At 67.6% G+C, this 56,678-nt stretch carries 53 protein-coding genes, 1 tRNA gene and 1 pseudogene (1 of these 55 running past the window's edge); 36 read left to right on the top strand and 19 right to left on the bottom strand.

Features of this window, described 5'->3' with window-relative positions; all coding sequences use genetic code 11:
- From pyrH to lpxB, 13 genes are all read left to right on the top strand, one after another.
- On the top strand, positions 1-9 hold the 3' end of the coding sequence (pyrH, locus tag GH815_RS05085; RefSeq protein WP_153747674.1) for a UMP kinase. Its footprint begins 729 nt before the window's first position; only the last 9 of its 738 coding nucleotides appear in the window; the start codon falls outside the window, past its left edge; its stop codon occupies positions 7-9.
- A 53-nt stretch (positions 10-62) separates the two neighbouring features.
- Positions 63-629, top strand: a complete 567-nt coding sequence (gene frr / locus GH815_RS05080; protein ID WP_153747673.1) for a ribosome recycling factor — start codon at positions 63-65, stop codon at positions 627-629.
- Between the two features lie 28 nt (positions 630-657).
- Positions 658-1,383 carry a polyprenyl diphosphate synthase gene (gene uppS, locus GH815_RS05075; RefSeq protein WP_343030666.1) on the top strand — a complete coding sequence of 242 codons (726 nt, stop codon included), beginning with the start codon at positions 658-660 and terminating at the stop codon, positions 1,381-1,383.
- The gene (locus tag GH815_RS05070; protein WP_153747672.1) at positions 1,383-2,174 is read left to right on the top strand and encodes a phosphatidate cytidylyltransferase; all 792 of its coding nucleotides are present in this window, start codon (positions 1,383-1,385) and stop codon (positions 2,172-2,174) included. The genes uppS and GH815_RS05070 overlap by 1 nt, the downstream gene beginning before the upstream one ends.
- Positions 2,175-2,181: 7 nt before the next feature.
- Positions 2,182-3,363, top strand: coding sequence for a 1-deoxy-D-xylulose-5-phosphate reductoisomerase (gene dxr, locus GH815_RS05065; protein WP_153747671.1), 1,182 nt, complete (start codon positions 2,182-2,184; stop codon positions 3,361-3,363).
- A gap of 27 nt (positions 3,364-3,390) precedes the next feature.
- On the top strand, positions 3,391-4,737 hold the full coding sequence (gene rseP / locus GH815_RS05060; RefSeq protein WP_153747670.1) for an RIP metalloprotease RseP: 1,347 nt from the start codon (positions 3,391-3,393) through the stop codon (positions 4,735-4,737).
- Between the two features lie 84 nt (positions 4,738-4,821).
- Positions 4,822-4,959 carry a hypothetical protein gene (locus GH815_RS18810; RefSeq protein WP_170290293.1) on the top strand — a complete coding sequence of 46 codons (138 nt, stop codon included), beginning with the start codon at positions 4,822-4,824 and terminating at the stop codon, positions 4,957-4,959.
- Between the two features lie 144 nt (positions 4,960-5,103).
- Entirely contained in the window at positions 5,104-7,428 is a 2,325-nt protein-coding gene (gene bamA, locus GH815_RS05055; RefSeq protein WP_153747669.1) for an outer membrane protein assembly factor BamA, read from the top strand.
- A 3-nt stretch (positions 7,429-7,431) separates the two neighbouring features.
- Positions 7,432-8,022, top strand: coding sequence for an OmpH family outer membrane protein (locus GH815_RS05050; RefSeq protein ID WP_153747668.1), 591 nt, complete (start codon positions 7,432-7,434; stop codon positions 8,020-8,022).
- Positions 8,023-8,105: 83 nt separating this feature from the next.
- Complete coding sequence (gene fabZ / locus GH815_RS05045; protein WP_153747667.1) at positions 8,106-8,603, top strand: 3-hydroxyacyl-ACP dehydratase FabZ; 498 nt, start codon at positions 8,106-8,108, stop codon at positions 8,601-8,603.
- Positions 8,604-8,607: 4 nt separating this feature from the next.
- Positions 8,608-9,405 carry an acyl-ACP--UDP-N-acetylglucosamine O-acyltransferase gene (gene lpxA / locus GH815_RS05040; RefSeq protein ID WP_153747666.1) on the top strand — a complete coding sequence of 266 codons (798 nt, stop codon included), beginning with the start codon at positions 8,608-8,610 and terminating at the stop codon, positions 9,403-9,405.
- Complete coding sequence (locus tag GH815_RS05035; RefSeq protein WP_153747665.1) at positions 9,402-10,238, top strand: LpxI family protein; 837 nt, start codon at positions 9,402-9,404, stop codon at positions 10,236-10,238. The genes lpxA and GH815_RS05035 overlap by 4 nt, the downstream gene beginning before the upstream one ends.
- Positions 10,235-11,401: a lipid-A-disaccharide synthase gene (gene lpxB, locus GH815_RS05030; RefSeq protein ID WP_343030665.1), complete on the top strand. Its 1,167-nt coding sequence runs from the start codon at positions 10,235-10,237 to the stop codon at positions 11,399-11,401. Before GH815_RS05035 ends, lpxB begins: the two co-directional genes overlap by 4 nt.
- A gap of 74 nt (positions 11,402-11,475) precedes the next feature.
- Here the strand turns inward: lpxB and mnmA are convergent, their stop codons facing one another.
- Positions 11,476-12,624 (bottom strand): tRNA 2-thiouridine(34) synthase MnmA, encoded by a 1,149-nt coding sequence (gene mnmA, locus GH815_RS05025; RefSeq protein WP_153747663.1) that lies wholly within the window; start codon positions 12,622-12,624, stop codon positions 11,476-11,478.
- Positions 12,625-12,750: 126 nt separating this feature from the next.
- Between mnmA and sciP the strand changes: the two genes are divergently transcribed.
- From sciP to GH815_RS19370, 5 genes are all read left to right on the top strand, one after another.
- Positions 12,751-13,029 (top strand): CtrA inhibitor SciP, encoded by a 279-nt coding sequence (sciP, locus tag GH815_RS05020; protein WP_153747662.1) that lies wholly within the window; start codon positions 12,751-12,753, stop codon positions 13,027-13,029.
- Between the two features lie 120 nt (positions 13,030-13,149).
- The gene (gene ctrA, locus GH815_RS05015; protein ID WP_153747661.1) at positions 13,150-13,869 is read left to right on the top strand and encodes a response regulator transcription factor CtrA; all 720 of its coding nucleotides are present in this window, start codon (positions 13,150-13,152) and stop codon (positions 13,867-13,869) included.
- Positions 13,870-13,949: 80 nt separating this feature from the next.
- Entirely contained in the window at positions 13,950-16,076 is a 2,127-nt protein-coding gene (gene ligA, locus GH815_RS05010) for an NAD-dependent DNA ligase LigA (protein WP_153747660.1), read from the top strand.
- Positions 16,073-18,163, top strand: a complete 2,091-nt coding sequence (gene recG, locus GH815_RS05005; protein WP_153747659.1) for an ATP-dependent DNA helicase RecG — start codon at positions 16,073-16,075, stop codon at positions 18,161-18,163. The genes ligA and recG overlap by 4 nt, the downstream gene beginning before the upstream one ends.
- Positions 18,164-18,271: 108 nt before the next feature.
- Positions 18,272-18,394, top strand: a complete 123-nt coding sequence (locus GH815_RS19370; RefSeq protein WP_279388205.1) for a hypothetical protein — start codon at positions 18,272-18,274, stop codon at positions 18,392-18,394.
- A 125-nt stretch (positions 18,395-18,519) separates the two neighbouring features.
- Here the strand turns inward: GH815_RS19370 and GH815_RS05000 are convergent, their stop codons facing one another.
- A complete protein-coding gene (locus GH815_RS05000; RefSeq protein ID WP_132695337.1) occupies positions 18,520-18,972 on the bottom strand; it encodes an iron-sulfur cluster assembly scaffold protein in 453 nt (150 codons plus the stop codon).
- A gap of 67 nt (positions 18,973-19,039) precedes the next feature.
- On the opposite strand from GH815_RS05000, the gene hisI reads away from it, so the two are divergent.
- Entirely contained in the window at positions 19,040-19,399 is a 360-nt protein-coding gene (gene hisI / locus GH815_RS04995) for a phosphoribosyl-AMP cyclohydrolase (RefSeq protein WP_153747658.1), read from the top strand.
- Between the two features lie 41 nt (positions 19,400-19,440).
- Here hisI and gluQRS read toward each other — a convergent pair whose 3' ends face one another.
- The 3 genes from gluQRS to GH815_RS04980 are packed head-to-tail and all read right to left on the bottom strand — an operon-like array spanning position 19,441 to position 22,203.
- Positions 19,441-20,286, bottom strand: a complete 846-nt coding sequence (gene gluQRS / locus GH815_RS04990) for a tRNA glutamyl-Q(34) synthetase GluQRS (RefSeq protein ID WP_153747657.1) — start codon at positions 20,284-20,286, stop codon at positions 19,441-19,443.
- Entirely contained in the window at positions 20,279-21,619 is a 1,341-nt protein-coding gene (gene trmFO / locus GH815_RS04985; protein ID WP_153747656.1) for a methylenetetrahydrofolate--tRNA-(uracil(54)-C(5))-methyltransferase (FADH(2)-oxidizing) TrmFO, read from the bottom strand. Before trmFO ends, gluQRS begins: the two co-directional genes overlap by 8 nt.
- Before the next feature lie 41 nt (positions 21,620-21,660).
- Positions 21,661-22,203, bottom strand: coding sequence for a DoxX family protein (locus tag GH815_RS04980; RefSeq protein WP_153747655.1), 543 nt, complete (start codon positions 22,201-22,203; stop codon positions 21,661-21,663).
- Positions 22,204-22,460: 257 nt separating this feature from the next.
- On the opposite strand from GH815_RS04980, the gene GH815_RS04975 reads away from it, so the two are divergent.
- Positions 22,461-23,747 carry a DUF3422 family protein gene (locus GH815_RS04975; protein ID WP_153747654.1) on the top strand — a complete coding sequence of 429 codons (1,287 nt, stop codon included), beginning with the start codon at positions 22,461-22,463 and terminating at the stop codon, positions 23,745-23,747.
- Here GH815_RS04975 and GH815_RS04970 read toward each other — a convergent pair.
- Positions 23,680-24,759 carry a YeeE/YedE family protein gene (locus GH815_RS04970; protein ID WP_153747653.1) on the bottom strand — a complete coding sequence of 360 codons (1,080 nt, stop codon included), beginning with the start codon at positions 24,757-24,759 and terminating at the stop codon, positions 23,680-23,682. The two genes, GH815_RS04975 and GH815_RS04970, sit on opposite strands and share 68 nt — an antisense overlap.
- A gap of 297 nt (positions 24,760-25,056) precedes the next feature.
- On the opposite strand from GH815_RS04970, the gene GH815_RS04965 reads away from it, so the two are divergent.
- Positions 25,057-26,223: a M20 aminoacylase family protein gene (locus tag GH815_RS04965; RefSeq protein WP_153747652.1), complete on the top strand. Its 1,167-nt coding sequence runs from the start codon at positions 25,057-25,059 to the stop codon at positions 26,221-26,223.
- Positions 26,224-26,317: 94 nt separating this feature from the next.
- A complete protein-coding gene (locus GH815_RS04960) occupies positions 26,318-26,587 on the top strand; it encodes a hypothetical protein (RefSeq protein ID WP_132693888.1) in 270 nt (89 codons plus the stop codon).
- Between the two features lie 4 nt (positions 26,588-26,591).
- On the opposite strand, the gene GH815_RS04955 is transcribed toward GH815_RS04960, so the two are convergent.
- The 3 genes from GH815_RS04955 to GH815_RS04945 are packed head-to-tail and all read right to left on the bottom strand — an operon-like array spanning position 26,592 to position 28,503.
- A complete protein-coding gene (locus GH815_RS04955) occupies positions 26,592-27,290 on the bottom strand; it encodes an HAD family hydrolase (RefSeq protein ID WP_153747651.1) in 699 nt (232 codons plus the stop codon).
- Positions 27,287-27,949, bottom strand: coding sequence for a phosphoglycolate phosphatase (gene gph / locus GH815_RS04950; RefSeq protein ID WP_343030664.1), 663 nt, complete (start codon positions 27,947-27,949; stop codon positions 27,287-27,289). Before gph ends, GH815_RS04955 begins: the two co-directional genes overlap by 4 nt.
- Positions 27,946-28,503 (bottom strand): thioredoxin family protein, encoded by a 558-nt coding sequence (locus GH815_RS04945; protein ID WP_153747649.1) that lies wholly within the window; start codon positions 28,501-28,503, stop codon positions 27,946-27,948. The genes gph and GH815_RS04945 overlap by 4 nt, the downstream gene beginning before the upstream one ends.
- A 163-nt stretch (positions 28,504-28,666) precedes the next feature.
- Between GH815_RS04945 and GH815_RS04940 the strand changes: the two genes are divergently transcribed.
- Entirely contained in the window at positions 28,667-29,125 is a 459-nt protein-coding gene (locus tag GH815_RS04940) for a DNA polymerase III subunit chi (protein ID WP_153747648.1), read from the top strand.
- Positions 29,126-29,131: 6 nt separating this feature from the next.
- Here GH815_RS04940 and GH815_RS04935 read toward each other — a convergent pair whose 3' ends face one another.
- From GH815_RS04935 to GH815_RS04925, 3 genes are read right to left on the bottom strand one after another with little or no spacing between them, the layout of a single operon-like run.
- Positions 29,132-29,719 carry a retropepsin-like aspartic protease family protein gene (locus tag GH815_RS04935; RefSeq protein ID WP_343030663.1) on the bottom strand — a complete coding sequence of 196 codons (588 nt, stop codon included), beginning with the start codon at positions 29,717-29,719 and terminating at the stop codon, positions 29,132-29,134.
- Between the two features lie 53 nt (positions 29,720-29,772).
- The gene (locus tag GH815_RS04930; protein WP_153747647.1) at positions 29,773-30,393 is read right to left on the bottom strand and encodes a MarC family protein; all 621 of its coding nucleotides are present in this window, start codon (positions 30,391-30,393) and stop codon (positions 29,773-29,775) included.
- Position 30,394: 1 nt separating this feature from the next.
- Complete coding sequence (locus tag GH815_RS04925; protein ID WP_153747646.1) at positions 30,395-32,242, bottom strand: ABC-F family ATP-binding cassette domain-containing protein; 1,848 nt, start codon at positions 32,240-32,242, stop codon at positions 30,395-30,397.
- 130 nt (positions 32,243-32,372) lie between these two features.
- Here GH815_RS04925 and ndk point away from each other — a divergent pair, with 130 nt between their 5' ends.
- The gene (ndk, locus tag GH815_RS04920) at positions 32,373-32,795 is read left to right on the top strand and encodes a nucleoside-diphosphate kinase (protein ID WP_132693879.1); all 423 of its coding nucleotides are present in this window, start codon (positions 32,373-32,375) and stop codon (positions 32,793-32,795) included.
- A gap of 188 nt (positions 32,796-32,983) precedes the next feature.
- Here the strand turns inward: ndk and GH815_RS04915 are convergent, their stop codons facing one another.
- Positions 32,984-33,307, bottom strand: a complete 324-nt coding sequence (locus GH815_RS04915; protein WP_153747645.1) for a hypothetical protein — start codon at positions 33,305-33,307, stop codon at positions 32,984-32,986.
- 388 nt (positions 33,308-33,695) lie between these two features.
- Here GH815_RS04915 and pufB point away from each other — a divergent pair, with 388 nt between their 5' ends.
- The 6 genes from pufB (at position 33,696) to GH815_RS04885 (ending at position 42,105) form a co-directional block, all read left to right on the top strand.
- Positions 33,696-33,851 carry a light-harvesting antenna LH1, beta subunit gene (gene pufB / locus GH815_RS04910; protein WP_132693877.1) on the top strand — a complete coding sequence of 52 codons (156 nt, stop codon included), beginning with the start codon at positions 33,696-33,698 and terminating at the stop codon, positions 33,849-33,851.
- 15 nt (positions 33,852-33,866) lie between these two features.
- Positions 33,867-34,049 carry a light-harvesting protein gene (locus GH815_RS04905; protein WP_153747644.1) on the top strand — a complete coding sequence of 61 codons (183 nt, stop codon included), beginning with the start codon at positions 33,867-33,869 and terminating at the stop codon, positions 34,047-34,049.
- A gap of 157 nt (positions 34,050-34,206) precedes the next feature.
- Positions 34,207-35,619 (top strand): PucC family protein, encoded by a 1,413-nt coding sequence (locus GH815_RS04900; protein WP_153747643.1) that lies wholly within the window; start codon positions 34,207-34,209, stop codon positions 35,617-35,619.
- 78 nt (positions 35,620-35,697) lie between these two features.
- Positions 35,698-37,491: an autotransporter assembly complex protein TamA gene (locus GH815_RS04895; protein WP_246176322.1), complete on the top strand. Its 1,794-nt coding sequence runs from the start codon at positions 35,698-35,700 to the stop codon at positions 37,489-37,491.
- A 26-nt stretch (positions 37,492-37,517) separates the two neighbouring features.
- Entirely contained in the window at positions 37,518-41,195 is a 3,678-nt protein-coding gene (locus GH815_RS04890) for a translocation/assembly module TamB domain-containing protein (RefSeq protein ID WP_170290291.1), read from the top strand.
- 169 nt (positions 41,196-41,364) lie between these two features.
- Positions 41,365-42,105, top strand: coding sequence for a fibro-slime domain-containing protein (locus GH815_RS04885; RefSeq protein ID WP_211365041.1), 741 nt, complete (start codon positions 41,365-41,367; stop codon positions 42,103-42,105).
- A gap of 67 nt (positions 42,106-42,172) precedes the next feature.
- Here the strand turns inward: GH815_RS04885 and trpE are convergent, their stop codons facing one another.
- The 5 genes and pseudogenes from trpE to fabI form a co-directional block, all read right to left on the bottom strand.
- Positions 42,173-43,687: an anthranilate synthase component I gene (trpE, locus tag GH815_RS04880; protein ID WP_153747639.1), complete on the bottom strand. Its 1,515-nt coding sequence runs from the start codon at positions 43,685-43,687 to the stop codon at positions 42,173-42,175.
- Positions 43,688-43,691: 4 nt separating this feature from the next.
- Positions 43,692-45,539, bottom strand: a complete 1,848-nt coding sequence (locus tag GH815_RS04875; RefSeq protein WP_153747638.1) for a SurA N-terminal domain-containing protein — start codon at positions 45,537-45,539, stop codon at positions 43,692-43,694.
- A 66-nt stretch (positions 45,540-45,605) separates the two neighbouring features.
- Positions 45,606-46,783 (bottom strand): annotated as a pseudogene (locus GH815_RS04870) (aminotransferase).
- Between the two features lie 3 nt (positions 46,784-46,786).
- Positions 46,787-47,293, bottom strand: coding sequence for a xanthine phosphoribosyltransferase (gene gpt / locus GH815_RS04865; protein WP_153747637.1), 507 nt, complete (start codon positions 47,291-47,293; stop codon positions 46,787-46,789).
- Positions 47,294-47,323: 30 nt separating this feature from the next.
- Positions 47,324-48,142 (bottom strand): enoyl-ACP reductase FabI, encoded by an 819-nt coding sequence (fabI, locus tag GH815_RS04860; RefSeq protein WP_153747636.1) that lies wholly within the window; start codon positions 48,140-48,142, stop codon positions 47,324-47,326.
- Between the two features lie 48 nt (positions 48,143-48,190).
- Between fabI and pdxH the strand changes: the two genes are divergently transcribed.
- From pdxH to GH815_RS04830, 6 genes are all read left to right on the top strand, one after another.
- The gene (gene pdxH / locus GH815_RS04855; protein ID WP_343030670.1) at positions 48,191-48,847 is read left to right on the top strand and encodes a pyridoxamine 5'-phosphate oxidase; all 657 of its coding nucleotides are present in this window, start codon (positions 48,191-48,193) and stop codon (positions 48,845-48,847) included.
- 118 nt (positions 48,848-48,965) lie between these two features.
- Positions 48,966-49,508: a cold-shock protein gene (locus GH815_RS04850; RefSeq protein ID WP_153747634.1), complete on the top strand. Its 543-nt coding sequence runs from the start codon at positions 48,966-48,968 to the stop codon at positions 49,506-49,508.
- Positions 49,472-49,954 (top strand): DUF192 domain-containing protein, encoded by a 483-nt coding sequence (locus GH815_RS04845; protein WP_153747633.1) that lies wholly within the window; start codon positions 49,472-49,474, stop codon positions 49,952-49,954. Before GH815_RS04850 ends, GH815_RS04845 begins: the two co-directional genes overlap by 37 nt.
- A 41-nt stretch (positions 49,955-49,995) precedes the next feature.
- A tRNA-Pro gene (locus tag GH815_RS04840) sits at positions 49,996-50,072 on the top strand.
- A gap of 505 nt (positions 50,073-50,577) precedes the next feature.
- Positions 50,578-54,234 (top strand): vitamin B12-dependent ribonucleotide reductase, encoded by a 3,657-nt coding sequence (locus tag GH815_RS04835; RefSeq protein ID WP_153747632.1) that lies wholly within the window; start codon positions 50,578-50,580, stop codon positions 54,232-54,234.
- Positions 54,235-54,451: 217 nt separating this feature from the next.
- A complete protein-coding gene (locus GH815_RS04830; protein WP_153747631.1) occupies positions 54,452-54,823 on the top strand; it encodes a GIY-YIG nuclease family protein in 372 nt (123 codons plus the stop codon).
- Positions 54,824-55,615: 792 nt separating this feature from the next.
- Here GH815_RS04830 and GH815_RS04825 read toward each other — a convergent pair.
- Positions 55,616-56,678, bottom strand: a 1,063-nt coding sequence (locus GH815_RS04825; protein ID WP_343030662.1) for a DUF6538 domain-containing protein, incomplete at its 5' end; no start/stop codon positions are given.

The raw sequence follows: 56,678 nt of genomic DNA, 5'->3' as shown, positions 1-56,678 counted from the left end.
CATAGTTAGCGTTATAGCAATCTCTGCGCGCGACAACGAACCAATCAGAAGAGTTCAGACCGATGGCGGATGACGAGCTGGAAATCGACCTCGATGATCTTCAGCGCCGGATGGACGGCGCCATGAGTGCGCTCAGGCAGGAATTCGCGTCGCTGCGGACCGGACGCGCCTCGGCCAGCATGGTCGAGCCGATTCACGTGGACGCCTATGGTTCGCTGACGCCGATCAACCAGGTCGCAACGGTCAACGTGCCCGAGCCGCGGATGGTGACCATCAATGTCTGGGACAAGGCGCTGGTCAACAAGGTCGAAAAGGCGATCATGGAATCGGGCCTGGGGATCAACCCGCAGAAGAACGGCACGATCATCATGCTGCCGATCCCCGAGCTGAACGAGGAACGGCGCCGCGAACTGACCAAGGTCGCCGCGCAATATGCCGAACATGCCCGCGTCGCCGTGCGCAACGTGCGCCGCGACGGGATGGAGCAGATCAAGAAGGCCAAGGCCCAGGGCATGAGCGAGGATGACCAGAAGATCTGGCATGACGAGATTCAGGACCTGACCGACAGGCATATCGCCCAGATCGACAAGGCGCTTGAATCCAAGCAGCAGGAAATCATGCAGGTCTGAGATCTGCGGGGTCGGAAAAGGGGACGGCGTGGCCGCGAAGGACAACCAGCATACCGGCCCGGCCCATGTGGCGGTAATCATGGATGGCAACGGCCGGTGGGCGCAGATGCGCGGCCGGCCGCGGCTGTTCGGCCACCAGGCAGGTGCGCGGCGCGTGCGCGAGATCGTCGAGGCCTGCCCCGGGCTTGGCATCCGCTACCTGACCGTTTTCGCCTTCTCGACCGAGAACTGGAAACGCACCCAGGCCGAAGTAACCGGCCTGATGACCCTGTTTCGCCGCTATATCCGCAAGGAGGCGCAGGCGCTTCTGGAAAACGGCGTGCGGGTGCGCTTCATCGGCGACCGCGACCGGCTGGAGCCCAAGCTCGTGCGCATGATGCGCGGGCTTGAGGAACTGACCGAGGCCAATGACCTCGTGCATCTGACCGTTGCCATCAATTATGGCGGCCGGGACGAGGTTGCCCGCGCCACCAAGCGGCTGGCGCGCGAGGTGGCAGAGGGGCGGCTTGACCCCGAGGATGTGGATGCCGAGACGCTGGCGCGCTTTCTGGACACCTGCGTTCTGCCCGATCCCGATCTGGTGATCCGCACCAGCGGAGAGGCGCGGATTTCGAATTTCCTGCTCTGGCAGTCGGCCTATTCCGAATACGAGTTCACGCCGGTCCTCTGGCCCGATTTCACGGCCACCCATTTCGCCGAGATCGTCGGGAATTACAGCGCGCGCGAGCGCCGGTTCGGGGCGGTCACGGCCTGATGGCGATGCGGGGATCGTGGGAGGATCTGTCGGCACGCCTGATCTCGGGCGCGGCGATGGCCGTGGTCGGTGTGGTGCTGATCGCGCTGGGCGGCATCTGGTTCGCGATGCTGGCCGCGGCGGTTTCGGGCCTGATGGTGTGGGAACTTGGCCGCATGATCGCCCCGCAGGACCGGCGCGGGCCGGTTGCGCTGGGGCTGCTGTCGGGCGGCGCGGTACTGGCCGCCTGGGCCTTGCCGGACATCTATGCGCTGCCGCTGCTGGCCGCGCCCGCGCTGGTCGGCGCCGGGCAGATGCCGCGTGACCGGGTGATCTATGGCGTCTATGCGCTGGCGATCCTGGTGGCGGGTTACGGTCTGGCCAGTTTCCGGGGCGATTTCGGCATGGTCTGGCTGATCTGGCTGGTGCTGGTGGTGATCGCGACCGATGTGGCGGGTTATTTCGCGGGCCGCTTCATCGGCGGGCCGAAATTCTGGCCGCGCGTCAGCCCGAAAAAGACCTGGTCGGGCACTGTGGCGGGCTGGGTCTCGGCCGCGCTGATCGGGGCGATCTTCCTGACCTTCACCAATGCGGGGCGCGATCTGCCCTGGATCTCGGTGGCACTGTCCTTTGCCAGCCAGATGGGCGACGTGGCCGAAAGCGCGCTCAAACGCCGCATGGGGGTCAAGGACAGCTCTTCGCTCTTGCCCGGCCATGGCGGTCTGTTGGACAGGTTCGACGGCCTTCTGGGCGCGGCGCTGTTGATGCTGCTGGTGGCCCAGGTCGTCTATGTTCCCCAAGTGAGGTTCTGAAACAGGCATGGCACGGCGGATCACGATTTTCGGCGCCACCGGTTCGATCGGCGAGAACACGGTCGACCTGCTGACCCGGCAGGGTGGGGCGGCGGAATATGACGTGGTCGCGCTGAGTGGCGGGCGCAACGTCGCGCGGCTGGCCGAACAGGCCCGCGCCCTTCAGGCCGATCTGGCCGTGACCGCGCATGAGGAGTGTTATGACGATCTGAAGGCCGCGCTGGCAGGCTCGGGGGTCGAGGCCGCGGCCGGGCCGCAGGCGCTGGCCGAGGCTGCGGACCGTCCCTCCGACTGGATCATGTCGGCCATTGTGGGCGCCGCGGGGCTGGTGCCGGGGATGCGGGCGCTGCGCCATGGCACGACGCTGGCGCTGGCCAACAAGGAAAGCCTGGTGACCGCCGGGCCGCTTCTGCTGGCGACGGCGGCGCAGCATGGCGCGCGCATCCTGCCGGTGGACAGCGAACATTCGGCGATCTTCCAGGCCCTTGTCGGCGAGGAGATCGAGGCGGTCGAGCGCATCGTCATCACCGCGTCTGGCGGGGCGTTCCGCGACTGGCCGATCGAGGCGCTGAAGAACGCCACCCCCGAACAGGCGTCGTCGCATCCCAACTGGGCGATGGGACAACGGATCACGGTCGACAGCGCGTCGATGTTCAACAAGGCGCTGGAACTGATTGAGACCAAGGAATATTTCGGGATCGACCCCGACAGGATCGAGGCCGTCGTCCATCCCGAGTCGCTGATCCATGCGCTGGTTGGATTCCGGGACGGTGCGATCATGGCCCATGTCGGCCCGCCCGACATGCGCCACGCCATCGGCTATGCGCTGAACTGGCCCGACCGGCGCGACCTGCCGGTGGCGCGGCTCGATCTGGTGCAGATCGGCCAGCTCAATTTCCGCCCCGCCTGCGAAGCCCGCTGGCCCGCGCTGCGGCTTGCGCGCGAGGTGATGCAGGCGGGCGGGCTGACGGGGGCCGCCTTCAACGCCGCCAAGGAGGCGGCGCTGGATGCCTTCCTTGCCCGGCAGATCGGATTCACCCAGATGGCCGAGGTGGTCGAGGCCGTGCTGGACCGTCTGTCCGGCGACAGCCTTCTGACAAAATCGCCCGAAAGCCTTGAGAAAGTGCTGGAAACGGACCATCTGGCACGACAGGCGGCGGCCGACATCGTCCGTGGCCTGGAACGCTAGCGCAGTCACAAGCCAGGACGCCTGAATTTGGATCTCGTTACCCTGATCCCCTCTGCGGGGAACCTTGTCTTCACGATCGCCGCCTTTGTCCTGGCGCTTTCGATCATCGTCACCGTCCACGAATACGGCCATTACATCGTCGGCCGCTGGACGGGCATCAAGGCCGAGGTTTTCTCGCTGGGCTTCGGGCCGGTGCTGGTCTCGCGCATTGACCGGCATGGCACGAAATGGCAGATCGCGGCGCTTCCGCTGGGGGGCTTCGTGCGCTTCATGGGCGATGCCAGCGCCACCTCGGCCCGGCCCTCGCCCGATGTGGCGCGGATGGATCAGGATACGCGGCGGCACACGATGCATGGCGCCCCGCTCTGGGCGCGCACGGCGACGGTTGCGGCGGGACCGCTGTTCAACTTCGCGCTTGCGATCCTCGTCTTTGCGGCGCTGTCGCTGGCGCGCGGCGTCGCCGTCGATCCGCCGACCGTGGGCGCGCTGGTCGCGCTGCCGCCCGATGCCGTCGAACAGGGGGGGCTTGCGCCCGGCGACACGATCCTGGCGCTGAACGGTGTTCCGACCCCCGATCATGTCAGCCTGTTGCGCGCGGTCGAGACGCTGCCCGTCGATGCGCCGCCGGTCTATACGGTGCGCCGCGACGGGGCCGAGCGCGACGTTCCCGGCCCCTTTCCGTTCCCGCCAATCGTGTCCTCGGTCCAGCCCCGGACGGCTGCGGCGGATGCCGGGCTCCGGCCCGGCGATGTGGTGGTTGCCATCGCGGGCGAGCCGGTCCGCACCTTTCGCGAGTTGCAGGCGCGGGTGGCCGAGAATGGCGGCCAGCCGGTCGCCATCCGCATCTGGCGCGCGGGCGAGACGCTGGAGTTCAGCCTCACGCCCAAGTCCATGGACCTGCCGCTGACCGATGGCAGCTTCGAGACGCGCTGGATCATCGGGATGAATGGCGGTCTGGCCTTCGAAAGCGCGACGCGGATGCCCGGCCCGGTCGAGGCGCTGAGCTACGGGGTGGATCAGCTGGGATACATCCTGCAATCCAGCCTGTCGGCGCTTTATCACATGCTCACCGGCGCGATCAGTTCGTGCAACCTGTCCGGTCCCATCGGCATCGCCGAAACCTCGGGCGCTGCGGCCAGTCAGGGGCTGGAAACCTTCATCTGGTTCATCGCGATGCTTTCGGCGGCGGTGGGGCTTCTGAACCTGTTTCCGATCCCGGTGCTCGATGGCGGGCATCTGGTGTTCTACCTCTACGAGGGGATCACCGGCCGGCCGCCCAGCGACCGGGCGATGCGTTTCCTGACCGCGGTCGGGCTGGCGATGCTGCTGGGCCTGATGGCCTTTGCGCTGACGAACGATCTGGTCTGTCCCTAGGCCGGTAGTGGCCCAATTGGCGCCACAATGCGCGCCTAGGGTGTCCGCCGGTTCGCTTTCACGGGGCTAACGGACGGATTCGCCATGACCCAGGCCATCGAAACGCTTCGCAACGGCCTGCGCGGCCTCAGCCTGCTGATGCAGCTCAACTGGGACCGGCTGCTGTTTCCCTTTGCCATCGCGCTGGCGCTGATGCTGGCGGGCTGGATGACCGGGCTCTGATCGCACCGCCCCCGGTCCTTTGCGGCTCCCCGACATGAGGATACCGGGCAACGCCGCCGGTTTTCCGGGCCCGGACCTTTTGACATCCTCGGGCGTTCCCGGTAGCTAAAGTCGCAGAAAAACACGTCAGGGCGGGACGGCGACATGTCGAGATTTGCACGCGGGAACCTCGGTCGGCGGGGCCGGGCCAAACTTCTGGCCGCATCGGTATTTCTGGGGGCCGCGGGCAGCGCGACGCTGATGCCGCATGTGGTGCAGGCGCAGACCTACCGCTTCTCGGCCGTCGAGGTCACCGGCAACCAGCGCGTCGATGCCTCGACGATTCTGTCCTATGCCGGGATCGCCCGGGGCGAGGCGGTGTCGGCGGCGCGGCTGAACGACGCCTATCAGGCGATCGCGGCCAGCGGGCTGTTCGAACGTGTCGAACTGGTGCCGCGCGGCAATACGCTGGTGATTTCGGTTACTGAATACCCCACGATCAACCGCATCGCGTTCGAGGGCAACAGCCGGATCAAGGATGACGACCTCGCCACGATCATCCAGTCGAAATCGCGCCGCGTCTATTCGCCCAGCATGGCCGAGGCCGATGCCGCGGCAATCGTCGCAGCCTATGAACAGCAGGGCCGGCTGGCTGCCAGCGTCACGCCCAAGATCATCCGCCGCTCCGAAAACCGCGTCGATCTGGCCTTCGAGATCGTCGAGGGCGCCGTGGTCGAGATCGAGCGCATCTCGTTCGTGGGCAACCGCGCCTATTCCGAGGGCCGGTTGCGCCGGGCGCTGGGCACCAAGCAGGCGGGCATCCTGCGCCGGATCATCAGGTCGGACACGTTCATCGCCGACCGGATCGAGTTCGACAAGCAGGTGCTGCGCGACTTCTACACCTCGCGCGGCTTTGTCGATTTCCAGGTGCTGTCGGTCGCGCCCGAACTGACGCGCAACCGCGACGGCTATCTTCTGACCTTCACCATCCGCGAGGGCCAGCAGTTCCGCTTTGGCCAGATCACCACGGTTTCGGACCTGGCCGAGGTCGATGCCGACGAATTCCAGCGCGCGGCCAATATCCGGCCGGGGCAGGTCTACAGCCCGCTCGCGGTCGAGAACACCATCGCAAGGATGGAGCGGCTGGCAACGCGCAAGGGTTTGAACTTCATCCGGGTCGAACCGCGCGTGGTGCGCAATGACCGTGACCTGACGCTGGATATCGAGTTCGCCGTCACCCGCGGGCCGCGGATGTTCGTCGAGCGTATCGACATCGAGGGCAACGCCACCACGCTGGACCGGGTGGTGCGCCACCAGTTCCGCACCGTCGAGGGTGATCCGTTCAATCCGCGCGAGATCCGCGAATCCGCCGACCGCATCCGCGCGCTGGGCTTCTTCTCGCGTGCCGATGTCACCGCGCGCGAGGGCAGCGCGCCCGACCAGATGGTGGTGAATGTCGATGTCGAGGAACAGCCGACCGGATCGCTCTCGTTCGGGCTCAGCTATTCCGAGGTCGACGGCCCCGGCGCGGCGATCGCCTTCACCGAGACCAACTTCCTTGGCCGCGGGCAGTTGCTGAGCTTCCGCATCGACACCGGCACCGACAACTCGACCTCGCGGCTGGTCTTTGCCGAACCCGCCTTCCTTGGCCGGGATGTGCGCTTCCGCTTCTCGGCGCTCTATGCCGAGACCGACGGACGCTTCAATTCCAGGTTCGACACCCGCCAGATCGAGATCTCGCCCTCGCTGCAATTCCCGCTGTCCGAAAGCAGCCGGCTTGAGCTGCGCTATACCTTGGGCGAGAGCAATATCCGCAGATATGAGGGCAACGCGCAGATCATTCAGGACGATGCCGACCGCGGCGCGCTGACCACGTCCAAGATCGGCTACAGCTACAGCTACGATTCCCGGCGCAACGGGCTCGACCCGAATTCCGGCATCCGGCTTGAATTCAACCAGGATTTCGCCGGGCTTGGCGGTGATCTGGAATTCATCGAGACGACCGCGCTGATCGGGGCGCAGACCATGGTCTGGAACGAGGAGATCACGCTGAGGGCCGAGTTCGAGGGCGGCGTGCTGTCGATGCTGGGCAACCAGGACAGCCGGCTTCTGGATCGCTATTTCCTGAACGGCAAGATCCGTGGCTTCGAGGGCAACGGGATCGGTCCGCGTGATCTGAGCACCCCCGACAACGAGGCGCTGGGCGGCACCATGTTCGCGGTGGCCCGCTTCGAGGCCGAATTCCCGCTGGGCCTGCCCGAGGAATACGGGATCAAAGGCGGTCTGTTTGCCGATGTCGGCTCGGTCTGGAACCTGGACAACAACCTGTCCGGGGTGGATGACAGTTTCAGCCTGCGTTCGGCAGTCGGTGTCTCGATCTACTGGAACACGCCCATCGGGCCGTTGCGCTTCAACTTCTCCGAGGCGGTGAAGAAGAAGGACTATGACCGGACCCAGAATTTCGACCTGACGATCTCGACCCGGTTCTAGGCCATGAGACAGGCGCGCGCGGCGGTTCTGGCCGGCCTTCTGGCAGGGCTGGCCGCAATGCCCTGTTCCGCGCAGGATGCGCAGATGCTGCGCAGCCCGGTTCTGACCCTGGATCAGGAGCGGCTTCTGGCCGACAGCCGTGCCGGGCGCGCGCTGGCCGAGGCGCTTGAGGCCGCAACCGGCGCGCTTGGTGCCGAGAACCGGCAGATCGAGGCCGAACTGATCGCCGAAGAACGCGACCTGACCGAACGCCGCCGCACCCTGCCACCCGAGGAGTTCCGCGCGCTGGCCGAAGCCTTCGACGAAAAGGTGGTGGCGATCCGTCGCGCCCAGGACGCAAAGGCACGCGCGCTGTCCCAGCGCCGTGAACTGGATCAACAGGCGTTCTACCGCCAGGCGCTGCCTCTGGTCGCGGAAATCGTGCGCGAGCGGGGCGGCGTGGTCGTGCTGGAGCGCGGTGCGGTGATCCTGTCGGCCGAGCAGGTGGACATCACCGACGAGGCCATCGCGGCCATCGACGCGCGTCTTGCGCCCGAGGCGGCGGAACCGGCCGGAACCGGCCCGGAACCCGGCACAGATGCCGCGGCCGAGTAGCCCGGCTTGCCCCGGACGTGGGGAGTTGCTAGGGCTGCCGGATGCCGGTCCGCGCACCGGCCGAGTGGAAGGAGTGCGTTCAGATGACCAGTGCCCCCGTGAATGACGCCATCGGCGAGGCCGCCGCCCAGGTTCCGGCCGAAGCCGACATCCACCTGATCCAGCGGGTCATTCCGCATCGCTACCCGTTCCTGCTGGTCGACCGGGTGACGCGGATCGTGCCAAGCCAGAGCGCGGTGGGCATCAAGAACGTCACCTTCAACGAGCCGCATTTCCAGGGCCATTTCCCCGGTGCCCCGGTCATGCCCGGCGTGACCATCATCGAGGCCATGGCCCAGACGGCAGCGGTCATGGCCGGTCTGTCCCTGGGCAAGGTCGACAGCCAGCTTCTGGTCTATTTCATGGCCATCGAGAGCGCCAAGTTCCGCCGCAAGGTCGTGCCGGGCGATGTGCTGGAACTGCACATCACCGTCAAGCGCGGCGGCAAGAAGGTATGGAAATTCGCAGGCGTCGCGATGGTGGGCAACGAGGTTGCCGCCGAGGCCGAGTTCACCGCGATGATGGACCTGCCGCAGGAGTAGGAAGATGGCCGTCGATCCGACCGCGCGCATCCACCCGTCCGCCATCGTCGAAGACGGCGCCCGGATCGGTCCGGGCTGCGTCATCGGCCCGTTCTCGGTGATCGGGCCGAAGGTGCGCCTGGGCGCCGGGGTCGAGGTCAAGAGCCACGCCATCGTCACCGGCCTGACCGAGATCGGCGAAGGCACGGTGATCTTCCCCTTCGCCAATATCGGCGACATCCCGCAGGATCTGAAATACCGCGGCGAGGAAACCCGCCTGATCGTCGGTGCCCGCAACCGCATCCGCGAGGGCGTGACGATGAACACCGGCACCGAGGGCGGCGGCGGTGTCACCCGGGTCGGCGATGATTGCCTGTTCATGATGGGCGCCCATGTCGCCCATGACGCGCAGGTGGGCGACCGGGTCATCATGGTCAACAACTCGGCGCTGGCTGGCCATTGCGTGATCGGTGACGATGTCATCATCGGCGGGCTGTCGGGCATCCACCAATGGGTGCGCGTCGGCCGGGGCGCGATCATCGGCGCGGTGACGATGGTGACGAATGACGTCATCCCCTATGGTCTCGTGCAGGGGCCGCGCGGCGTGCTGGACGGGCTGAACCTGGTCGGACTGAAACGCCGCGGCGTCCCGCGCGAGGATATCTCGGCCCTGCGCGCCGCCTTTCAGGCGCTGGCCCAGGGCGAAGGCGCGTTCATGGACCGCGCCCGCCGCATCCATGACGAGACCACCAGCCCCCATGTCCGCGAGATGGTCGAGTTCGTGCTGGCCGATACCGACCGCTCCTTCCTGACCCCGCGCTGATGGCGGGCGCGACCGCCCTGATCGCCGGACGCGGCGCGCTGCCCGCGCATCTGGCCCGGGCGCTGGCCGCCTCGGGCGCGCCCTTCGTGATCGCCGAGGTCGAGGGCTTCGCGATGGACAACCCCGACGGGCTTCCGGTGCTGCGCTTCGCGCTCGAACGGCTGGCGCTTCTGTTCGACCACCTGCACGAAAACGGCGTGACCCGCGTGGTGATGGCCGGCGCCGTGACCCGGCCGCGGCTTGACCCCGAACGCATCGACCCGCGCACCGCGCAATTGCTGCCCCGGATCGTCCCCGCGCTGGCCCAAGGCGACGACGCGACCCTGCGCGCGGTGATCGCCCTGTTCGAGGAGGAGGGCTTTGCCGTGGTCGGCGCCGAGGCCGTGGCGCCCGACCTGCTGCCGCCGCCCGGCGTGCTGACACAGGCCCGGCCCGGCCCCGCCGACGAACGCGACGCCGCCCGCGCCGCACAGATCGTCGCGGCGCTGGGGGCGGCGGATGTGGGGCAGGGGGCGGTGGTGGCACAGGGGCTCTGCCTTGCGGTCGAGGCGCTGCCCGGCACGGACGCGATGCTGGCCTGGGTGGCCGAGGTCGCAGGCGCCTGCCGCCCCGATCCCAAGGGCGCCAGGGGCGTGGTCTGCAAGGCGCCGAAACCGGGCCAGGATCGCCGCGTCGACCTGCCCGCCATCGGCCCCGCCACGGTCGAGGCCGCCGCCCGCGCGGGCCTTGCCGGGATCGTCGTCGAGGCCGGGGGCGTTCTGCTGCTCGACCCCGCCGAAACCATCGCCCGCGCCGATCGGGCCGGGCTCTTTCTCTGGGTCCGAACCCCGTGAGCCGCCCGCCCCGGTTCTTCCTGATCGCGGGCGAGCCTTCGGGCGATGCGCTGGGCGCGGCGCTGATGGCGGGGCTCAGATCCTTGGCGCCGGGGGTCGCGTTTCACGGCATCGGCGGCCCGCTGATGCAGGACGAGGGGCTGACCAGCCTCTTTCCCATGGACGAGCTGTCGGTCATGGGCATCGCCGAGGTGCTGCCGCGCTATTTCGCGCTGAAACGCCGGATCGCTCAATCCGCCGATCAGGTGCTGCACCTGAAACCCGATGCGCTGATCACCATCGACAGCCCGGATTTTTCCCTGCGCGTCGCCGCCCGGGTGAAGGCCGCCAGCCGCATCCGCACGGTGCATTACGTCGCCCCCACCGTCTGGGCCTGGCGACCGAAACGCGCGGCACGGATGGCGCGGGTGATCGACCAGGTGCTGGCGCTTTTCCCGTTCGAGCCGCCCTACATGCAGGCCGAAGGCATGCGTTGCGATTTCGTCGGCCACCCGGTCGTCGCCCAGCCCCAGGCCAGCCCGGCCGAAGCCGCCGCGTTCCGCAATGCTCATGCCATCGCGCCCGATGCCCCGCTGATCCTTGCCCTGCCCGGATCGCGCCGGGGCGAGGTTGCGCGGCTTGCCCCGGTCTTCGGCGCGGCACTCGCCCCCGTTCTGGCCCGCCACCCGGCGCTGCGTGTCGTCGTCCCCGCGGCCAGACCGGTCGCGGATGCGGTCCTGAACCTGACCCGCGACTGGCCCGGCGCGCCGCTGATCCTCGACCCCCGCACCACCCCGCCAGCCGACAAGCGCGCCGGTTTCGTCGCCGCCGATCTGGCGCTGGCCGCCTCGGGCACGGTCTCGCTGGAACTGGCCGCCGCCGCCACGCCCATGGTCATCGCCTATGACATGAACTGGCTTTCGCGCGCGATCATCGGCCGGATGCTGAGGCTCGACACGGTCACGCTGGTCAATATCGTCTCGGAAACCCGCGCCGTTCCCGAATTCCTCGGCGCCGCCTGCAAGCCCGCGCCGATTGCCGCCGCGCTTGTGCGGCTTCTGGACGATCCCGCGGCCCGCGCCGCGCAACTCTCGGCCGCGCGCCTGACCATGACCCGGCTGGGGCAGGGCGACGAGGCCCCCGGCCTGCGCGCCGCCCGCGCCGTCCTTGACGGGCTTGGCTGAACGCTGGTCTTCTTCTTGGCAAAAATACCCATTATCCCGCCGCCCGACATCCCGCGCGGCGCTTGCGCAGGGGCTCAGCCGCCCGCCCGGATCCAGCCGCCACCCAGAACCCGGGTGCCCTCGGTCTCGTAGAAGACACAGGCCTGGCCGGGGCTCACGCCTTCCTCGGGGGCCAGCAACTCGACCACCGCCTCGCGCTCCGAAACCGGCCGCAGGATCGCCTCGCGCGGCGGCCGGGTCGAGCGCACGCGCACCAGAACCGGCCATTCGGCCCGTGTCCCGATCGGCGCATCGCCCAGCCAGTTCACCTCGCCAAGATGCACCAGCCGCGTCGCCAGCAACTCCTTTGGCCCGACGATCACCCGGCGCGCATCGACATCCAGCCGCACGACATAAAGCGGCTCGGCCAGCCCGCCGATCCCAAGGCCCCGGCGCTGGCCGATCGTGTAATGTATCACGCCCTCATGCTCCCCCAGCACGCGGCCATCGGCATGCACGATCTCGCCCGGATCGGCCGCGCCGGGGCGCAGCTTCTCGATCACGGCGGCATAATTGCCCTCGGGGACGAAACAGATGTCCTGGCTGTCGGGCTTGTCGGCCACGGGCAGCCCGTATTTCGCCGCCAGCGCCCGGGTTGCCGCCTTGTCGGGCAGCCCGCCCAGCGGAAAGCGCAGGAAATCGAGCTGCTCGCGCGTCGTCGAGAACAGGAAATAGGACTGGTCGCGCGCAGGATCGGCGGCGCGGTGCAGTTCCGGTCCCTGCGCGCCGATCATCCGGCGGATGTAATGCCCGGTCGCCATGCAGTCGGCGTCAAGCTCCCTGGCCGTCTCCAGCAGGTCGCGGAACTTGACCCTCTCGTTGCAGCGGATGCAGGGCACGGGCGTTGCGCCCGCCAGATAGGCGTCGGCAAATTCTTCGATCACCGCCTCACGAAAGGCGTTTTCGTAGTCCAGGACGTAATGGGGGAAACCCACCTGCTCGGCCACCCGGCGGGCGTCGTGGATGTCCCGCCCGGCGCAGCACGCGCCCTTTTTCGCCAGCGCGGCGCCATGGTCGTAAAGCTGCAACGTGATGCCCACCACGTCATAGCCTTCCTCGGCCAGTTGCGCGGCAACAACCGAACTGTCGACGCCGCCCGACATGGCGACAAGCACGCGGGTTTCCGCCTCGGGCTTGGCAAAGCCCAGCGAGTTCAGCGGGCGCGTCGCGCTGTCAAGCGGCATGGGATCACTCCTGGGGAACATTCGCAGGGAATATAGGAAAATGCGAGATACTCTCAACCCTCGGCTTCACCCACCCTTAAGCATGACGGGCCAGTTTCAGGCCAGCCGCAAGAGGGACGATTGCTGATGTTTCTGAAACGCATCGAGGGGCCCCGGACCGTCACGCTGCCCGACGGAACCAAGATGACCCGCGCGGACCTGCCGCCGGTGGACACCTTTCGCTGGGTCGCCAGCCGCAAGGCCGCCGTGGTCAAGGCCGTCGCTGCCGGTCTGATATCCGAGGCCGAGGCGCTGGAGCGCTATTCGCTGTCCGAGGAAGAATTCGAAAGCTGGAAGCGCGCGGTGCGCGAGCATGGGTTGCGGGGGCTGAAGGTGACGGCGCTCAAGGAGTTCCGACAACCCTGACGCGAAATTAACTGGACAACTTAAAATTGTAAATGTTAATATGATCGTCAAGGTAAGGTAGCGTTAACCATTTTTCGTCAGGGTTCGTAAACGTTCGACGACATAACGGAGACCCTCGCCATGCGCGTATTACTGGTTGAAGACGACCCGACCACGGCAAAAAGCATCGAATTGATGCTGACCCATGCCAACCTGAACGTCTATACGACCGATCTGGGCGAGGAAGGCATCGACCTTGCGAAACTCTACGATTACGACCTGATCCTGCTCGATCTGAACCTGCCCGACATGAATGGCCATGAGGTGCTGCGCCAGCTTCGCCTCGCGCGGATCGACACGCCGATCCTGATCCTGTCGGGGGCAGCGGATACCGAGAACAAGATCAAGGGCTTCGGCTTCGGCGCCGATGATTACATGACCAAGCCCTTTCACCGAGAGGAACTGGTGGCGCGCATCCATGCGATCATCCGCCGGTCCAAGGGACATGCGCAGTCGGTCATCCGCACCGGCCGGGTCGAGGTCAATCTTGACGCCAAGACCGTCGAGGTCGCGGGCAAGGCGGTGCATCTGACCGGCAAGGAATACCAGATGCTGGAACTTCTGTCGCTGAGGAAGGGCACCACCCTGACCAAGGAGATGTTCCTCAACCATCTTTACGGCGGCATGGACGAGCCCGAACTCAAGATCATCGACGTCTTCATCTGCAAGCTGCGCAAGAAGCTTGCCCAGGCCACCGGCGGCGAGACCTATATCGAGACGGTCTGGGGCCGGGGCTATGTGCTGCGCGATCCCGAACCCGTGCGCGGCGAGTTGCCAAGGTCGATCGCCCTGGGCGCATGACAGCCGGGCGGCCCAGGCGGCCGCTGGAAATCCCGCCGCGGCGCCCCTATCACTGAGTTGGGGCAGCCGCGGGAGGGCGCATGACGGCCGAGACACCTGTCGAACATCTGACCGAAGACGCGGCGCGGGCGGAACTGGCCCGTCTTGCGCATCAGATCGCGCAGGCCGATGCGGCCTATCACCTGCATGACGCGCCCGAAATCTCGGATGCCGCCTATGATGCGCTGAAGCGGCGCAACGCCGAGATCGAGGCGCGCTTTCCCGCCCTCATCCGACCGGACAGCCCCTCGGCGCGGGTGGGCGCCGCGCCCGCCGAAGGCTTTGCCAAGGTCCGGCACGAACGACGGATGCTGTCGCTGGAGAACGCCTTCGAGCCTGCCGAGATTGCGGAGTTCGACGCCCGCATCCGCCGCTATCTGGGCCTTGGCGACGACGCGCCGCTGATCTACACCGCCGAGCCCAAGATCGACGGGCTGTCGCTGAGCCTGCGCTACGAGGGCGGGCGGCTGGTGCAGGCCGCGACCCGCGGCGATGGCGAGACCGGCGAGAACGTGACCGCCAATGCCCGCACCCTGTCCGACATCCCCGCGCGGATCGAGGGCGCGCCCGACATCCTCGAGGTGCGCGGCGAGGTCTATATGGCGCATGCCGATTTCGAGGCGCTGAATACCCGTCAGGCCGAGGCCGGGCAAAAGACCTTTGCCAATCCGCGCAACGCCGCGGCCGGATCGCTGCGCCAGCTTGACCCGGCGATCACGGCATCCCGGCCGCTCAGGTTCTTTGCCTATGGCTGGGGTGCGCTCAGCGCGCCGCTGGCCGATACCCAGAAGGGCGCGATTGACCGGCTGGAGAAATTCGGCTTTCCGGTCAATCCTTGGACGGCGCTTTGCGACGGCCCCGACGCGCTGCTGGCGCAATACGCCGCCATCGAACAGCGCCGCGCGACGCTGGGCTATGACATCGATGGCGTGGTGTACAAGGTCGACGATCTCGCGCTTCAGGACCGGCTTGGTTTCCGCTCGACCACGCCGCGCTGGGCCATCGCGCACAAGTTCCCCGCCGAACTTGCCTGGACGCGGCTGGAACGGATCGAGATTCAGGTCGGCCGCACCGGCGCGCTGTCGCCGGTCGCGCGGCTGATGCCGGTCACCGTGGGCGGCGTCGTCGTCTCGAACGCGACGCTGCATAACGAGGATTACATCGCCGGGCGCGATTCCCGGGGCATGGCGATCCGCGACGGCAAGGATTTCCGCGAAGGCGACTGGGTGCAGGTCTATCGCGCGGGCGACGTGATCCCCAAGCTGGCGGATGTGGATCTGTCAAAGCGGCCCCCGGACGCCGCGCCCTATGCCTTTCCCGCGATCTGCCCCGAATGCGGCTCTGACGCGATTCGCGAAGAGAGTGATTCGGTGCGCCGCTGCACCGGCGGGCTGATCTGTCCCGCGCAGGCGGTGGAACGGCTCAAGCATTTCGTTTCGCGCAACGCCTTCGACATCGAGGGGCTGGGCGCGAAACAGGTCGAGATGTTCTACCGTGACGAAGTGTTGCCGATCCGCGAACCCGCCGACATCTTCACGCTTGAGGCGCGCGACCGCGCTAACATCCCCAAGCTGAAGAACCGCGACGGCTGGGGCGAGAAATCCGCCACCAACCTGTTCGCCGCCATTCAGGCGCGCCGCACGATCCCGCTGCACCGGCTGATCTTTGCCCTGGGGATCCGCCATGTCGGCGAGGTGAACGCCGATCTTCTGGCGCGCAATTACCTGACCTGGCAGGCGTTCGAGGCCGCGATGACCAACGCCACCGTGGGCGGCGGGGCCGAGTGGGAACAGCTTCTGTCCATCGACGGGGTCGGGCAGGTGCTGGCGTCCTCGCTTGTCACGGCCTTTCACCAACCGGCCGAGCGCGCCTCGATCGACCGGCTTGTGGCACATCTGAGCGTGGAACCAGCCCAGCCGCGCGGGCAGGTCGACAGCCCTGTGGCGGGCAAGACCGTGGTCTTTACCGGCACGCTGGAACGCATGACCCGGGCCGAGGCCAAGGCGCGGGCCGAGGCGCTGGGGGCCAAGGTCGCGGGCTCGGTGTCGAAGAAGACCGATCTGGTGGTGGCGGGTCCGGGGGCGGGATCGAAGGCGAAGCAGGCCGCCGATCTGGGGATCGAGACCATCGACGAGGAGGCGTGGCTTCAACTCATCGGCGGCGCATGAGCGGGCGGCCGGATATCCTGTTTCCGCTGTTTGCCGGGCTCGAAGGGCTGGACGGGGTCGGGCCGAAAACCGCCAAGCTCCTGGCCCAGCTCGATATCGGGAAGCCGCGCGATCTGATCTTCACGCTGCCCCATTCGGGCGTGGACCGGCGGCGGCGGGCAAGCCTGCGGCAGGTGCCGCCGGGCGAGGTCGCCACCGTCGAGATCGAGGTTCTGCGCCACGAGCCGCCGCGCACAAGGGGCCGGCCCTGGCGGGTGCAGGTGCAGGACGCCGAAACCGCCTTTACGCTGGTCTTCTTCCACGCCAAGGGCGAATACCTGCGCAAGCTGCTGCCCGAAGGTGCGCGGCGGGTGATTTCCGGCAAGGTCGAGCATTTCGACGGGATGATCCAGGTGGTCCATCCCGATCATGTGGTGTCGCCCGATCAGGCCGAGACGATCCCCGATTACGAGGTGGTCTATCCGCTGACCGCGGGGCTGGGCCTGAAACAGATGACCCGCGCGGTGCAATCGGCGCTCGACCGGCTGCCCGATTGTCCCGAATGGATCGACCCGGCGCTGCGGGCGCGCGAGGGGTGGCCGGGCTGGGCCGCCGCGCTGCGCATGGCCCATGCCCCGCTCGGCCCGCGCGAGATGGCCGCGACCGCACCGCCACGCCAGCGGCTGGCCTATGACGAACTGTTCGCGCATCAGTTGACGCTGGCGCTGGCCCGGGCTTCCGTCCGGCGCGGCAAGGGCCGGGTGACGGCGGGCGACGGGCGGCTGCGGACGCGGGTGCTGGCGGCGCTGCCCTACCGGCCGACCGCCGCACAGACCCGCGCAATCGACGAGATCGCGGCCGACATGGCCCGGCCCAGCCGGATGAACCGGCTCTTGCAGGGCGATGTCGGCGCGGGCAAGACGCTGGTCGCCTTCATGGCGCTGCTGATCGCGGTCGAGGCTGGCGGGCAGGGGGTGATGATGGCGCCCACCGAGATCCTTGCCCGCCAGCATCTGGAAAACCTGCGCCCGCTGGCCGAACAGGCGGGCGTGGTGCTGGAGATCCTGACCGGCCGCGACAAGGGCGCCGAGCGGCGGGCCAAGCTTGCCGCCCTTGCCGCGGGCGACATTCAGGTGCTGGTCGGCACCCATGCGCTTTTCCAGAAGGATGTGGCGCTGCGCGACCTGCGTCTGGCCATCGTGGACGAACAGCACCGTTTCGGCGTGTCGCAGCGGATGGAACTGGCCGCCAAGGGGCCGGGCGCGGATGTGCTGGTGATGACGGCGACACCCATTCCGCGCAGTCTGGCGCTGGCCACGCATGGCGACATGGATGTGTCCGTTCTGGACGAGAAGCCGCCGGGCCGGATGCCGGTGCGCACGGCGCTGGTCTCGGCCGGGCGGATCGACGAGGTGGTGGACCATCTGCGCCGCGCCGTGGCCGAGGGGCGGCAGGCCTATTGGGTCTGCCCGCTGGTCGAGGGTTCGGAACTGGTGGACCTGACTGCGGCCGAGGACCGCTTTCAGAGCCTGCGCGCGGCACTGGGCGAGGGCGTCGTGGGGCTGGTGCATGGCCAGATGCCCGGCCCCGAAAAGGACGCCGCGATGGCCCGGTTTCAGGCGGGCGAGACGGCGGTACTGGTCGCGACCACGGTGATCGAGGTGGGGGTGGACGTGCCCAACGCCTCGATCATGGTGATCGAGCGGGCCGAAGGCTTTGGCCTCGCGCAATTGCACCAGTTGCGCGGTCGGGTCGGGCGGGGGGCGGCGGCCTCGACCTGTCTGTTGATGTATCAGCCGCCCCTGACCGAAAGCGGGCGGCGGCGGCTGGAAATCCTGCGCGAGACCGAGGACGGCTTTCGCATCGCCGAGGAGGATCTGGCGATGCGCGGCGCGGGCGATCTGATCGGCACCGCGCAATCTGGCCTGCCGCGCTTTCGCATTGCCGATCTGGAGCGGCAATCGGCACTGATGGCGCTGGCGCAAAGCGACGCGCGCAAGCTGCTGGCCGACGATCCGGCGCTGGAAACCGAGCGCGGCAAGGCCGCCCGCGTGCTGCTTTGGCTGATGGAGCAGGACAAGGCGATCCGGCTGATTCAGGTGGGCTGAGGGCGTTCCGTTCTGGTCTGTTCCGGAAAGTTCTTAAAAAGTTCTTTACGCGCAACCGAAAGTATGAGAACAAATAGGCAACAAGTTACCCGACAGGAGGTTGCCCCGATGCTGACCGAACTGCTCGCCACCCTTGAGCGCAGCCGCGCCACCCTCTGGCAGGATGCGATTGGCGCCGCCGCGCTGATGGTGGCCTTGTTCGCGGGGCTGCACCTGCCCGCGCTTTACTGACGGTTCACTGCCCGCTGTCTGTGCCTGCGCCTTTCCCCAAGGGGCCGGGAGCCTGCCTCTCTCTGCACGGACGCATACCTTGCCGCCGCCTCCCGCACCGGAGCGCGGCGGTTTTTTGTGACGGATCAGGCGCAGGCCGCGGCTTCGGCGGCGTCAAAGGCTTCCAGCGTCGCCTCCAGCGCCAGCAGGATCGAGGCGTGGCGATTGCGATATTCGCGCGCGGGGGCCAGCACCTCCAGCCCCTCGAAGGGCGGTTCGGGCGGCGGGCCGTTTTCCTTGAGCATCGCCTTGAGCTGGTCGCGGGCGCGCTGCACCTCGTCCCGGCTGCGCCCCAGGATGGCGGCCCCGACGACCGCCGCCGCGGCCTGACCCAATGCGCAGGCCTTGACGTCCTGGCCAAAGCGCGTGATCCGCCCGTTCGCGATGTCCAGATCCACGCTGACCGTCGAGCCACAAAGCGGCGAGCGCTTGCGCGCGCTGGCCATCGGCGCCTCCAGCCGGCCCAGATGCGGGATGTCGGCCGCCAGCGCCAGGATGCGCTGGGAGTAGAGCTTGACGAGATCGGTCTCGGCGGTCATGGCGTTCCCTTCTGCCCGCATCGCGCATAGATAACCCCGGCGCGCGCGTTTTCAAAGGAGTTCGGCCATGGCCTTCGATCCTGCAAGCCTGAAATACGATGCGGCGGGCCTGATCCCGGCGATTACCCAGGATACGGGCGGCGCGGTGCTGATGATGGCCTGGATGAACGCAGACGCGGTTGCCCGCACGCTGGACAGCGGGCGCGTCACCTATTGGTCGCGCTCGCGGCAGGCCTTCTGGGTCAAGGGCGAGAGCAGCGGCCATGTCCAGCGGCTGATCGAGATGCGCGTGGATTGCGACCGCGACTGCCTGTTGCTGCTGGTCGAGCAGGAGGGTCCGGCCTGCCACACCAACCGGCGAAGCTGTTTCTACACCGCGATCCGCGACGGCGAGGAAGTGGAGATCATGGCGCCTCTGGCAGGCTGAGGCGCCATGGGTATTTGTGCCAAGAAGAAGCAGCGGGCGCGTCAGAGCCCGACAAGGCGGCGGATATCCTGCGGCGTCGCGCCGTCCGCGCGGTAGCGCGCCAGCGCGCGGGCATCGTCGCGCTTGGCCAGCCGCTTGCCCGCCTCGTCGACGATCAGGCGATGATGGTGGTAGCTTGGCGAGGGCAGGCCCAGAAGGCACTGAAGCAGAACGTGAATCGGCGTGGCCTCGAACAGATCTTCGCCGCGCGTGACCTCGGTCACCTGCTGGAAGGCGTCATCCACCACCACCGCGAGGTGATAGGAGGTGCCAAGATCGCGCCGCGCCAGCACCACATCGCCAACCGTCTCGATCAGCGCCTCGCGGTCCAGCGCGTGGCGCCCGGCATGGGACGGTCCGGTTTCGGTGAAGGCCGGAAGCGTGCCCAGCCGGGCAAGTGCTGCCTGCATGTTCAGCCGGATCGCGTCATCGGGACCGGCCTGATCCATCGGGCGGGTGCGGCAGGTTCCAGGATAAACCGGCCCGTCGGGGCCGAGTACCGGCGCATGCGGCGCGGCCAGCGCGGCGCGGATATCGGCGCGGCGGCAGCGGCAGGGATAGGTCAGCCCCATCACGGCCAGCCGGTCGAGCGCGGCGCCATAGGCAGGCAGGCGGGCGGACTGGCGCTGGACCGGGCGCGGCCAGTCGATGCCGAGCCAAGCAAGATCGTCGAAGATCAGCGCCTCCCATTCGGGGCGGCAGCGGGTGCTGTCGATATCCTCGATCCGAAGCAGCATGACACCCCCGGCGGCGCGGGCGCGGTCAAAGGCGGTCAGCGCGGAAAAGGCGTGGCCAAGATGCAGGGGCCCGGTGGGCGAGGGCGCGAAGCGGGTGCGCGCCTCAGCCATGGGCGAGCCAGGCGGTCCAGTCGGCCTTGGCGCGGTCGGTATAGGCCTTGTAGCGGTCGCGCCGGCCGCGGCGCCCGGCCCGGAGCCCCTCGACCGGCGGGAACAGGCCGAAATTGACATTCATCGGCTGAAAGGTCCGGGCATCCGCGCCGCCGGTGATATGGGCCACCAGCGCGCCAGTGGCCGTGGTCGCGGGCACGGGCGGCAGGCTGCGGCCCCTGTGTTCCGCGGCGGCAAGACGGCCCGCCAGCAGGCCCATCGCGGCCGATTCCACATAGCCCTCGACCCCGGTGATCTGCCCGGCAAAGCGGATATGCGGGCGCGATCTCAGCCGCAATTCGGCATCAAGCAGCGTGGGCGAATTGAGGAAGGTGTTGCGGTGGATCCCGCCAAGGCGCGCGAACATGGCGTTTTCAAGCCCGGGAATCATCCTGAAAACAGATGTTTGTGCGCCGTATTTCATCTTGGTCTGGAAGCCGACGATATTGTAGAGCGTGCCCAGCGCATTGTCGCGGCGCAGTTGAACGACGGCATGGGGCTTGATGTCCGGGGCATGCGGGTTGGTCAGCCCCACCGGCTTCATCGGCCCGTGGCGCAGCGTTTCGCGCCCGCGCTCGGCCATCACCTCGATCGGCAGGCAGCCGTCGAAATAGCCTGCGGTCTCACCCTCGTGGAACTCGGTCTTCTCGGCGGCCAGCAGCGCGTCGATGAAGGCGTCGTACTGGTCGCGATCCATCGGGCAGTTCAGATAGGCGGTGCGCTCTTCCTCGGTCTCGCCCTTGTCATAGCGCGACTGGAACCATGCCCGGGTCAGGTCCACGCTGTCGGCATGCACGATGGGCGCGATGGCGTCGAAAAAGGCCAGCGCCTCGGCGCCGGTTTCGGCGCGGATCGCCTGGCCCAGCGCGTCCGAGGTCAGCGGGCCGGTCGCGAATATCCAGCGCCCATCCGCGGGAAACGACGTGATTTCAGCGCGATCAAGGCTGATCTTCGGGTGGTCGAGCAGCCGCGCGGTCACCGCCTCGGCAAAGCGGTCGCGGTCCACGGCCAGCGCGCCGCCCGCGGGCAGACGGTTTTCGTCGGCCATCGCCATGATCAGCCCGCCCGCCGCGCGCATTTCCCAATGCAGAAGGCCCACGGCGTTCTGTTCGTCATCGTCCGAGCGGAACGAGTTGGAACACACCATCTCGGCCAGCCGGTCGGTGCGGTGGGCAAAGGTGCCGGTTTGCGGGCGCATCTCGTGGATCACCACGTCAAGCCCGGCCTGCGCGGCCTGCCAGGCGGCCTCGGCGCCCGCCATGCCGCCGCCTACGATGTGAAGGGGGTCTGCCATGGCCCCGATCTAGCGGGCGATGCGGCCCAAGGGAAGGGGGCTCAGGCCGATCGGCGCATCAGGGGAGGGGCGTAGGAGATCCGCTTGTCGCTGGCCTGTATCTCGGCCAGCGCGGCGCGGGTTTCGGCCAGTTCCAGCCGGGTGCGGAACAGTTCGTCCTCGGCCGCGGCGGCCCGGTCGTCGCTGTCCTGCGTGGGGCTGCCGGGCTTGTAATGCACCGTCAGCGCGATCATCACCAGCGCCCCCACCAGCGCAAGCTCGACCCAAAGCGCGTGGTTCGGGCCCGGCATGGCGAACAGGCCCGCATGCGAGATCAGCGCCACGCAGACCGTATAGATCGCCAGGATCAGCGCCGCTGGCCGGACGATGCGGCCGAGGAACAGCGCGATTCCGGTCAGCCAGACTACGGTGATCGCCGCCCAGGAGACGACACTGGCGGTTTCGGCGCGCGGGACCAGGTCCGTGCCGTCGGGCATGACGATGATCCCGGTGGCATGGGCGATGAAGTAAGCGGCGACAAGCATCCGCGCAGCGGCAAGAGCGCGGTGCGAGGCCACCTGCACGAGGGGCGGTTTGCCAGTCATGGCGGCAGCTCTCCCTTCGGTGTCGGTCGAGGTTAAGGTCGATTTCGAACAGGTCAGACAATTCCGGTTTCTTCTTGACGAAATCCTGACGCCGGACGGTCGATCATGTCGAAACCGGGGGAGAACAGTACCAATCTGGATCCTTGGTTAATGCTTTGCGAACAGGAGCGATGATCCCGGGTGCGCCCCTGCCGCGTTTACAAACGGCGCCCATGCGCTAGAGGTTGAACCAGCCCCGAGTCAGCCGAGAGCCCGCCATGGCCCCGATCGAAGACCACCCGCTGCGCTACATGCTGACCAACGAGCTGCACGCGCGGCCGTTCCCGTCCTTGCAGCCGCCCTGCCATGCGGCCTTTCTGGCGATCAAGCCGCCGCGCGATGCGGTCAACCGCGACCGCGAGGCGGACCGGACGCATCTGCTGGACCTGCTGGACCGGTTCGGCGCACAGCACCCCAAGCCCGGCGACACGCATTTCTTCGGCGCGATGGGGCGTTACAAGATCAAGTGGGAAAGCCATGCGGAATTCGTTACCTACACGATCTTCGCCCCCGGCGTGGCCGAGCGGCCCTTCGACCCCGCCGCATGGGAAGTGTTTCCCGAGGATTGGCTGGAACGCGCGCCCGGGGCGCGGCTGACCTCGGCGCTGATCCGGGTCGAACAGCTGAAAGAGGGGCGCGACGATATCGACGAGCGGTTGTCGGACTGGTTCGTGGCCGACAGCCTGTGCGCCTCGTCGATCCTGGAAGATGCCGGGATCATGGCGACCGATTTCCGGATCGACCCGGGCGGGCACATGCGTTTCGCGGTCTTCGCGCGGCCGGGCACGGGCGAGCGGCGCGTGGGGCGGATCGTGCAGCGGCTGACCGAGATCGAGACCTACAAGGCGATGTCGATGCTGGGCCTGCCGCGGGCGCGCGAACTGTCGGCGCGGCTGGCCGAGATCGACCCGCAACTGACCGAGCTTGTGGGCGAGATGCGGGCGGGCCACCGCCAGCCCGAGGAGACGCTGCGCAACCTGCTGGCGGTATCGGCGGAACTGGAAAGCCTGCTGGCGCAGACCGCGTTCCGCTTCTCGGCCACGACCGCCTACGAGGCGCTTGTGGATCAGCGCATCGAGGTGCTGCGCGAGGAACGCTTCGCCTATCGCCAGACCTTCCGCGAATTCATGATGCGCCGCTACGAACCCTCGATGCGCACCGTCAAGGCGACCGAGGCGCAGTTGAACAGCATGACACGGCGGGCGGTGCGGGCGGCGAACCTGCTGCGCACACAGGTCGATGTGGAACGCTCGGCGCAGAACCAGAAGCTTCTGGAAAGCATGGACAAGCGCGCCGATCTGCAACTGCGCCTGCAACGCACGGTCGAGGGGCTGTCGGTCGTGGCGATCAGCTATTACGCCGTCAGTCTGGCGTCCTATCTGGTCTATCCGGTGGCCGATGCGCTGGAGCTTTCGACCGGGCTTCTGACCGCGCTGCTCACGCCCTTTGTGGTGGCTGGCGTGTGGGCGATGGTGCGCTCGATCCGCCGCGGGATGGAGCACTGAGCGCGGCCTCGGCCGCGCGCGCCCCCAGCGCGATGGCGCCCAGCGTGATCAAGGCCGACAGGCCAAGCGTGGGCACGCCCGCAAGCCCCGCACCGATCGTGCAGCCGCCCGCCAGCACGCCGCCCACGCCCATCAGCGCCGCGCCCGCAAGATAGCGGCCGGTCTGGGCCGGACCCTCGAAGCTTTGCCAGCGGAAGCGGCCCGCGATCAGCGCGGATGCCAGCGCACCGGCCAGCACGCCGCCGATCAGCCCGACGCCAAGGCCCGGCGCAACGGCGGTGGACGCGACCGACCAGAACAGCGCATCGGCCGCGGGTGCGGTGAAGGACAGGCTTTCCAGCGGGATCGGGTCGAATTCGTCGAACAGCACGAAGCCCGTGCCCACCCAGCCCGCCGGAACCAGAAGGCCCAGTAGCACCGCCAGCGCCAGCTTGCCCCGCGGCGCGCCCGAGCAGCAGGCCAGCGCCCCGGCACCGGCGGCAAGGATCGCCGCCCAGAGCAGCGCGCCGCCCGGCAGCGCGGCAAGGCCCCACTCGCCCACGGGCAGCGTGAACTCGGACGCCGCAACCCGCAGCGGCGCCAGCACGCCCTTCATCGTGGCATGCGCGGCAATCGCGACGATCACAAGCACCAGCGCCGCGCGCAGGTTGCCGCTGCCGCTCAGCACCGTCAGTCGCCCGATGCAGCCCCGCGTCAGCACCATGCCCGCGCCGAACATCAGCCCGCCCGCAAGGATCGCCAGCACCGGCAGGTCGGGCGACAGGAAGCGGTGGCCCTGAAACGAGATCAGCCCCGCCGCAACGGCCCCCTGCGTGCCCAGGATCGCGGCGGCAAGCGCGGCCATCCAGATGCCCAGCGCCGGGCGGCGCGTCTCGGCCGGGCCGGCGACGGCGCGGCGAAAGCAGAAGCCCGTCACCTCGGCCAGCACGCCGAAGATCAGCCCCAGCGCAAGGCCAAGGAACGGGGCTGCCTGCGGGGCGGTAAGGGTCTCGAAGCCGAAGGTCTCGAACATGGCGGATACTCCGGAGGTGCTGGACCGCAGATGCCCCGCGCGGTCACGCCGATCAAGCCTCGGGCGCTGTCCCGTGCCGCGCGGGACCGGAACGCTGTTCGCGCCTGCGGGACCGGCGGGGACGGGCGATCGCGGGCCGGTGCCGCGCGCGAACCAGGGTGCGGCGCATGCGATGGGGCGGAACGGGCGTTCTTATTTCACCCGCAGCCCCGAAACCGGCCCGGCTTGACCTTGGGCGGGGGGCGGCTCACCTTGTCGCCCGTGATGCGGCAAACGCCGCGCCCTCAGGAGAGACAGATGCCCGTCAAGAACCGCCTCGCCGAATTGCAGGACGAGATCGCCGAATGGCGGCGCGATATCCATGCCCATCCCGAACTGATGTACGACCTGCCGCGCACCTCGGGACTGGTGGCGGCAAAGCTGCGTGACTTCGGCTGCGACGAGGTGGTGGAGGGGATCGGCCGCTCGGGCGTTGTCGGTGTGATCCGGGGGCGCACGGACAGCCGGGGGCGGGCGATCGGGCTGCGCGCGGACATGGACGCGCTGCCCATCATCGAGGCGACGGGGCTGCCGCATGCCTCGAAACACCCGGGCAAGATGCATGCCTGCGGCCATGACGGGCATACCGCGATGCTGCTGGGGGCGGCGAAATACCTGGCCGAGACTCGGAATTTCGACGGGAATGCGGTGGTGATCTTCCAGCCTGCCGAAGAAGGCGGCGCAGGCGGCAAGGCGATGGTTGACGATGGGCTGATGGAGCGGTTCGGCATCCACGAGGTTTACGGCATGCACAACATGCCCGGCCTGCCGGTGGGCGAATTCGCGATCCGCACCGGGCCGATCATGGCCGCGACCGACGATTTCGAGATCTCGGTCACCGGCAAGGGCGGGCATGCCGCCAAGCCGCATGAGTGCATCGACACGGTGCTTGTGGCCAGCCAGATCGTCGTGGCGCTGCAATCCATCGCCTCGCGCGGCATCGACCCGCTGAAACAGGTCGTCGTCTCGGTCTGCACGGTCGAGACCGACAGCAAGGCCAGCAACGTGATCGCCCAGCATGTGCGGATGCGCGGGACGGTGCGCAGCCTTGAGGAAGCGGTACGCGACCGGGCCGAGGCGCAGTTCCGCCGGATCGTAGAGCATACCGCAGCGGCCTACGGCGCGCGGGCCGACATTGCCTGGCGGCGCGGCTATCCGGTGACCGACAATGCCCCCGACCAGACCGAGTTTGCCGCGCAGGTGGCCGAATCCGTCTCGGGCCGGGTGCGCCGCGACGTGGCGCCGATGATGGGGGGCGAGGATTTCAGCTACATGCTGAACGCACGGCCCGGCGCCTATATCTTTGTCGGCAACGGCGACACGCAGATGGTGCATCACCCCGAATACGAGTTTTCCGACGCGGCGATCCCGTTCGGATCGTCCTGGTTTGCAGGCTTGGTCGAGGCGCGGCTGCCTGCCGCCTGAACCCGGGCCTGTGCGGATCGTGCATCTTTCGGGAACGCGCACGCTGAGGTAGTCTGATCCCCGCTCGGGCAGGGTTCAGACGAAAGGAAACCCCATGGCAGGCAAGCAGGATTCCACCTTCATCAAGAGCGTGGCCCCCTTCGACTATGTGATGAGCGATTACACCTGGCACCTGGACCGGAACAGCGCCACGCCGTTCTCGGATTTCTTCGGGCTGCCGATGGTGTCGCGCAAGGCATCGACAACGCGGCTGAACACCGACTGGCCCACGCCCTTGTCGTCGTTCTTCTATTTCCCGATGATCTCGCGCCGGAAATCGGGGATGCGGCTCAGGACGGGCAAGCGGTTCCTGTCGCTGCGCTGAGCCCTCAGCCCGCGATGGCGGCCAGCCACGCGGGCCAATGCGCGCGTTCCAGCGTGGGCAGGACATGCGCCGCGCCGGTGAAATCCTCGTGGTCGGTATAGGCGCTGGGGGTGACGATCACCGACAGCCCCGCGCCCATGGCCGAGAGCAGGCCGTTGCGGCTGTCCTCGAAGGCGAGGCAGGCATCGGGGTCCAGCGCCAGCCGCGCAAGGGCCAGGTCGAACACATCGGGCGCGGGTTTCTTGGCCGCCACCTCGTCGCCCGCGGCGATCACGTCGAACACCTCGCGCGCCGCGCATCCCCAGCAGCAGCGCGCCAGCGCCTCGACATTGGGCAGGTTGGTGGTGGTCGCAACCGCCAGTCGCAGCCCCGCATCCCGCGCGGTGGCGATCAACTCGGCCACGCCGGGACGCAGCGCCAGATCGCCTGCGGCCAGTATCTCGCCATAGCGGGCGGTCTTTTCGCGGTGCAATTGCGCGATCTGATCGTCGCTCAGCCGCGCCGCCCCGTCGGGCAGGCCGGCCTGAAAGGCCAGCATCCGTTCCTTGCCGCCGGTGGTGCGCAGCAGGCGGCGATAGGCCTCGCGGTCCCAGGACCAGTCAAGGCCCCAGGCCGCGAAACTGTCGTTGAACGCCCGCCGGTGCGCCTCTTCGGTTTCGGCAAGCGTTCCGTCGACGTCGAAGATCAGCGCCCGCAGGCTCATCGCAGCTCGTCGGCCAGCCGGGCGACGATGGCCACCGCAACGTCGAAATCCGAGAATCGCGCATCCTGCGGGATGTCGTCCACGTCATCGGCGCGGTGATAGCCCTCGGTGAACAGGGCAAAGCGCATCCCCGCCTTCCAGGCGCATTCCGCGTCGATCTCGCTGTCGCCGACATAGACCGCCACCGTCGCGCCCAGCCGTTCCTTGACGGCCAGCGCCACGGCGGGGTCGGGTTTCTTTACGTCCAGCGTGTCGCCGCCGACCACCGTGCCGAAGAACGACCCGATCCCCAGCCGGTCGAGAATCGCGCGCGAGACGGCTTCGGGCTTGTTGGTGCAGACACCCATCGCCCAGCCCTCGTCGCGGAACTGTTCGACCGCATCCTTGACGCCGGGAAACAGCGTGGTCAGCGTGGCGGGGTCGGCCTCGTAATGGCGCATGAAGGTGTCGACCATCGCCGCCTGCCGCGCCGGGTCCAGCCCGCGCGCCGCGATCACCCGCTCGATCAGCACGGGCACGCCATTGCCGATGAAGCCGCGGATGGTGTCCAGCGGCAGCTCGCCATCGCCGGTTTCGGCCAGCGTGCGGTTGACGGCGGCATGGATGTCGGGCGCGCTGTCGATCAGCGTTCCGTCGAGGTCGAAGATGATGGCCTTCACGCGGCGTCCTTCCATTTGATCGAGCAACCCATCGACGGGATCTGCTCTTGCGGTCCCTGGCCGGTCTCGGCCACCTGTTTCATCGCCTCGTAAAGGTCGCGGCGCAGATCCGGCGGACCCGCCTCCTTGCGCGAGGCATCCAGCCGCCCGCGATATTGCAGCCCCAGCCCGGCATCGAAGCCAAAGAAATCCGGGGTGCAGACGGCGTCATACGCCTTTGCGACCGACTGATCCTCGTCATAGAGATACGGGAACGGAAGCGCCAGTTCCTGCGCAAGCCGCTGCATGTTCTCGAAGCTGTCGGCAGGATAGGCGGCGGCGTCGTTCGAACTGATCGCGGCCACCCCGATTCCCAGCGCCTGAAGATCGCGGGCATCGCGGATGATCCGGTCGCGCACGGCGATCACATAGGGGCAATGGTTGCAGATGAACATGATCAGCGTGCCCCGGGTGCCCCGGATGCCGTCCAGCGTCCAGGTCCGCCCATCGGTGCCGGGCAGGGCGAAATCCGGGGCCTTCCAGCCGAAATCGCAGATGGGGGTCGACACTGCCATCGGGTGAACTCCGTTCCTGTGCATGCGATGCCCGGCGCCCATGGGGCCGGTATCCCGCCGCGCGAACGGGCGGGCTTGCGCGGGATAATAGGCGCTCTGCGCCATTCGGCCAGTCCCGATTCCCGCTTGCAATCCGGCCCCCGGGCCGGTCTTTCATCGGCGCATGGGGATCGTGATGTTCTACCACCTGACCCGCCGCCCGATCGAGGCGACGCTGCCCGCGCTTCTGGACAAGTCGCTGGCGCAGGGCTGGCGTGTCGTGGTGCGGGGGGCCGATGCGGGGCGGCTTGACTGGCTGGACGAGTTGCTCTGGCAGGGCGACGGTTTCCTGCCGCATGGCCGTGCGGGGGGCGCGTTCGACGCCGATCAGCCCGTACTGCTGACCACGGGGCCGGACATCCCGAACGGCGCGGTCTGCCTGATGGCGGTCGATGGCGCGCAGGTCACGCCGCAAGAGGCCGCGGCGATGGAACGGGTCTGCATCCTGTTCGACGGCAACGATCCTGTGGCGGTCGAGGCGGCGCGCGGCCAATGGCGGGCGCTGACCGGGGCAGGGCTGCGCGCGCAATACTGGTCCGAGGACTCGGGGCGCTGGGAGATTCGGCGCGACAGCGGGGGCTGAACGCCTTCAGCGGGTCAGGATCATCCGGTCGCGCACAAGCTCGATCCGTGCAAAGCGGTTCAGATAGCCCATGCCCAGAAGCGATTCCCGCATCTCGCCCGAATTGACGAAGGCGCGGACGCCGCGATCCTCGATCGGTCCCAGTTCCACCAGTTCCAGCCGCACCGGCGCGGTGCGCACCACCCCGTTCGCCGTGCGCGCCTCGGCGATATAGTCCAGCGCATCGGGGTCAAGCCCCACCCGCTGCGCATCGCGCCGGGTCAGGACCACGTCCGTCGCGCCGGTATCGACCACGAATCGGATCGGCGCGCCGTTGATCCGGACCGTCAGGTAGTAATGCCCGTCCGGCGCGCGGGGCACCTCGACGCGGGCCTGATCGGCGAACACCTCCTGACGCGGGGCCACGTCGCGGCGGATGTCCGACCACAGCCCGAATCCCGCGATAACGCCCACGAAGATCAGCCCCCAGATCGCCGCCTGTTGCGCGACCTGACCCAGACGGTGGCGGTTCGCGACGAAGAAATACCCGGCAATCGCCGAGCCGAGCAGCACGAGGTAAAGCAGTCTTGCAAGGCTGTCGCCGTCCATGGCCATCCTTTCGGGTTCCTGTCCCCGATATAGGGACCGGCCCCGCAATCGCGAGGGTGTCAGACCGGCGCAAGCCCGAAATCGCGCAACCCGTCCAGCACGAACTGCACCGACAGCGCCGCAAGCAGCATCCCCAGAAGCCGCGTGACCACGTTGATGCCGGTCCGCCCCAGCGCGCGTTCGATCAGCCCGGCCGCCAGGAACATCAGCAGCACGACCCCGATCACCGCCAGCATCACCAGATGGATCAGCACCATCGCGACCGGTTCGCGCCCGACCGCGCCGATCAGCAGGATCATCGTCGCCATTGCGCCGGGCCCCGCGATCAGCGGCGTTGCCAGCGGAAAGACCGATGGATCGGGGCGATCCTCGTGCGCCTGATCCTCGCGCCGTTTCGTGCGCCGTTCGAACAGCATGTCAAGCGCGGTCAGGAACAGAAGGATGCCGCCCGCGATGCGGAAGGCGGGCATCGAGATGCCGACGAATCCCAGCACCTGTTCGCCGAAGATGCCGAACAACGTCAGCAGGCCGATGGCGATGGCGGCGGCGCGGAACGCGATCGCACGGCGCGCGCGCGGGTCGATGCCCTGGGTCAGCGCCACGAACAGCGGCGCCAGCCCGATCGGGTCGATCACCACGAACAGCGTGACAAAGGCCGATATGTAGAAGGTCGGGTCCAAGTCAGCCCTCGGCCTGTTCAAGGCTTTCCATCGCGGCAAGCCACAGCGCCTCGGCCCGGGCCAGCGCCTCCTCGACCTCGGCGAACTTGCGTTGCCACAGGATCCGGTCGTTCTGGCGCGCAGGATCGTACAGCGCGGGATCGGCCAGCTTTTCGGCCAGCTTCTCGCGCATCTCGCTCAGCGTCTCGACCCGCGATTCGCATTTGCGCGCCTCGGCCCGGGCCGCCATCACCGCCTCGCGCGAGGGTTTCTTCGCCGCGGGTTTCGCCGGTTTCGCCGTTTCGGGGGCCTCGCTTGCCAGCAGCATCCGGCGATAGGCGTCCAGATCGTCGTCATAGGGGCTGACCCGGCCATCCTTCACCAGCCACAGCCGGTCCGCCACCAGCGACAGCAGGTGCATGTCATGGCTGACCAGAATCACCGCGCCGGTATAGGCGGTCAGCGCCTCGACCAGCGCCTCGCGGCTTTCGATGTCCAGGTGGTTGGTCGGCTCATCCAGAATCAGCAATTGCGGCGCATCCAGCGTGGCCAGCAGCAGCGACAGCCGCGCCTTCTGCCCGCCCGACAGCCGCGCCACCGCCGTTTCGGCCTGATCGGCCCCCAGCCCGAATCCCGCCAGCCGCGCGCGCAGCCGCGCGGGGGCGTCGTCTGGCCGGGCGCGGCGCAGGTGGTCGAGCGGTGTCTCGTCCATATGCAGCTCGTCCACCTGATGCTGGGCGAAATAGCCCACCCGCAGCCGGGCCGCCCGTGTCACCCGCCCCGACAGCGCAGGCAGTTTTCCCGCCAGAAGCTTGGAGAAGGTCGATTTCCCTTCGCCATTGCGCCCCAGAAGCGCGATCCGGTCGTCCTGATCGATTCTCAGCGTCAGCCGCGACAGCACCGGCTTGCCGTCATAGCCGACCGCTGCGCCTTCCATCGCAAGGATGGGGGGCGACAATTCCTCGGGTTCGGGAAAGGTAAAGACGGTGCGCGCGGCATCCTCGGGGGCGGCGATGGGCTCCAGCCGCTCCAGCATCTTGAGCCGGGCCTGGGCCTGACGCGCCTTGGACGCCTTGTAGCGGAAGCGGTCGACGAATCCCTGAAGATGGGCGCGGCGCAACTCCTGTTTCTTGGCTTCGGCCGCCTGCACGGCCCGGGCGGCGGCGCGGGCGCGGGCAAAGGCATCGTAGCCGCCCGCGTAAAGCGTCAGCTTGCGATTCTCGAGATGCAGGATATGGCCCACCGCCCGGTTCAGCAGCCCGCGGTCATGCGAGATCAGGATCACCGTATAGGGATAACGCGCGAGATAGGATTCGAGCCACAGCGCCCCTTCGAGGTCGAGATAGTTGGTAGGTTCGTCCAGCAGCAGCAGGTCGGGGCGCGCGAACAGCACCCCGGCCAGCGCCACCCGCATCCGCCAGCCGCCCGAAAAGGCCGAACAGGGCATCGCCTGTTCGGCCTCGGTAAAGCCCAGCCCGCGCAGAATCGCCGATGCGCGCCCCTCGGCCGACCAGGCGTCGATATCGGCCAGCCGCGTCTGGATCTCGGCGATGCGGTGGGGGTCGGTCGCGGTCTCGGCCTCGGCCAGCAGCGCGGCGCGTTCGATATCGGCCGCCAGCACCGTATCGAGCAGCGAGACCTCGTTGCCGGGTACCTCTTGCGCGACGGACCCGATCCGGGCGCGGGCGGGCAGGGCGATCTCGCCCGATTCCAGCGCAAGCTCGCCGCGGATCAGCCGAAACAGCGTGGTCTTGCCCGCCCCGTTGCGGCCCACCAGCCCGACCTTGTGGCCATCGGGAATCACCGCCGAGGCGCGCTCGAACAGCGGGCGGCCCTCGATGGCAAAGGAAATCTCGTCGATGCGCAGCATGCGCGGTCAGTGCCAGCCCCGCCGCGTGCCGTCAATCGCGGCTTTTCACCGGACAGGCCCCATGCTAGCAGGGCCGCGATTTTTCCCGCACCCCCGCGCGGGGGTGCCGCAGCACACAAGGACATCCGACATGGCGATCCAGCGCACCTTCTCGATCATCAAGCCCGACGCGACGCGCCGCAACCTGACCGGCGCGATCAACGCGAAACTCGAAGCCGCGGGCCTGCGCATCGTCGCGCAGAAGCGCATCCACCTGACCAAGGCGCAGGCCGGCGTGTTCTATGCCGTCCACAAGGAGCGCCCCTTCTATGACGAACTGTGCGAGTTCATGGCCTCCGAGCCGATCGTCGTGCAGGTGCTGGAAGGCGAGAATGCGGTGGCGAAGAATCGCGAAGTGATGGGCGCCACCAACCCCGCCGAGGCGGCCGAGGGCACGATCCGCAAGGAATTCGCGCTTTCGATCGGCGAGAACTCGGTGCATGGCTCGGATGGCGAGGACACCGCCGCGGTCGAGATCGCCTATTTCTTCTCGGGCCTCGAACTGGTCGGCTGACGTCTTGGCAGGATCCTCTGGAAGGATCCTGCGCCGCGAAACTCAAGGGGCCGGTCCGCATGGGCCGGCCCTTTCGCTTGACCCTTTCGCTTTGCCGGTGCGCGTCCGGGCCGCCGGATCGGGGCGCCAGACGCAAGACGCCCGCGCAGACCTGGGGTCGGCGCGGGCGTCGGGTCGTCCGTGCAGTCTTATTGCTGATGCGCGGCGATGGCGTAGTACTTGCGCTCGCTGAGCAGTTTCCAGCCCATGCGCGCGGACAGCGGGTAGGGCTCGGCGGTGGTCAGCACGACATTGCCTTCGCCCTTACCGCCCAGAAGATCCCAGCCCATCTTGGACGACAGCGGCGTGGGGTTGGACGTCTTCAGTTCGAAATTCGGCTTCTTGTCGGACAGCAGCGCAAGGCCCAGCGCGTCCGAGAACATCGTCGTCTTGGTGCGGTCGATCTTGACGTCGGTCATGTGCTGGTTGGCAGAGAGCTTGGGCCACCAGGCGTCCCAGGGATAGCTGTTCATCGTTCCTCCGGTTCTTTCCAGGGTCTGTGTCGTCGTCGGATGCGAAAGCCTTGTTCCGGTCCGACATGAACGACAGTTGCGGTTCGGCGCCCCGATTACCCCATCTGCACGGGCCGAGATCAAGGGTCCGCAGGGTCGCAGGGCAGGGCGGCTGCGACTCCTGCGACAGGCTGTCAGGGCTGCTCAATATGCCGCACGATCCGGGGCCTCTGTAAGCCTACGTTGACATTGCCAACGTCAATCGCTTGTGACATCGTTTCTAAGTGACGAGGCTGGACCGGCAGCGTCGCGGACATGAAAGTGAAAGCGGTTGACCGGTCCGGTCTTGTCGAAGAGGTGCAGGTTCTGCACGCAAACGCAGTCGAAACCATATTGGGGAGACGACAATATGACTGACGATCCCAACAAAGTCTGGCCGACCGGCCTGACGCTCGCTGAAGCCGAAGAAGTGCACAAGCAAGTGATCGATGGCACCCGCGTGTTCGGCGCCATCGCGCTCGTCGCGCACTTCCTGGCTGCCGTCGGCACGCCGTGGCTCGGCTAAGAGGAGTACCAAGGTATGAACAACGCGAAACTCTGGCTCGTCGTTAAGCCGACCGTCGGCATCCCGCTCTTCCTGAGCGCCGTTGCCATCAGCTCGTTCCTGGTCCACCTGGGCCTCGTGACCCAATCCGGCTTCTTTGCTGACTACTACAAGCAAGGCGCCGCCGTGGTCACCACCTCGGAAACCGACGCGGCCTAAGGGCCTGCGATCCGTGTAGCGAACACGGCGAAGGCCGGGGATCAGTCCTCGGCCTTCGCATCTCGGCCCGCATGTCCGGGCCCATGACTGGAAAACGCGCGCCCGCGGGCAATCGGAATACGGCTGTGACGCATCGCGCCGTGCAGAGAGCGACCGCATGAATCGACTTAGCCGGATGGCGATCCAGGGCATCGCGAGCGCAGGCATGCGCCTGATGCCCTTTGCCGAGGCTGCCAGCGACGACCTTCCCCTGTCACGCCTGTTGCGCCTGGCCCTGTTCCAGGTGTCTGTCGGCATGTCGATGGTGCTGCTGGTCGGCACGCTGAACCGCGTGATGATCGTCGAGCTTGAGGTTCCCGCCACGATCGTCGGCGTGATGATCGCGCTGCCGCTTCTGTTCGCGCCGTTCCGGGCGCTGATCGGGTTCAAGTCCGACACCCACAAATCCGCGCTCGGCTGGCGCCGGGTGCCCTATATCTGGAAGGGCACGCTGCTGGCATGGGGCGGTTTCGCGATCATGCCGCTTGCGCTGATCGTGCTGTCGCAACAGCAATTCGCGGCCGATGCGCCGCTCTGGATCGGGCTTGTCAGCGCGGCGCTTGCCTTCCTGCTGGTGGGGGCGGGCGTGCATATCGTCCAGACCGTCGGGCTTGCGCTGGCCACCGATCTTGCCCCGCGCGAGGATCAGCCCAATGTGGTCGGGCTGATGTATGTGATGATGCTGGCGGGCATGATCGCCAGTGCGCTGATCTTCGGCAAGCTGCTGGAAAATTTCAGCCACCCGCGCCTGATCCAGGTGATCCAGGGCGCCGCGGTGATGACGCTGGTCTTCAACGTCCTCGCGATCTGGAAGATGGAGGCGCGCGACCGCGAGCGGGCCTATCGCCAGCGCGTCAATCCCGAGCCCGACCCCAGTTTCTCGGATGCCTGGGGGCTGTTCATGCGCGGCGCCAACCCGCGTCGGCTGCTGTGGATCATCGGGCTTGGCACGATGGGCTTCGGTCTGGCCGAGGTGCTGCTGGAACCCTATGGCGGCGAGGTGCTGGGAATGTCCGTCGCCTCGACCACGCGGCTGACGGCAACGCTGGCGATGGGCGGGCTGATCGGCTTTGCGCTGGCCTCGCGCGTGCTCAGCCGCGGCGCCGATCCGATGGTGATGGCGGGGGCGGGGGCGCTGGTGGGGGTGCCGGCCTTTGCGCTGATCACCTTCTCGGCCACGCTGCAAAGCCCGGCCATCTTCATCATCGGCACGGGGCTGGCCGGATTCGGGGCGGGGCTGTTCAGCCACGGCACCCTGACCGCCACCATGCGCGCCGCCCCGAAGGAACAGGTGGGCCTTGCGCTGGGCGCCTGGGGGGCGGTTCAGGCCACCTCGGCAGGTATCGCGATCGCGCTGGGCGGGATTGCGCGCGACCTGATCCTGCTGTCGCCATTCTCGGGTCTGTTCGGTCCGGCCACGCCCTATTTCTTTGTCTACGGGGCAGAGCTGCTGTTTCTCGTGGTGACGGTTGTGGTGGCCTACCCGCTTGTTGCGCAAAAGGTTTTCGGCGCCGAGCGCCGCTCGACCTGAGCGGCATCACGTTTCCGCGCTTCGGCCTTCAATCCCTGCGCCGCTTGGACCAGTATGGGCGGCGACAGGGGGCGCGTCTTGGCCGAATCGAACCGAACCGGATGTCTCGTGGCGCTTGTGGCGCTGGCGCTCTCGTCGGCGCCTGCATGGGCGGCCGAGGTCCGGCTGTCCGCCCCCGGCGCGTCGGACGGGTTGCGCGACGCATTGCGGGCCTCTGCACTCAGCCTCGAGGCCGCCGCAGGCCCGGATGCCAGCGCGCAGGACATCCTTGCCGCGGCGCGGGCCGATTACGCCCGGCTGATCGGGGCGCTTTACGCGCGCGGCTATTACGCGCCGGTCATCCATATCCGGCTCGATGGGCGCGAGGCGGCCGATATCTCTCCGCTGGCGCTGCCCGATCGCATCGCGCGGGTCGAGATCGACATCGACAAGGGCCCCGCCTTTGCCTTTTCCGTGGCGCAGATCGCCCCGCTGGCCCCCGGCACCGAACTGCCCGAAGGCTTTGCCCCCGGCAAGCGCGCGCGCAGCACCGCGATCCGCGACGCCGCGGCGGCGGGCGTTGCCGGATGGCGCGCGGCCGGGCATGCCAAGGTGGAATTGGGCGACCAGCGCATCATCGCGCAACATCCCGGCGCCACGATTGACGCGCGGCTGGGGCTGGTGCCCGGGCCGGTGGTGCAGTTCGGCGATCTGGTGATCGCCGGGCGCTCGGCGGTGCGGCCGGAACGGCTGCGCGCGATTGCCGGGCTGCCCACCGGACGCCGCTTCGATCCCGAGGCGCTGGAGCGCAGCGCCGACCGGCTGCGACGCACCGGCGCCTTCCGCTCGGTCAGCCTGGCCGAGGCCGAGACGCTGGACCCGGACGGGCGCATGGACATCACGCTGAACGTCACCGATGACAGGCCGCGGCGGCTGGGCTTCGGCGCCGAGCTGTCCTCGCTCGAAGGTGTCGCGCTGTCGGCCTTCTGGCTGCATCGCAACCTGATGGGCGGGGCCGAGCGGCTGCGATTCGACGCCGCGATCTCGGGGATCGGCGGCACCGAAGGCGGCGGCGAGGATTACCGGCTGGCCCTGCGCCTTGACCGCCCGGCCTTCATCGGCCCCGATACGGGGTTCTTCGCCCTCGCCGCCATCGAGCATCTGGACGAGCCCGATTCCCGCGAGGATACCGCCCGCTTCGGCATCGGGCTGACGCGCACGCTGTCGAAACGGCTGGCGGGCGAGGCGGCGATTCTGCTCAGCTATTCCGACGTGCGCGACGATCTGGGCCGACGCAGCATGACCCATGCGCTGCTGCCGGTCACGGCCACCCGCGACGACCGCGACAACCTGCTGAACCCCGCCGGCGGCAGCTATCTTGGCCTTGGCGTGATGCCCTTCCTTGCGCTCGGGGGCTCGGCCGAAAGCGGCGCGCGGCTGACGGCCGATGCGCGGCTCTATCGCAGCATGGGCGAGCGGGTGGTGCTGGCGGGGCGGCTGCAATTCGGCTCGGTCCTTGGCGCGGGGGCCGAGGGCGTGCCGCCCGCGCTGCTGTTCTTCTCGGGCGGCGGCGGCACGGTGCGCGGCCAGCCCTATCAGTCGCTGGCGGTCGATCTGCCCGGCGGCGAGCGGATCGGCGGGCGCTCCTTCGTCGGGCTCTCGGCCGAGGCGCGGGTGGGGATGCGCCGCAATATCGGGCTTGTGGCCTTTGCCGATGCGGGGTTTGTCGGCGCCGATTCCTGGGGCGGCGATGGCGACTGGCATTCGGGCGCGGGGCTGGGGCTGCGCTATGATACCGGCATCGGCCCGATCCGGGTGGATATCGCGGCACCCGTGGGCGGCGGCACCGGGGATGGCGTGCAGATCTATATCGGCATCGGGCAGGCCTTCTGATGCGATTGCGGCTTGCCCTTGTCCTGATGATCGCCACCGCCCAGCCGCTGGCCGCGCAAGATGATGACCGCAGCCTGCTGGAGCGGTTCCTGGCCGACCGGCTGTCCTCGGCCGGGCGCGAGATCGACATCACCGGCTTTCGCGGCGCGCTCTCGTCGCGGGCCACGCTTGAAACGCTGACCATTGCCGATGCCGAAGGGGTCTGGCTGACGATCCGCGGCGCCGAGCTTGACTGGTCGCGCGCCGCATTGCTGCGCGGCCGGGTCGCCGTCCGGCGCCTGCGCGCCGAGGAAATCGAGCTGATCCGGCTTCCCGTGGGCGAGGACGGCCCCCGGGTCGAGGATGCCGAGGCGCAGCCCTTCCAGCTACCCGAACTGCCCGTCGCCATCGAGATCGGCGAGATCGCGACGCCCCGGCTGGATCTGGGCGCGGCGGTGCTGGGCCAGTCGGCCGAACTTGCGATCACGGCCGCGCTTTGGCTGACGGACGGGGCAGGGGCGGTCGACCTGAACGCCACCCGCAACGATGCCGAGGGGCGCTTTGCCGTGGTGGCAAGCTTTGCCAATGACAGCCGCGCGCTGGCGCTGGATATCGCGCTGAGCGAGGGGGCAGGCGGGCTGGTCGCGGGGCTTCTGGGCCTGCCCGGCAGCCCGCCGGTTGCGCTGACGCTGGCGGGCGCGGGCACATTGTCGGATTTCGGCGCCGATCTTGCGCTGGCGACCGACGGGGTGCAGCGCGTGAGCGGCCGCTTCACTCTGGACGAGCCCGCCGACAGCCCCGGCACCTCGCGCTTTGCGCTGAACATTGCGGGCGATGTCGCGCCGCTGGTGGCCGAGCAGGTCCGGCCCTTCTTTGGCGATGCCGCGCGGGTGCAGGTCGCGGGCACAAGGCGGGCCGATGGCGGCACCGACCTCTCGCGCCTCGATCTGGAAACCGGCGCGCTGACGCTGGGCGGCACGCTGGCGCTGGCCCCGTCCGGCCTGCCCGAGCGGCTGGCGCTGGACGGCACGCTGACCGGCCCCGTCGCGCTGCCGCTTGCGGGCCCGGAAACCCGCGTCGATGGTGCGCGGCTGACCGCCCGTTTCGATGCTGCGCTGGGCGAGGAATGGCAGGCCGAGGCGGTTCTGGACGGGCTTGCGCGCGAAGGGCTGGCGCTTGGCCGGGCCGCGATTGCGGGCAGCGGCACGATCCGGCCCGTCAGCCCCACCGCGCTGACCGCCGATCTGACCTTTGCCGCGACGGGGCTTGCCCATGACGACCCGGCGCTTGCCCGGGCGCTGGGCGATGCACTGCGCGGCACCGCGCGGATCGTCCATGCCGAGGGGGCCGATCTGCGGCTCGATGCGCTGCGGCTGGATGCGGGCGGGCTGCGCGCCACGGCCAGCGGTACGCTTGGCGCGCTGCGGGCGGGCCTGCCGCTGGATGGACAGGCCGAACTGGCGCTGGACGATCTGGCCCGGATCGCGCCGCTGACAGGCGCGGCGCTCGGTGGCGCGGCCGAGGCGCGGGTTCAGGGCCGCTATGGCCTGCTCGACGGGGTGTTCGACCTGCGCCTTGCGGCCGATACACGCGATCTGTCAATCGGCACGCCGCGGCTCGATCCGCTGCTCGCCGGGGCGGGCAACCTGTCGCTTGCGGCGGCGCGGGGGCCTGCGGGGACCGCGCTGCGCGCGCTGGCCATCGAGACGCCCGCGCTGCGCCTGACGGCCGAGGGCGATCTGTCCACCGCCGCGGCGGGCCTGCGCCTGTCGGGCGAGCTGCCCGAGCTTGCGCTTGTCGATGGGCGCCTGTCGGGGCCGGGCAATATCGACGCAAGCCTTGGCTGGGAAGATGGCGGGCGCATCCGCATCGACCGGCTGGAGGCCACCGGCGCAGGCGCGCGGCTGACGGCCACCGGTGCGCTCACCCCCGACGATCCGGCATTGCCCGCCGAGGGGCGCGTCACGCTTGCCGCGCGCGATCTGGCGCCCTTTTCGGGGCTTGCGGGCCGGCCGCTGCGCGGGGCGCTGGACGCGACATTGACAGGGGCGGGCGCGCTGCGCGGCGATCTCAGCGCCGAGCTTGACGCGCGCGGGCAGGGGCTGGCGCTGGGGCTGGGCGCCATCGACAGGCTGATCGGCGACGAAAGCCGGATATCGGCCCGCGGCGCGCGCCGGAACGGAACGCCGATGATCGAGGCGCTGGACCTGTCCACGCCGGTCCTGCGCCTGAACGCGGCTGAGGCAGAGGGCGACGCGCTGACCCTGTCGGGGCGGCTGGCCGATCTGGCGCTGCTGGCCCCCGGCTTTCCCGGGCCGCTGACGGTCACGGGCCGGGCGCAGCCCACCAATGGCGATCTGCGGCTGGCGCTTGACGCGACGGGGCCGGGGGGCACCACCGCGCGGCTGGCCGGAACCCTGGCGCTGGACGGCGCGCAGGCCGATCTGAGTGCAACGGGCACGGCGCCGCTTGCGCTGGTCAACGGCTTCATCGCGCCGCGCAGTCTGGACGGGCAGGCGCGCTATGATCTTGCGCTGCGCGGGCCGCTGGCGCTGTCCGCGCTGTCGGGCCGCGCGGTGACCGAGGGCGCCCGGCTTGCGCTGCCTGCCCAGGGTCTGGCCGTGACCGGAATCGCCGGGGCGGTCGCGCTGTCGGGCGGGCGGGCGCAGATCGAGCTGGCCGGGGCGGTCGATGGCAGCGGCCGGGTCAGCGTGACCGGGCCGGTGACGCTGGCCGCACCCTTTGACGGCGATCTGGCGATTGCGCTTGATCGTGCCCCGCTGCGCAACGATCCGCTGTTCGAAACGCGGCTCGACGGGCGGCTGACGATGCGCGGCCCGCTTGCGGGCGGGGCGCTGATCGCGGGGCGGATCGACCTTGGCCGCACCGAGATCGCGGTGCCCTCGGGCGGGGCAACCGCTGGCGGCCCGATCCCCGAGATCACCCATATCGGCGAAAGCGCCGCCTCGCGCGCCACGCGCGCCCGCGCGGGCTTGCTGGCCGGGACCGGGCGCGACGGCGGCGGGCGGCCCTATCCGCTGGATCTGACCATCGTGGCGCCGGGGCAGGTCTTCGTGCGCGGCCGCGGTCTGGATGCCGAGGTCGGCGGCACGCTGCGGCTGCGCGGCACAACGGCCGATGTGATCCCCGATGGCCGGTTCGACCTGATCCGCGGGCGGCTCGATATCCTGTCGCGCCGCTTCGAACTGACCGAGGGGCAGGTGTCGCTGCAAGGTGCCCTGGACCCCTATCTGCGCTTCGTGGCGGCGACCCGCAGCGGCGATATCAGTGCGCAGGTGATGCTCGAAGGCCGCGCCAGCGCGCCCGAGATCCGCTTCCGCTCCGAACCCGACCTGCCCGAGGACGAGGTGCTGTCCCGGCTTCTGTTCGGGCGCGGCATCACGCAGCTTTCGGCCTTTCAGGCGCTCCAGCTTGCCACCGCGGTTGCGGGGCTGGCGGGCGGCGATGGCGCGGGGCTGCTGGGCCGGGTGCGCCAGGGCACGGGGCTGGACGACCTTGACCTGCGCCAGACCGAGGACGGCGAGACCGAGGTCAGCATCGGCAAGTACCTGTCCGACGATCTTTATTCCGAGGTCACGGTCGATGGCGCGGGCCAGACCCGGATCGAGCTGAATTTTGATCTGTCGCCGCAGGTCACGGTACGCGGACGGCTGGGCGCCGATGGCGATACCGGGATCGGCATCTTCTACGAACGCGATTACTGATCCGGACGAAGACGAAACAATCTGCGCTGTGTCCGTGCGACTGTTCACGGATTCCGAGGACTCCAAAAGGATCATGCGCAGGTTTGCTTGATCGTGCTATGATCGGGCCGTTAAGGGTGCAAAGGGGTTTGCCATGTACTGCAAGACGACCACAGCCATCGCTGCCGCAATGGCTTTGTTTTCGGCCGGAATGGTGTCGGCCGCAACGCTTGAGTTGACCGGCACGATTCGGGACTTCAAGGACAGCCATCCCGATTTCGAGGCCGTGATCGGAGGGCTTCAGACCGGTGCGATCGAGACGACGCTTGATGCGGACGGCAAGCCGGTGCTCAGCCCGCTGGGCCTGGCGTCCAGCCAGTTCAGCACCCAGGCGGATTTCGCCCAGTGGTATCGCGACGTGCCCGGGGTCAATCAGTCCACCAGTCTGACGCTGACGCTGAACGAGACCGCGCCTGGCAGTGGCGTGTTCCAGTATTCGAGCAACAGCTTCTTCCCGATCGACGACCAGCTTTTCGGCAATCAGGGCCGGGCGCACAACTACCATTTCACCTACGAGATAACGGGCACGCTGTCCTTCAAGCCGACCGACAGCTTTACCTTCACAGGTGACGACGATCTGTGGGTGTTCGTTGGCGGCAAGCTGGCACTGGATCTGGGCGGGGTGCATGGCGCCGTGACGGGCGGATTTACCGGTCAGACCCTGATCGACTCTCTCGGGCTGTCGCAGGACACGAATTACGGTTTCAGCATCTTCTTTGCCGAGCGGCACACGAGCCAGTCGAACTTCACGATCACGACCACCTTGCCCCTGTCGACCCCGGCAGTGCCGCTTCCCGCGTCGCTGCCCTTGCTGGCGGGCGGTCTGGCGGGGATCACGCTGCTGGCACGCCGCCGCAAGGTTCAGGCCTGATCGTCACGGCCTGTTGACGACAGATGGCCGCCTTCGGGCGGCCATTTTCCCTTTCGGGTGCCTTGCCTCAGCCATTACCCCTGCGCACGAAACGGGCGGCTTCGGCGGCGGCTGTGCGCAGCGCGCGGGCCTTGTTCACGGTTTCCTGCCATTCGGCCTCGGGGTCGCTGTCATAGACCACGCCGCCGCCCGCTTGGATATAGAGCTTGTCATCCTTGACGACAGCCGTGCGCAGCGCGATGCACATGTCCATCTCGCCCCCGGCCGAGAAATAGCCCACGCCGCCGCCATAGACGCCGCGCTTTTCAGGTTCCAGTTCGTCGATGATCTCCATCGCGCGGACCTTGGGCGCGCCGGACACCGTGCCCGCGGGCAGCCCGGCCAGCAGCGCCGACAGCGCATCCTCGCCTTCGCGGATCTCGCCCACCACGTTCGAGACGATATGCATGACATGCGAATAGCGCTCGATCACGAATTCCTCGGTCGGCCGCACGGTGCCGATCCTGGCCACGCGCCCCACATCGTTGCGACCCAGATCCAGCAGCATCAGATGTTCGGCCAGTTCCTTCTGATCGGCCAGCAGGTCGGCCTCATGGGCCTTGTCTTCCTCGGGCGTGGCGCCGCGCGGGCGGGTTCCGGCGATGGGCCGGATCGTCACCTGACCGTCGCGCAGCCGCACAAGGATTTCGGGGCTGGCGCCGATCACCTGGAAGCCGCCGAAATTGAAGAAGAACATGAAGGGCGAGGGATTCGTGCGCCGCAGGCTTCGGTACAGCGCAAAGGGCGGCAGCGGGAAATCCTGCGTCCAGCGCTGGGCGGGCACGACCTGAAAGATGTCGCCCGCGCGGATATATTCCTTGGCCTTTTCCACGGCGGCCATGTAGCCGTCCTTGGTGAAGTTCGAGACCGGCTCGCCCACCTCGCGCGCCTCGCCGAAATCGCGGGTTTCGGCTGGCACCGCGCGGTCAAGATCGCGCAGCGCGTCCATCACTCGCTCGGCGGCCTGGGCATAGGCCGCGCGCGCCGACAGCCCCGGTTCGGGCCGGGCGGGCGAGACCACCGTCACCTCGCCCTTGACCCCGTCCAGCACCGCGACGACCGAAGGGCGCAGCATCACCGCATCGGGCAGGCCCAGCGGGTCGGGATTGACATCGGGCAGCCGCTCGACCAGCCGGATCATGTCATAGCCCAGATAGCCGAACAGCCCCGCCGCGATGGGCGGCAGATCGTCGGGTATCTCTATCGCGCTTTCGGCCAGCACCGCGCGCAGCGTGTCCAGCGGGCTGCCCGCCATCGGTTCCCACGCATCCGCGTCGAACCGGGCGTGGCGGTTGACGCGGCTGGTTTCGCCCCGGCATTCCCAGATCAGGTCGGGTTTCAGGCCCACGACCGAATAGCGCCCGCGCACCTCGCCGCCGGTGACCGATTCCAGCATGAAGCTGTCGGTCCGCGCGCCTGCAAGCTTCAGCATCAGCGATACCGGCGTGTCCAGATCGGCGGCCAGCCTTGCATGGACCAGTTGCGCCTTGCCGGCATCATAGGCGGCCTCGAATGCCGCGAATTCGGGAACGATCTTCGCCATGGGCCTACCGGAACTGGGCGTGAACGGCGTTAAGCGCCGATTGGTCAAGCGTCAGGCCGGCGGCATTCACCAGTTCCTGCGCGAAATAGCCGTACAGATCCTGCGCCATGCCTTGCGCGGCCTGCGCGGCGATGGTCTCGCGCAGGAAGCCCGCGGCCAGGTCGTCGGGATCGGGCGGCAGGATCGCGTCCAGCCGGATCAGCCAGGCCCCTTCGCCCGCGGTGACGACGCGGGTTTCGCCCGGCGCGGCCATGTCGAACAGCGCCTCGCCCAGCGCCGGGGGCGTCAGCCCGCCCCGCGACAGCGCCGCCTCGGTCTCGACCGGATGGCCCAGCGCGTCGAACGCTTCGCCCGTTGCAACGCGGCCCGCAAGTGCGGCGGCCTGCCGGCCAAGACGTGCCCGCATCTCGGCCGCGCGCCAGTCGGCAGCGACCTCGGCGCGGACCTGGTCCAGCGGGCGCAGGGCGGGCGGCAGATCGGCGTCGAGCCGCAGCGCAAAGATGCCGCCATCCTCAAGTTCCAGAAGCTCGGGGAAATCGCCTGCGGCCAGATCGGCGGCCGCATCGCGGAAGGATTCATAGGCCGCGATGCCATCGGCGGGTTCGCCGGTAAAGTCGATGCGGCCAAGCTCCATCTCGGTCTCGGCGGCCAGATCCTCCAGCGTCGCCCCGGCGGCCAGACGGTCGTCGTAATCGTTGACCAGATCGCCGATCATCCGGGCTGCGCGGTCACGGATCGACTCGTCGACAAGCGCTTCGCGGGCATCCTCGAAGCTGGTCTCGCGCGCGGCCAGGATGCCGTTCACACGAAAGATCGCGGGGCCGATATCGGACAGGTGCGGGCCGGTCACGCCGGGGCCGTCCAGCGCAAAGACCGCCGCCCCCGCCGCGCCGCCGATGCCATGCTCGGTGACATCGCCCAGATCGACATCCGACAGACGCAGCCCGCGCGCCTCGACCGCCGCATCGAACGTGCTTTCCCCCGCCGTGATCGCCGCCATGGCGGCAGCGGCTTCTTCTTCGGTGGGGAAGACCAGTCGTTCCACCAGTCGGCGTTCGGGCTGCACGAACTCGTCGATCCGGTCCTCGTAAAGCTCGCGCAGCAGCGCCTCGTCAGGTTCGATCCGGTCCAGCATCATCTCGGGCGTCAGCCAGGCATAGGTGATCTGGCGGATGCTGGGCGCGGTATAGGCGGCGGGATTCGCCTGGTAATAGGCCGCGATCTCGGCTTCGGTCGGGTCGGGAACGGGGGCGTCCAGCGCGGCGGCGTCCAGCCGGATCAGGCTGGCGCTGCGCCGTTCGGCGATGAAGTTGTAAAGCGTGTCGGCATAGGTCTCGGGCTCGCCAAGTCCCGCCATCACGCCCGCCTGCAACAGCGAGCGGGCGGTATCCTTGCGGATCTGCGCCTCGAACTGGGCAACCGTCAGCCCGTTCTGTTGCAGCACGAAGCGATAGTTCTCGCGGTTGAACTGGCCATCCGTGCCCTGAAAGGCGGGCACCTCAAGCACCTCCTGGGCAACGCGCGCATCGCCCACCGAAATGCCGATCCGCCGGGTTTCGTTGTCCAGCGCGGCGTCCCCGATCAGGCGCGCGCGCACCTGGTCGACCAGCCCGCCCGCCTCGGCCTCGGCAAAGCCGACCACGCGGCCGGTGGCGGCCTGCTGGGCGTTCAACTCGCGCCGCAGCGCGCGGGCATAGGAATCGACGGCGATCTTTTCCTTGCCGACCGTGCCGATGGCGTCGATCGAGCCGCCGAAATTCGAGATGCCGAACCCGCCGAGCCCTAGGATCAACAGCCCCATCAGAACCCAGACGGCGGCCCGGGATGCCTGCTTGCCGACGGATTTGGACATGGGCTGCCTCCCTGCGCTGGCGCGTTTGGGAAGCTGTGTAGGGGTTTGCAGCCGCCCCCGCAAGCGTCAGGGGCGAAAGGCGGCCAGCCGCTGAAACAGCCGCGCAATGCCGTCGCGGTCGATATTGGCAAAGGCGATGCGCAACTGCCGGCGCGCGCCGGGATCGGTTTCGGGCTGGAACATCGTGCCGGGCAACAGCAGCACGCCCGCCCCGGCCACCAGGTTGCGGGCCAGCGCGTCGGACGGGATCGCAAAGGGATGCGCGGCATAGGCAAAATAGGCGCCCGCGCCCAGCAACCGCCAGCCCTCCAGCGTGGCGAACCCCGCCTCGATGGCCGCGCGGCGTTCCAGGATCTCGGCCCGTTCCCCCGCCAGCCATTGCCCGAGATTGCGCATCCCCCAAAGTGCCGCGCGCTGACCAAGCTGGTTGGGGCAGATCGCCACGGTGTCTAGGAATTTCTCGACCTCGGCCAGCCTGTCCTCATGCGCCACCATCGCGCCGACGCGGTGGCCGGTCAGCCGGTATGCCTTGGAAAAGGAATAAAGCTGGATCAGCGTATCGGCCCAGTCGGGATCGGCGAACAGATCGTGCGGCGCGCCCGTGCCGGAATGGAAATCGCGATAGGTCTCGTCCAGGATCAGCGCGATGCCGTGGCGGCGGCACAGCGCCATGAAATCGGCGATCAGTGCGGCGGGATACTCGACGCCCGCGGGATTGTTCGGCGTGACCAGAATGATGGCCCGGGTGCGTTCCGTGATGAGCTGGGCGGCGTTCCGGATTTCGGGCACAAGGCTGTCGCCGGTGGGCAGCGGCACGGCCCGGATCCCGGCCATGTCCAGCCACATCTTGTGATTGAAATACCACGGCGTCGGCAGGATCACCTCGTCCCCGTCGCCCGCAAGCGTCGCCATCGCCGCGCAGAACGCCTGGTTGCAGCCCTGCGTGATCGCGACCTGTTGCGCCGAGATCCGGCCGCCATAGCTGGCCGACCATTGCGCCGCCACTTCCGCGCGCAGGTCGGGCAGGCCAAGGACAGGGCCGTAAAGATGCGCCCCCGGATCGGTCAGCGCGGCCTCGGCAATCGCCTGGCGCAGGGCCTCGGGCGGGGGCTCCATCGGGGCGGCCTGGCTGACATTGATCAGCGGCCGGTCATCGGGAAACGCCACCCCTGCAACCAGCGCCGCGCCTCCATCACCGGGGGCGCAAAGGTGGTGGCCATGCGCGGGTTCAGCGGGCGCGGCATGGATCAGGCGCCCCGGTAGGGTTCCACATATTGCAGCGCCATGTCCCAGGGGAAGAAGATCCAGGTATCCTGGCTGACCTCGGTGATGAAGGTATCGACCATCGGCCGGCCCTTAGGCTTGGCATAGACGGTCGCGACATGCGCCTTGGGCATCAACTGGCGCACCACTTCCAGCGTGCGGCCGGTATCGACCAGATCATCGACGATCAGAACGCCGGTGCCGTCACCCACCAGACCCATGTCGGGGGTCTTGATGACATGCGGCGCGGTCTGGGTCTGGTGGTTGTAGGATTTCACGCTGATCGTGTCGACGATGCGGATATCCAGCTCGCGCGCCACGATCATCGCGGGCGCCATGCCGCCCCGCGTGATCGCCACCACCGCCCGCCAGCCGCCGCCATCCGGCCCCTGACCGTCCAGCCGCCACGCCAGCGCACGCGCGTCGCGGTGAAGCTGGTCCCAGCTGACGTGAAAGCCCTTTTCATGCGGCAGACGGTCGGAGGGCGACATGGCAGGTTCCTTTCGGGGGATGTCAGGGGATCACTTGCGCCCGGTGACCGCGTCGATATCGGGCGCGTCCACGGCCTTCATGCCGACGACGTGATAGCCCGCATCGACATGGTGCACCTCGCCGGTGACGCCGCTGCCCAGATCGGACAGCAGGTAAAGCGCCGACTTGCCCACCTCGTCCTGGCTGACATTGCGCCGCAGCGGCGAGTTCAGCTCGTTCCACTTCATGATGTAGCGGAAATCCCCGATGCCCGAGGCCGCCAGCGTCTTAATCGGCCCGGCGCTGATCGCGTTCACGCGGATGCCGTCCTTGCCCAGATCCTCGGCCAGGTAGCGCACGCTCGCCTCCAGCGCGGCCTTGGCAACACCCATCACGTTGTAATGCGGCATCACCCGCTCGGCGCCGTAATAGGTCAGCGTCAGCGCCGAGCCGCCCTCGGTCATCATCCGTGCGGCGCGCTGGACGACGGCGGTGAACGAGAACACCGAGATATCCATCGTCATCGCGAAATTGTCGCGCGTGGTATCGACATAGCGGCCGCGAAGCTGTTCCTTGTCGGAAAAGCCGATGGCGTGGACGATGAAATCCAGCCGGTCCCAGCGCTGGCCAAGCGCGTCGAACAGCCTGTCCAGCGACGCTTCCTCGGACACGTCGCATTCCAGCACGATATCGGTGCCAAGGCTTGCCGCCAGCGGCTCGACCCGCTTCTTCAGCGCCTCGCCCTGGTACGAGAACGCCAGTTCCGCGCCCTGCGCCGCACAATGCTGCGCGATGCCCCAGGCGATGGACTTGTCGTTCGCAAGCCCCATGATGAGACCGCGCTTGCCTTCCATGAGTTTCGTTGACATCCGGCGTCCCTCGACCACCTTGCAATAAGTTGACGTGGGTGTAGGGCAATTGCACCGACCCATCAAGACCGCCACGACACGCGGCAGGAGCACGAAGACATGACCGACAGGCAGGGGATCTTCGCGGGCGACGACCCGTTCGCGATCGCACGGGACTGGCTGGCCGAGGCGGTGCGGACCGAGCCGAACGATCCCGACGCGATCGCGCTGGCCACCGTCGATGCCGCGGGAATGCCCAATGTGCGCATGGTCCTTCTGCGCGAGATCGAGCCGGATGCCTTCGTGTTCTACACGAACTACCAAAGCGCGAAGGGCACCGAGATTTCTGCAACCGGCAAGGCCGCTTTCGTGTTACATTGGAAGTCGTTGAGGCGTCAGGTGCGGGTGCGCGGGGTGACCGAACGCGAGGAGGGCGACAAGGCAGATGCCTATTATGCGTCGCGGGCGCTGCAAAGCCGGCTTGGCGCCTGGGCCTCGCAGCAATCGCGCCCGCTTGGCTCGCGGGGCGCCTTGATGGCCGATGTTGCGCGGGTGACCGCGCAGAAGGGGATGACACCGGGCCGCCCGCCGTTCTGGGGCGGAATCCGGCTGCGGCCGCTGGAAATCGAGTTCTGGGCCGACGGGGCGTTCCGTCTGCATGACCGGTTCCGCTGGCGGCGAGAGACGGTTCGCGGAGCGTGGGACATAGTAAGATTGTACCCCTGAAAGCAGCCCGCGGGACGGGCAGGCGGCGCCCGGCGGTCCGGGAATTGCCTTGCATCGCGGCGGCGGTCTATGAAATGGGAGTGCAGGGGGGGTGATCGGTTCATCCGGTTAGGGGATCATGACCAGGGAAAACGATACGCCACCCCGACGGGTGGAGGGGCATGTGAAATGGTTCGACCCGACCAAGGGGTTCGGGTTCGTGGTGGCCGGGACGGGCGGCCCTGATATCCTGCTTCATGCCAATGTCCTGCGGAATTTCGGGCAAAGCTCGGTGTCGGACGGGGCGGGCGTCGAGCTTCTGGTGCAAGAGACGGCGCGGGGCTTGCAGGCGACCGAGATCCTGCGCATCGACCCGCCCGCCCTGGGCGATACCCAGCTTTTCGAGGATGCGCTGCGCCTTGAACCCGAGGAACTGGCGGCGCTGCCGCTTGAACCGGCGCGGGTCAAGTGGTTCGACAAGTCCAAGGGCTTCGGCTTTGCCAATGTGTTCGGCCGCAATCAGGACGTGTTCGTTCATATCGAGGTGTTGCGCCGGTCCGGTCTGGCCGATCTGCAACCGGGCGAGGCAATCGCGATCCGCGTGACCGAAGGCCAGCGCGGGCAACTGGCGGTGATGGTGGGGCCATGGGAAAGCGCAGTTTCCTCCACTTCGCGGGACTGATCGCGGCGCTGGTGCTGGCCATGGCCGGTGCCGCGCGCGCGCAATGCGACGGCACCCGCGTCGATCTGCGCGGCGACTGGGGCAGCGCGCGCTTCACGGTCGAGATCGCCGATTCCGAGGAAACGCGCGCGCGCGGGCTCATGCATCGCGAGACGCTGCCCGCCTGGGCGGGGATGCTGTTCGTCTATGACCATCCCCAGCGCGTGGCCTTCTGGATGAAGGACACGCTGATCCCGCTCGACATGCTGTTTCTCGATCCCGAGGGCCGCGTGCTGAAGGTGCATCAGAATGCCCGCCCGCTGGACCGCACGCCGATCGACGGGGGCGAGGGGGTTCAGGCGGTGCTGGAAATCAATGGCGGGCTGGCGGATCGGCTGGGGATCGGCCCGGGCAGCGAGTTGCGCCACCCCGCCTTTGGCCCGGATGCGGCCTGGCCCTGTCCCTAATTCGCTTCCCTTGTGTCGCGGCGGGCGCTATGAGGCGCGCACGGGGCGTAGCGCAGCTTGGTAGCGCGTCGGTTTTGGGTACCGAAGGCCGTGGGTTCGAATCCCGCCGCCCCGACCAGCCCCTTTCAGGGTCCGCAGGACGCCCGATTCCCGCGCAGATGCCACCCAAGGCATCCGCGTTAACCCCTTGAGCCCGCGTTAATTTTCCTTACCGGTGTAGGGCCTGTCCCGGATGCGCGCCACAACCTTGGCGTGTAAGTCCCTCTATCCGTGCGGTTTTCCCCATCCGCCCCGATCCGGAGCAACGCCGCCCGCTGGCGGTGAATCGCCCGACCCGGACTCGCTTGCGCGGTCAAGCCGAAAAACTTGGGGACGAGTATGAAATTTCCGTTGACCAATTATGGCGATCTACGTCAATTTGTGTTGGCTGAGCGCAGGAACACAATATCTAGTGTCAGCGTAGAGCGGGACAGGACAGCAGACAGATGGCGCAGCCCGGGCAACGGGCGCGCGACCCGGCGGCGAGGGGCGGCCGGGGTCAGGATGTCCTTTCCCGATGGCAGGGAATTCGCGGATGGGGCGCCCTTGCCCCCGGCTCGCGACAGAAGGAACGGGGCAGACAGATGAAGATCGAACGCAAATTCACCACCGAAGCGACCGCCGCCTATGGCGCGATCGAGTTCACCACCACCACCTCGGAGATCCGCAATCCCGATGGCACCGTGGTCTTTCGTCTGGATGCCGTCGAGGTGCCCGCAGGCTGGAGCCAGGTCGCCAGCGACGTGATCGCGCAGAAATACTTCCGCAAGGCGGGCGTGCCCGCGCGGCTCAAGCGCGTGCGCGAAAAGGACGTGCCCGAGTTCCTCTGGCGCTCGGTCCCCGACGAGGCGGCGCTGGCCGATCTGCCCGAGGAGGCCCGCTTCGGCGGCGAAACCTCGGCCAAGCAGGTCTTTGACCGGATGGCGGGCGCCTGGGCCTATTGGGGCTGGAAGGGCGGCTATTTCACCACCGAGTCCGACGCCCGCGCCTATTACGACGAAATGCGCTACATGCTGGCCACCCAGATGGCCGCGCCGAACAGCCCGCAATGGTTCAACACGGGGCTGCACTGGGCCTATGGCATCGACGGTCCGGGGCAGGGGCATTTCTATGTCGACTGGAAGACCGGCAAGCTGACCCGGTCGGCCTCGGCCTATGAACACCCGCAGCCGCATGCCTGCTTCATCCAGTCGATCAAGGACGACCTGGTGAACGAGGGCGGCATCATGGACCTGTGGGTGCGCGAGGCGCGGCTGTTCAAGTACGGCTCGGGCACCGGCACCAATTTTTCCAGCCTGCGCGCCGAGGGCGAGAAACTCTCGGGCGGCGGCAAGTCTTCGGGCCTGATGGGCTTCCTGCGCATCGGCGACCGGGCGGCGGGCGCGATCAAGTCGGGCGGCACCACGCGGCGCGCGGCCAAGATGGTGATCTGCGACATGGATCACCCCGATATCGAGCAGTTCATCAACTGGAAGGTCATCGAGGAACAGAAGGTCGCCAGCCTCGTTGCGGGCTCGAAGATGCACGAAAAGCACCTGAACGCGATCTTCGCCGCGATCCGGGCCTGGGACGGCAAGGAAGCCAGCGCCTATGACCCCGCGGCGAACGAGGGGCTGAAAGCCGCGATCCGCGCCGCGAAAAAGGCACTGATCCCCGAAGCCTATGTCAAGCGCGTGCTGGATTACGCACGCCAGGGCTATGCCTCGATCGAGTTCCCGACCTATGACACCGACTGGGATAGCGACGCCTATGCCACCGTGTCGGGCCAGAACTCGAACAACTCGGTGCGCGTGACCGACGCCTTCCTGCGCGCCGTGCGCGAGGATGCCGATTGGGAACTGGTACGCCGCACCGATGGCAAGGTCGCCAAGACCGTCAAGGCGCGCGATCTCTGGGCGCAGGTGGGCCATGCCGCCTGGTCCTGCGCCGATCCGGGCATCCAGTTCCACGACACGATCAACGGCTGGCACACCTGCCCCGAGGATGGCGAGATCCGCGCCTCGAACCCCTGTTCGGAATACATGTTCCTCGATGACACGGCCTGCAACCTGGCCTCGATGAACCTGCTGACCTTCCAGGGCGACGGCGTGTTCCGGGCCGAGGATTACATCCACGCCACCCGTCTGTGGACGCTGACGCTGGAAATCAGCGTGATGATGGCGCAGTTCCCGTCCAAGGAAATCGCCCAGCTTTCCTATGATTTCCGCACGCTGGGGCTTGGCTACGCCAATATCGGCGGGCTTCTGATGAACATGGGTCTGGGCTATGACTCGCCCGAGGGCCGCGCGTTGTGCGGGGCGCTGACCGCGATCCTGACCGGCATCGCCTATGCCACCTCGGCCGAGATTGCGGGCGAACTTGGCGCCTTCCCGGGCCATGCGCGCAATGCCGATCACATGCTGCGCGTCATCCGCAACCACCGCCGCGCCGCCCATGGCCAGACCGAAGGCTACGAAGGGCTGGCCGTCAGCCCGGTCGCCCTCGATCACGCCAATTGCCCCGATGCCCGCCTGATCGAGCTGGCCCGCGGCGCCTGGGACGAGGCGCTGGCGCTGGGCGAAAGGCATGGCTACCGCAACGCGCAGGTCAGCGTGATCGCGCCCACCGGCACGATCGGGCTGGTGATGGATTGCGACACCACCGGGATCGAGCCCGATTTCGCGCTGGTCAAGTTCAAGAAGCTGGCCGGCGGCGGCTATTTCAAGATCATCAACCGCTCGGTGCCCGCCGCGCTGGAAACGCTGGGCTACGCTCCGGCGCAGATCGAGGAAATCGTCGCCCATGCGGTCGGCCACGGCTCGATCGGCAATTGCCCCGGCATCAACCACACCGCGCTGATCGGCCATGGTTTCGGCCGGGCGGAACTGGACAAGATCGAGGCCGCGCTGCCCTCGGCCTTCGACATCCGCTTCGTCTTCAACCAGTGGACCCTGGGCGAGGCATTCTGCAAGGAAGTGCTCGGCATCCCGGCCGAAAAGCTGAACGATCCCGGCTTCGACATGCTGCGCCATCTGGGCTTCAGCAAGGCCGAGATCGACGCCGCCAACGACCATGTCTGCGGAACCATGACGCTTGAGGGCGCCCCGCATCTCGACCCCGCGCATTACCATGTCTTCGACTGCGCCAATCCCTGCGGCAAGAAGGGTAGGCGATTCCTGTCCGTCGACAGCCACATCCGCATGATGGCCGCGGCGCAAAGCTTCATCTCGGGCGCGATCTCGAAGACGATCAACATGCCCAACGATGCCAGCATCGAGGATTGCCTGAACGCCTATGAACTGTCCTGGTCGCTGGGGGTCAAGGCCAACGCGCTCTATCGCGACGGTTCGAAACTCAGCCAACCGCTGGCCGCCAGCCTCGTCGAGGATGACGAGGAAGCCGAGGAAATCCTGGCCACCGGCACCCCCGCCGAAAAGGCCCAGGTCATCGCCGAGAAGATCGTCGAAAAGGTCATCGTCAAGGAAATCGTCCGCTCGCATCGCGAAAAGCTGCCCGAACGGCGCAAGGGCTACACGCAAAAGGCCATTGTCGGCGGCCACAAGGTCTATCTGCGCACCGGCGAATATGCCGATGGATCCTTGGGCGAGATCTTCATCGACATGCACAAGGAAGGCGCGGGTTTCCGCGCGATGATGAACAATTTCGCCATCGCCGTCAGCGTGGGCCTGCAATACGGCGTGCCGCTCGAGGAATTCGTCGAGGCATTTACCTTCACCCGGTTCGAGCCCGCGGGCATCGTGCAGGGCAACGAGACGATCAAGAACGCGACCTCGATCCTCGATTACATCTTCCGCGAACTGGCGGTCAGCTATCTCGACCGGACAGATCTGGCCCATGTCAAGCCGCTGGGCGCGGCCTTCGACGATCTGGGCGGCGGCGATGCCGAGGGCAAGCCGAACGTGAAGCCGGTTTCGGAAAGCGCGGCCTCGAAATCGCTTGAGGTGCTGCGCCAGATCAGCTCGACCGGCTATCTGCGCAAGCGGCTGCCGCAGGAACTGGTGGTGCTGCAAGGCGGGGTCGGCGCCACCGCGCTGGATGCCTCCGACCCGCTGGCCGCGGTCGCGGGCTTCGCGCCCCAGACCGGCACCGCCACCGCCGTCGCCGCCCTCGACCCCCGCGCCAAGGCCCGCATGCAGGGCTACGAGGGCGACCCCTGCGGCGAATGCGGCAACTACACGCTGGTCCGCAACGGCACCTGCCTGAAATGCAACACCTGCGGGGCGACGAGCGGGTGTAGCTGAGAGATTGAGGGTCGTGGGGATCGGTGTTGCAGCACCGACCCCCGGCCCATCCCGCAATCATTTGGCACGCTGCGGGACAAGCAAGTTCGGCCCTTTCCGGGTCGACCGAGCCAAGAAAGACCAAGGACGGACGAGCGGATCAATAGCGTGCTGAGAAATACAGGACTTACCCACTGAAAACTTGGGTGACCTGTGGATTGAACACGAGGAAAACGAAATGAAAAACGCCCTCGCTCCCCGGATCGTACAGATCGAGGATAACAGGCAGACTCCGTACAGATTCGAAGTCTACGGTATCGACGAGGCACCCTCTGGTCGGAATGTGGTCTACATGTTCTGCATTGCGTGGCTTGTCGGGTACTCGCCGCTCTACATCGGACGCGCCGAGGATCTGAGCAAGCGATTGGCCAATCACGAACGCAAAGACCAAGCCAAGGCAAGGGGTGCTTCGGCGCTGCTGGTCCATCGGCCGGGGCTCTTGGACTACGTACAGTACAAAGAGGCGGAGATCAGGCTAATCCAGAGCTTCAACCCGTCCCTAAATGTCCAGCACAACGCGCTTGGCGGGTTGTTCTTATCGACAAGCTGAACAAATCCCGGGGCGGGTGCGCTCGTCCCTGACGTGGCCCGCGCCGCAGGCAAGAAACGGGCGGTACAAGATGAGTGCCGGTCACGAAACTGGGCCTCCTCGGGGGCCCTTTCTTTCGTGATCGTGCACCGTGCCTGTCGGCGGCCTCGATCGCGTTGCGCGTGAACGGCAAGGTTCTGCTGCATGCCGGGGGGGCTGCGCCAGCCGTCCCGATTCCGTGGCCTGCCATGCCGGGAACCCCGTTGCCGTGACCAGAGCGTGACGGGCCGGTTCGCAGGTTACCCCGTCACAGCGTAAGTCATTGTAAATATAGATTTTTCAGTGGCGCACCCGACAGGTTGTTCATCGCCCGTCACATGCGTCGCCTCAGCTCGTAGCCTCAGCAAAACAAGGGCTATCAGGCTTCGGCTGGGACCGTCAACAGGCGCATCTTGTGCTACGGCTTGTGCTACGGCAGCGGAGAGCCGCTGAGACGAGCTGTGAGGGCTGATGCCCGCCCCCGGTGTCTTGGGCCATCGGCTGAGAAGATCAGCCTCTCCGACTCTCCCAGAGCCTGTAGCAGCCATCCTGCCATGGTCAGTCACCCCACCCCATGGGGGGAAACCGAGGCCTGGCCAGCATCGGTAGGGCACTGAGGGGTGCGACCCCTAAACATGCCGGGTTTGGGTGGGAGGGGGGAAGGAGACCCCGCAGCCTTCGCTTATGGGTCCCCCTATGGGGAGCTTTAGCTACCTCCTGTAGGGTCATGCTGTAGGGTAGCATCTCCCTCCTCCTTCCCATCACCCCCAAGCCTCAGGCTGCAAGCAGCAGCTCCTCCTCTGCCTCGACCACAGCCTCGTCCTCGGCTTCATCACTGGCTTCGAGCTGGTCCTTGGTGATGAGGTCTACCACCCCCTCCTGTCCCGTCCTCTTCTTGAAGACCTCCAGCATGACAGCCTTGGCTTGGGCTGCAGCTGAGGCTGGGACGAGGATGGCGTCATGAATGGGGAGGGCGACAATCCCCATGCCCTTGAGGACAAGCAGAACCTCGACAAGGATTTCGCTTTCGAGGAACTGGCAGCGGTGACCGATGCCGTTGAAGAAGCTGTCCGCGATCTCGGGGTGTGCCGCCATGATGGCTTCTGTCACGTCGCCGATCTTCACTGACTTCGGGAAGAGATGCCGGGTGTCCTGTGGGAAGCGCGAAATCGGGGCTTCAACGAAGAGCATCGAGGACGCGACCTTCTTGATGCCGGGGCGATGCTCCTCGAAGCAGGGTATGGCGTATAGGTCATCCATGCTCGGGACCTTTCCTGCCAGCGCGTAGACCAGACGCGGCATGACCTGCCCGTAGTCCAGCTCGACAACTTCCTCACCGTTGATCCTGAGATGGGCAATGCTGCTCCCAGTCAGGCCCCGCTCGATCAGGACGTCCCTGAACCGGGTGGCATCCCCCTTCGTGTAGGCAAGCAAATCCTTGTCGCCGCAGATGTCGATGACATAGCCGCAGGACCTCTCGGTGGTTCGTTGAAATGCTCCGCCCCGGTTCCTGCCCTTGACCCGAAGGTAAATGCCGACTGCCTCTGACAGCTTCACTGCAGCCCCAGTATGCACGGCAGTTTCAACCGATGGCGCCGAGGGTGTCGCCGATTGCAACCGGAGCAGATGCTTCCCCGGAAGATCGCGGTCTTTGACCCGCAGGTGAAACCAATACTCATCGAGTTGTTGCGCTGCCCTCGCTGCCCTCGAAGCAGCAACGGACGCAGACCGGGTGCGCAGCGAATAGGCGATCTGGCCGCGGTCGTGTCTCGGAATTGGTGGAAATTTGAAGGCGGCGTAATCTCCGGGTGAACATCCACCCACCCATCCGGCGGCG

The sequence above is a fragment of the Rhodovulum strictum genome, from assembly GCF_009649175.1.
In the GTDB taxonomy this organism is placed as follows: Bacteria; Pseudomonadota; Alphaproteobacteria; order Rhodobacterales; family Rhodobacteraceae; genus Rhodovulum; species Rhodovulum strictum.
The sequence above is the reverse complement of the archived record's forward strand: the minus strand, read 5'-3'. Positions and strand labels throughout refer to the sequence as shown.

Bases quoted from the DNA above. Each gene is read 5' to 3' on its own strand.
- pufB (WP_132693877.1), top strand. From the start codon at position 33,696: ATGACTGACGATCCCAACAAAGTCTGGCCGACCGGCCTGACGCTCGCT.
- sciP (WP_153747662.1), top strand. From the start codon at position 12,751: ATGTTTCTGAAACGCATCGAGGGGCCCCGGACCGTCACGCTGCCCGAC.
- ligA (WP_153747660.1), top strand. From the start codon at position 13,950: ATGACGGCCGAGACACCTGTCGAACATCTGACCGAAGACGCGGCGCGG.
- GH815_RS04975 (WP_153747654.1), top strand. From the start codon at position 22,461: ATGGCCCCGATCGAAGACCACCCGCTGCGCTACATGCTGACCAACGAG.
- ctrA (WP_153747661.1), top strand. From the start codon at position 13,150: ATGCGCGTATTACTGGTTGAAGACGACCCGACCACGGCAAAAAGCATC.
- GH815_RS05070 (WP_153747672.1), top strand. From the start codon at position 1,383: ATGGCGATGCGGGGATCGTGGGAGGATCTGTCGGCACGCCTGATCTCG.
- GH815_RS04875 (WP_153747638.1), bottom strand. From the start codon at position 45,539: ATGTCCAAATCCGTCGGCAAGCAGGCATCCCGGGCCGCCGTCTGGGTT.
- GH815_RS04970 (WP_153747653.1), bottom strand. From the start codon at position 24,759: ATGTTCGAGACCTTCGGCTTCGAGACCCTTACCGCCCCGCAGGCAGCC.
- GH815_RS05000 (WP_132695337.1), bottom strand. From the start codon at position 18,972: ATGACCGCCGAGACCGATCTCGTCAAGCTCTACTCCCAGCGCATCCTG.
- GH815_RS04885 (WP_211365041.1), top strand. From the start codon at position 41,365: ATGGCTTTGTTTTCGGCCGGAATGGTGTCGGCCGCAACGCTTGAGTTG.
- hisI (WP_153747658.1), top strand. From the start codon at position 19,040: ATGGCCTTCGATCCTGCAAGCCTGAAATACGATGCGGCGGGCCTGATC.
- GH815_RS04905 (WP_153747644.1), top strand. From the start codon at position 33,867: ATGAACAACGCGAAACTCTGGCTCGTCGTTAAGCCGACCGTCGGCATC.
- fabZ (WP_153747667.1), top strand. From the start codon at position 8,106: ATGACCAGTGCCCCCGTGAATGACGCCATCGGCGAGGCCGCCGCCCAG.
- gluQRS (WP_153747657.1), bottom strand. From the start codon at position 20,286: ATGGCTGAGGCGCGCACCCGCTTCGCGCCCTCGCCCACCGGGCCCCTG.
- GH815_RS04940 (WP_153747648.1), top strand. From the start codon at position 28,667: ATGGGGATCGTGATGTTCTACCACCTGACCCGCCGCCCGATCGAGGCG.
- GH815_RS04925 (WP_153747646.1), bottom strand. From the start codon at position 32,242: ATGCTGCGCATCGACGAGATTTCCTTTGCCATCGAGGGCCGCCCGCTG.
- GH815_RS05050 (WP_153747668.1), top strand. From the start codon at position 7,432: ATGAGACAGGCGCGCGCGGCGGTTCTGGCCGGCCTTCTGGCAGGGCTG.
- GH815_RS04845 (WP_153747633.1), top strand. From the start codon at position 49,472: ATGGGAAAGCGCAGTTTCCTCCACTTCGCGGGACTGATCGCGGCGCTG.
- GH815_RS04835 (WP_153747632.1), top strand. From the start codon at position 50,578: ATGAAGATCGAACGCAAATTCACCACCGAAGCGACCGCCGCCTATGGC.
- GH815_RS04890 (WP_170290291.1), top strand. From the start codon at position 37,518: ATGATCGCCACCGCCCAGCCGCTGGCCGCGCAAGATGATGACCGCAGC.
- GH815_RS04945 (WP_153747649.1), bottom strand. From the start codon at position 28,503: ATGGCAGTGTCGACCCCCATCTGCGATTTCGGCTGGAAGGCCCCGGAT.
- GH815_RS04980 (WP_153747655.1), bottom strand. From the start codon at position 22,203: ATGACTGGCAAACCGCCCCTCGTGCAGGTGGCCTCGCACCGCGCTCTT.
- recG (WP_153747659.1), top strand. From the start codon at position 16,073: ATGAGCGGGCGGCCGGATATCCTGTTTCCGCTGTTTGCCGGGCTCGAA.
- GH815_RS04960 (WP_132693888.1), top strand. From the start codon at position 26,318: ATGGCAGGCAAGCAGGATTCCACCTTCATCAAGAGCGTGGCCCCCTTC.
- dxr (WP_153747671.1), top strand. From the start codon at position 2,182: ATGGCACGGCGGATCACGATTTTCGGCGCCACCGGTTCGATCGGCGAG.
- lpxA (WP_153747666.1), top strand. From the start codon at position 8,608: ATGGCCGTCGATCCGACCGCGCGCATCCACCCGTCCGCCATCGTCGAA.
- GH815_RS04850 (WP_153747634.1), top strand. From the start codon at position 48,966: ATGACCAGGGAAAACGATACGCCACCCCGACGGGTGGAGGGGCATGTG.
- GH815_RS18810 (WP_170290293.1), top strand. From the start codon at position 4,822: ATGACCCAGGCCATCGAAACGCTTCGCAACGGCCTGCGCGGCCTCAGC.
- GH815_RS04830 (WP_153747631.1), top strand. From the start codon at position 54,452: ATGAAAAACGCCCTCGCTCCCCGGATCGTACAGATCGAGGATAACAGG.
- GH815_RS04935 (WP_343030663.1), bottom strand. From the start codon at position 29,719: ATGGCCATGGACGGCGACAGCCTTGCAAGACTGCTTTACCTCGTGCTG.
- GH815_RS04915 (WP_153747645.1), bottom strand. From the start codon at position 33,307: ATGAACAGCTATCCCTGGGACGCCTGGTGGCCCAAGCTCTCTGCCAAC.
- mnmA (WP_153747663.1), bottom strand. From the start codon at position 12,624: ATGCCGCTTGACAGCGCGACGCGCCCGCTGAACTCGCTGGGCTTTGCC.
- trpE (WP_153747639.1), bottom strand. From the start codon at position 43,687: ATGGCGAAGATCGTTCCCGAATTCGCGGCATTCGAGGCCGCCTATGAT.
- ndk (WP_132693879.1), top strand. From the start codon at position 32,373: ATGGCGATCCAGCGCACCTTCTCGATCATCAAGCCCGACGCGACGCGC.
- gpt (WP_153747637.1), bottom strand. From the start codon at position 47,293: ATGTCGCCCTCCGACCGTCTGCCGCATGAAAAGGGCTTTCACGTCAGC.
- GH815_RS04955 (WP_153747651.1), bottom strand. From the start codon at position 27,290: ATGAGCCTGCGGGCGCTGATCTTCGACGTCGACGGAACGCTTGCCGAA.
- frr (WP_153747673.1), top strand. From the start codon at position 63: ATGGCGGATGACGAGCTGGAAATCGACCTCGATGATCTTCAGCGCCGG.
- GH815_RS04900 (WP_153747643.1), top strand. From the start codon at position 34,207: ATGAATCGACTTAGCCGGATGGCGATCCAGGGCATCGCGAGCGCAGGC.
- GH815_RS04965 (WP_153747652.1), top strand. From the start codon at position 25,057: ATGCCCGTCAAGAACCGCCTCGCCGAATTGCAGGACGAGATCGCCGAA.
- fabI (WP_153747636.1), bottom strand. From the start codon at position 48,142: ATGTCAACGAAACTCATGGAAGGCAAGCGCGGTCTCATCATGGGGCTT.
- GH815_RS19370 (WP_279388205.1), top strand. From the start codon at position 18,272: ATGCTGACCGAACTGCTCGCCACCCTTGAGCGCAGCCGCGCCACCCTC.
- trmFO (WP_153747656.1), bottom strand. From the start codon at position 21,619: ATGGCAGACCCCCTTCACATCGTAGGCGGCGGCATGGCGGGCGCCGAG.
- bamA (WP_153747669.1), top strand. From the start codon at position 5,104: ATGTCGAGATTTGCACGCGGGAACCTCGGTCGGCGGGGCCGGGCCAAA.